Annotated in this window: 45 protein-coding genes (2 of these 45 cut by a window edge); 22 read left to right on the top strand and 23 right to left on the bottom strand. The window is 70.6% G+C overall.

From position 1 onward, the window contains the following. From ACFU8W_RS17775 to ACFU8W_RS17740, 8 genes are all read left to right on the top strand, one after another. Nucleotides 1-1,290, top strand: the 3' portion of a protein-coding gene (locus tag ACFU8W_RS17775; RefSeq protein ID WP_384037706.1) for an endonuclease/exonuclease/phosphatase family protein. It extends 1,116 nt beyond the left edge of the window; only the last 1,290 of its 2,406 coding nucleotides appear in the window; its start codon lies off the left edge, out of view; its stop codon occupies nt 1,288-1,290. Nucleotides 1,291-1,371: 81 nt separating this feature from the next. Beyond that, the gene (locus ACFU8W_RS17770; RefSeq protein WP_384037704.1) at nt 1,372-3,168 is read left to right on the top strand and encodes a glycoside hydrolase family 127 protein; all 1,797 of its coding nucleotides are present in this window, start codon (nt 1,372-1,374) and stop codon (nt 3,166-3,168) included. Nucleotides 3,169-3,511: 343 nt separating this feature from the next. Then, entirely contained in the window at nt 3,512-4,243 is a 732-nt protein-coding gene (locus ACFU8W_RS17765; protein WP_384037701.1) for a nitroreductase family protein, read from the top strand. A 39-nt stretch (nt 4,244-4,282) separates the two neighbouring features. Further along, nucleotides 4,283-4,984, top strand: a complete 702-nt coding sequence (locus ACFU8W_RS17760) for an IclR family transcriptional regulator (RefSeq protein WP_384037698.1) — start codon at nt 4,283-4,285, stop codon at nt 4,982-4,984. A 223-nt stretch (nt 4,985-5,207) separates the two neighbouring features. After that, nucleotides 5,208-5,687, top strand: coding sequence for a hypothetical protein (locus tag ACFU8W_RS17755; RefSeq protein WP_384037696.1), 480 nt, complete (start codon nt 5,208-5,210; stop codon nt 5,685-5,687). A 45-nt stretch (nt 5,688-5,732) separates the two neighbouring features. Beyond that, on the top strand, nt 5,733-5,831 hold the full coding sequence (locus tag ACFU8W_RS17750) for a hypothetical protein (protein WP_384037693.1): 99 nt from the start codon (nt 5,733-5,735) through the stop codon (nt 5,829-5,831). A gap of 213 nt (nt 5,832-6,044) precedes the next feature. Next, nucleotides 6,045-7,607, top strand: a complete 1,563-nt coding sequence (locus tag ACFU8W_RS17745; protein WP_384037690.1) for a peptidoglycan-binding protein — start codon at nt 6,045-6,047, stop codon at nt 7,605-7,607. Nucleotides 7,608-7,868: 261 nt separating this feature from the next. Continuing rightward, complete coding sequence (locus tag ACFU8W_RS17740) at nt 7,869-8,273, top strand: DUF3291 domain-containing protein (protein ID WP_384037687.1); 405 nt, start codon at nt 7,869-7,871, stop codon at nt 8,271-8,273. Nucleotides 8,274-8,281: 8 nt separating this feature from the next. Here ACFU8W_RS17740 and ACFU8W_RS17735 read toward each other — a convergent pair whose 3' ends face one another. Then, complete coding sequence (locus ACFU8W_RS17735) at nt 8,282-8,851, bottom strand: SMI1/KNR4 family protein (RefSeq protein WP_384037685.1); 570 nt, start codon at nt 8,849-8,851, stop codon at nt 8,282-8,284. An 89-nt stretch (nt 8,852-8,940) separates the two neighbouring features. Here ACFU8W_RS17735 and ACFU8W_RS17730 point away from each other — a divergent pair, with 89 nt between their 5' ends. The 3 genes from ACFU8W_RS17730 to ACFU8W_RS17720 all read left to right on the top strand — a co-directional run bounded on the left by ACFU8W_RS17730 (nt 8,941) and on the right by ACFU8W_RS17720 (nt 11,683). After that, nucleotides 8,941-9,981 carry a hypothetical protein gene (locus tag ACFU8W_RS17730; protein WP_384037831.1) on the top strand — a complete coding sequence of 347 codons (1,041 nt, stop codon included), beginning with the start codon at nt 8,941-8,943 and terminating at the stop codon, nt 9,979-9,981. Nucleotides 9,982-10,027: 46 nt separating this feature from the next. Beyond that, a complete protein-coding gene (locus ACFU8W_RS17725) occupies nt 10,028-10,180 on the top strand; it encodes a hypothetical protein (protein ID WP_384037682.1) in 153 nt (50 codons plus the stop codon). Nucleotides 10,181-10,462: 282 nt separating this feature from the next. Further along, nucleotides 10,463-11,683 carry an MFS transporter gene (locus ACFU8W_RS17720; RefSeq protein WP_384037679.1) on the top strand — a complete coding sequence of 407 codons (1,221 nt, stop codon included), beginning with the start codon at nt 10,463-10,465 and terminating at the stop codon, nt 11,681-11,683. A gap of 359 nt (nt 11,684-12,042) precedes the next feature. Here the strand turns inward: ACFU8W_RS17720 and ACFU8W_RS17715 are convergent, their stop codons facing one another. The 6 genes from ACFU8W_RS17715 to ACFU8W_RS17690 form a co-directional block, all read right to left on the bottom strand. After that, nucleotides 12,043-15,708, bottom strand: a complete 3,666-nt coding sequence (locus ACFU8W_RS17715) for a S8 family serine peptidase (protein ID WP_384037677.1) — start codon at nt 15,706-15,708, stop codon at nt 12,043-12,045. A 326-nt stretch (nt 15,709-16,034) separates the two neighbouring features. Next, on the bottom strand, nt 16,035-17,186 hold the full coding sequence (locus tag ACFU8W_RS17710; protein WP_384037672.1) for an XdhC family protein: 1,152 nt from the start codon (nt 17,184-17,186) through the stop codon (nt 16,035-16,037). Nucleotides 17,187-17,223: 37 nt separating this feature from the next. Then, nucleotides 17,224-18,690: an NCS2 family permease gene (locus ACFU8W_RS17705; protein ID WP_345513936.1), complete on the bottom strand. Its 1,467-nt coding sequence runs from the start codon at nt 18,688-18,690 to the stop codon at nt 17,224-17,226. Between the two features lie 296 nt (nt 18,691-18,986). Then, entirely contained in the window at nt 18,987-21,371 is a 2,385-nt protein-coding gene (gene pucD / locus ACFU8W_RS17700) for a xanthine dehydrogenase subunit D (RefSeq protein ID WP_384037669.1), read from the bottom strand. Nucleotides 21,372-21,373: 2 nt separating this feature from the next. Continuing rightward, nucleotides 21,374-21,967: a (2Fe-2S)-binding protein gene (locus ACFU8W_RS17695; RefSeq protein ID WP_384037667.1), complete on the bottom strand. Its 594-nt coding sequence runs from the start codon at nt 21,965-21,967 to the stop codon at nt 21,374-21,376. A 2-nt stretch (nt 21,968-21,969) separates the two neighbouring features. After that, nucleotides 21,970-22,860, bottom strand: a complete 891-nt coding sequence (locus ACFU8W_RS17690) for an FAD binding domain-containing protein (RefSeq protein ID WP_384037664.1) — start codon at nt 22,858-22,860, stop codon at nt 21,970-21,972. Nucleotides 22,861-23,120: 260 nt separating this feature from the next. Between ACFU8W_RS17690 and ACFU8W_RS17685 the strand changes: the two genes are divergently transcribed. Together ACFU8W_RS17685 and ACFU8W_RS17680 are read left to right on the top strand one after the other, a co-directional pair. Beyond that, complete coding sequence (locus ACFU8W_RS17685) at nt 23,121-24,872, top strand: PucR family transcriptional regulator (RefSeq protein ID WP_384037661.1); 1,752 nt, start codon at nt 23,121-23,123, stop codon at nt 24,870-24,872. A 202-nt stretch (nt 24,873-25,074) separates the two neighbouring features. Then, entirely contained in the window at nt 25,075-25,860 is a 786-nt protein-coding gene (locus ACFU8W_RS17680) for a hypothetical protein (protein ID WP_384037658.1), read from the top strand. A 68-nt stretch (nt 25,861-25,928) separates the two neighbouring features. Here ACFU8W_RS17680 and ACFU8W_RS17675 read toward each other — a convergent pair whose 3' ends face one another. Both ACFU8W_RS17675 and ACFU8W_RS17670 read right to left on the bottom strand, forming a co-directional pair. Then, nucleotides 25,929-26,342: a hypothetical protein gene (locus ACFU8W_RS17675; RefSeq protein WP_384037655.1), complete on the bottom strand. Its 414-nt coding sequence runs from the start codon at nt 26,340-26,342 to the stop codon at nt 25,929-25,931. Nucleotides 26,343-26,448: 106 nt separating this feature from the next. After that, nucleotides 26,449-27,264 carry a GntR family transcriptional regulator gene (locus tag ACFU8W_RS17670; protein ID WP_384037652.1) on the bottom strand — a complete coding sequence of 272 codons (816 nt, stop codon included), beginning with the start codon at nt 27,262-27,264 and terminating at the stop codon, nt 26,449-26,451. A gap of 145 nt (nt 27,265-27,409) precedes the next feature. On the opposite strand from ACFU8W_RS17670, the gene ACFU8W_RS17665 reads away from it, so the two are divergent. The 3 genes from ACFU8W_RS17665 (at nt 27,410) to ACFU8W_RS17655 (ending at nt 31,397) form a co-directional block, all read left to right on the top strand. Then, a complete protein-coding gene (locus ACFU8W_RS17665; RefSeq protein ID WP_384037649.1) occupies nt 27,410-28,258 on the top strand; it encodes a (2Fe-2S)-binding protein in 849 nt (282 codons plus the stop codon). Nucleotides 28,259-28,449: 191 nt separating this feature from the next. Then, nucleotides 28,450-29,526 carry a DUF2637 domain-containing protein gene (locus ACFU8W_RS17660; RefSeq protein WP_384037646.1) on the top strand — a complete coding sequence of 359 codons (1,077 nt, stop codon included), beginning with the start codon at nt 28,450-28,452 and terminating at the stop codon, nt 29,524-29,526. A 242-nt stretch (nt 29,527-29,768) separates the two neighbouring features. Then, nucleotides 29,769-31,397 (top strand): IS200/IS605 family accessory protein TnpB-related protein, encoded by a 1,629-nt coding sequence (locus tag ACFU8W_RS17655; protein WP_384037643.1) that lies wholly within the window; start codon nt 29,769-29,771, stop codon nt 31,395-31,397. A 10-nt stretch (nt 31,398-31,407) separates the two neighbouring features. Here ACFU8W_RS17655 and ACFU8W_RS17650 read toward each other — a convergent pair whose 3' ends face one another. After that, entirely contained in the window at nt 31,408-31,809 is a 402-nt protein-coding gene (locus ACFU8W_RS17650; RefSeq protein ID WP_384037640.1) for an ATP-binding protein, read from the bottom strand. Between the two features lie 408 nt (nt 31,810-32,217). On the opposite strand from ACFU8W_RS17650, the gene ACFU8W_RS17645 reads away from it, so the two are divergent. Both ACFU8W_RS17645 and ACFU8W_RS17640 read left to right on the top strand, forming a co-directional pair. Next, nucleotides 32,218-32,604 carry a barstar family protein gene (locus ACFU8W_RS17645; protein WP_384037637.1) on the top strand — a complete coding sequence of 129 codons (387 nt, stop codon included), beginning with the start codon at nt 32,218-32,220 and terminating at the stop codon, nt 32,602-32,604. Nucleotides 32,605-33,047: 443 nt separating this feature from the next. Further along, entirely contained in the window at nt 33,048-36,161 is a 3,114-nt protein-coding gene (locus ACFU8W_RS17640) for an alpha-mannosidase (protein WP_384037634.1), read from the top strand. A 109-nt stretch (nt 36,162-36,270) separates the two neighbouring features. Here ACFU8W_RS17640 and ACFU8W_RS17635 read toward each other — a convergent pair whose 3' ends face one another. From ACFU8W_RS17635 to ACFU8W_RS17620, 4 genes are all read right to left on the bottom strand, one after another. Beyond that, nucleotides 36,271-36,723 carry a protein kilB gene (locus ACFU8W_RS17635; RefSeq protein WP_345513954.1) on the bottom strand — a complete coding sequence of 151 codons (453 nt, stop codon included), beginning with the start codon at nt 36,721-36,723 and terminating at the stop codon, nt 36,271-36,273. A 254-nt stretch (nt 36,724-36,977) separates the two neighbouring features. Further along, nucleotides 36,978-38,720 (bottom strand): pyruvate dehydrogenase, encoded by a 1,743-nt coding sequence (locus ACFU8W_RS17630; protein WP_384037631.1) that lies wholly within the window; start codon nt 38,718-38,720, stop codon nt 36,978-36,980. Nucleotides 38,721-38,771: 51 nt separating this feature from the next. After that, a complete protein-coding gene (locus ACFU8W_RS17625) occupies nt 38,772-40,295 on the bottom strand; it encodes a protein phosphatase 2C domain-containing protein (RefSeq protein ID WP_384037628.1) in 1,524 nt (507 codons plus the stop codon). Between the two features lie 120 nt (nt 40,296-40,415). Beyond that, nucleotides 40,416-44,192, bottom strand: a complete 3,777-nt coding sequence (locus ACFU8W_RS17620) for a S8 family serine peptidase (RefSeq protein WP_384037625.1) — start codon at nt 44,190-44,192, stop codon at nt 40,416-40,418. 211 nt (nt 44,193-44,403) lie between these two features. On the opposite strand from ACFU8W_RS17620, the gene ACFU8W_RS17615 reads away from it, so the two are divergent. The 3 genes from ACFU8W_RS17615 (at nt 44,404) to ACFU8W_RS17605 (ending at nt 48,556) form a co-directional block, all read left to right on the top strand. Then, entirely contained in the window at nt 44,404-45,393 is a 990-nt protein-coding gene (locus ACFU8W_RS17615; protein ID WP_345513960.1) for a helix-turn-helix domain-containing protein, read from the top strand. Nucleotides 45,394-45,512: 119 nt separating this feature from the next. Beyond that, complete coding sequence (locus ACFU8W_RS17610) at nt 45,513-45,995, top strand: DUF456 domain-containing protein (RefSeq protein WP_384037622.1); 483 nt, start codon at nt 45,513-45,515, stop codon at nt 45,993-45,995. Between the two features lie 275 nt (nt 45,996-46,270). After that, complete coding sequence (locus tag ACFU8W_RS17605) at nt 46,271-48,556, top strand: glycoside hydrolase family 95-like protein (RefSeq protein ID WP_384037828.1); 2,286 nt, start codon at nt 46,271-46,273, stop codon at nt 48,554-48,556. Between the two features lie 148 nt (nt 48,557-48,704). On the opposite strand, the gene ACFU8W_RS17600 is transcribed toward ACFU8W_RS17605, so the two are convergent. From ACFU8W_RS17600 to rsgA, 5 genes are all read right to left on the bottom strand, one after another. Then, the gene (locus ACFU8W_RS17600; RefSeq protein WP_384037619.1) at nt 48,705-51,002 is read right to left on the bottom strand and encodes an FtsX-like permease family protein; all 2,298 of its coding nucleotides are present in this window, start codon (nt 51,000-51,002) and stop codon (nt 48,705-48,707) included. Beyond that, nucleotides 50,999-51,697, bottom strand: coding sequence for an ABC transporter ATP-binding protein (locus ACFU8W_RS17595; RefSeq protein WP_384037614.1), 699 nt, complete (start codon nt 51,695-51,697; stop codon nt 50,999-51,001). Before ACFU8W_RS17595 ends, ACFU8W_RS17600 begins: the two co-directional genes overlap by 4 nt. Then, entirely contained in the window at nt 51,694-52,218 is a 525-nt protein-coding gene (locus ACFU8W_RS17590; protein WP_345513964.1) for a PadR family transcriptional regulator, read from the bottom strand. Before ACFU8W_RS17590 ends, ACFU8W_RS17595 begins: the two co-directional genes overlap by 4 nt. 188 nt (nt 52,219-52,406) lie before the next feature. Further along, the gene (locus tag ACFU8W_RS17585) at nt 52,407-53,789 is read right to left on the bottom strand and encodes an AlkA N-terminal domain-containing protein (protein ID WP_345514497.1); all 1,383 of its coding nucleotides are present in this window, start codon (nt 53,787-53,789) and stop codon (nt 52,407-52,409) included. 72 nt (nt 53,790-53,861) lie between these two features. Continuing rightward, nucleotides 53,862-55,034, bottom strand: a complete 1,173-nt coding sequence (rsgA, locus tag ACFU8W_RS17580; RefSeq protein WP_384037611.1) for a ribosome small subunit-dependent GTPase A — start codon at nt 55,032-55,034, stop codon at nt 53,862-53,864. 385 nt (nt 55,035-55,419) lie between these two features. Here rsgA and ACFU8W_RS17575 point away from each other — a divergent pair, with 385 nt between their 5' ends. Further along, the gene (locus ACFU8W_RS17575; RefSeq protein ID WP_384037608.1) at nt 55,420-55,920 is read left to right on the top strand and encodes a DUF5949 family protein; all 501 of its coding nucleotides are present in this window, start codon (nt 55,420-55,422) and stop codon (nt 55,918-55,920) included. Nucleotides 55,921-56,053: 133 nt separating this feature from the next. On the opposite strand, the gene ACFU8W_RS17570 is transcribed toward ACFU8W_RS17575, so the two are convergent. The 4 genes from ACFU8W_RS17570 to ACFU8W_RS17555 all read right to left on the bottom strand — a co-directional run. Then, complete coding sequence (locus ACFU8W_RS17570; protein ID WP_384037605.1) at nt 56,054-56,464, bottom strand: rodlin; 411 nt, start codon at nt 56,462-56,464, stop codon at nt 56,054-56,056. A gap of 119 nt (nt 56,465-56,583) precedes the next feature. Beyond that, nucleotides 56,584-56,784, bottom strand: coding sequence for a hypothetical protein (locus ACFU8W_RS17565; RefSeq protein WP_384037602.1), 201 nt, complete (start codon nt 56,782-56,784; stop codon nt 56,584-56,586). 276 nt (nt 56,785-57,060) lie between these two features. Further along, on the bottom strand, nt 57,061-57,471 hold the full coding sequence (locus tag ACFU8W_RS17560) for a rodlin (protein ID WP_384037599.1): 411 nt from the start codon (nt 57,469-57,471) through the stop codon (nt 57,061-57,063). Between the two features lie 191 nt (nt 57,472-57,662). Beyond that, a protein-coding gene (locus tag ACFU8W_RS17555; protein ID WP_384037595.1) for a hypothetical protein crosses the window boundary here: on the bottom strand, nt 57,663-57,671 show its final stretch. Its footprint extends 282 nt past the window's final position; the window shows 9 of its 291 coding nt (coding positions 283-291); its start codon lies off the right edge, out of view — the gene reads right to left on this strand; its stop codon occupies nt 57,663-57,665.

Genomic DNA, 57,671 nt, shown 5'->3' with positions numbered 1-57,671 from the left:
CTCGACCTGTACGAGTCGCTCGAAGGCTCCCGCGTACAGATCGCCGACACCCGGGTCACGGGTGCGACGACCGCGTACGACGAGGTCTGGGTGACGGTCAAGCCGAACGAGAACCCGACGCGGCGCGGCGGCACGCTCTACTCCTCGTACACCGACCAGAACACCGGTCGCATCAAGGTGATGTCGCTGGACACCACCCGCCCCTTCCCCGTCGCGAACGTGGGCGATGAGCTGTCCGGCACCACCACCGGTGTCATGGACTACGCCTCCTTCGGCGGCTACAACCTCCAGGCGACCGAACTGGGCACGGTCACCGATCACCACCTGCAGCGCGAGGTCACCCGGAAGCAGCGGGACAAGGAGCTCGCGGTCGCCACGTACAACGTGGAGAACCTGGACGCGCTCGACGAGCAGGCCAAGTTCGACACGCTCGCCGCGGGCGTCGCGGTCAACCTCTCCTCCCCCGACATCGTGTCGCTGGAGGAGATCCAGGACGACAACGGTGCCGTGAACGACGGCACCGTCGGCTCCGAGGCGACGCTCAAGCGGTTCACCGACGCGATCGTCGCGGCGGGCGGTCCGCAGTACGCATGGCGCTACATCGCCCCCGTGGACGGCAAGGACGGCGGCGAGCCCGGTGGCAACATTCGTAACGTCTTCCTCTTCAACCCCGAGCGCGTCGACTTCGTGGACCGTGCGGGCGGCGATGCGACCACCCCTGTGACCGCCGTCAGGACGAAGCAGGGCGTCACTCTGTCGGCGTCGCCCGGCCGCATCGCCCCGACCAACGACGCGTGGGCGGACAGCCGCAAGCCCCTGGTCGGCGAGTTCCGCTTCCACGGGAAGACGGTGTTCGTCATCGGCAACCACTTCGCCTCCAAGGGCGGCGACCAGCCCCTGCACGGCCGCTACCAGGAGCCGAAGCGCAGCTCGGAGACGAAGCGTGTCAAGCAGGCGACGGAGGTCAACACCTTCGTCAAGTCGCTGCTGGCGGCCGACAAGTCGGCGCAGGTCATCACCCTCGGGGACCTCAACGACTTCGCGTTCTCGCCGACGATGGACGCGCTGACCGACGGCCAGGTGCTCAAGCCGCTGATCACCACGCTGCCGGCGGGCGAGCAGTACAGCTATGTGTACGAGGGCAACTCGCAGACGCTGGACCACATCCTGACCAGCCCCGGCGTGCTCCGCTTCGACTACGACGTGGTGCACATCAACGCGGAGTTCGCCGACCAGGCGAGCGACCACGACCCGCAGGTCGTGCGCGTGGACGTGAACGCACCGAAGTGATCGCGTAAAGCCGGAGGGGGCTGACCGGTCGACGGGCGGCCCCCCTCTGTTCGACCGGTCGTATCGCTATCGTCCCCGCCCATGAGCGCCGGACCGATACGACCGAGCAGCACCGCGCACACCGTGCTGCATCCCGTCTCCCCTGCCCGGATCAGCGGCGGCTTCTGGGCCGCCCGTCGCCGTACCAACGCGGAGGTGAGCATCCCGCAGGGGCCCCGCAGGCTCGAAGAGGCCGGAAACCTGGGGAACCTGCGCGCGGCCGCGACCGGGGGCGGCGACTTCACCGGGGACTTCCCGTTCCAGGACTCCGACGTCCACAAGTGGCTGGAGGCGGCGTCCTGGCAACTGGCCGACCCCGACGCGGCGGGAGACGGCCGGCTCGCCTCCGACGTGGACCGGCTGACCGCGCTGCTCGGCGCGGCCCAGGACCCGGACGGCTATCTGCAGACGTACTACCAGGTCGCCCGCCCCGGGCTGCGGTGGCAGGAGCTGGACTGGGGCCATGAGCTCTACTGCGCCGGGCACCTCATCCAGGCGGCCGTGGCCCATCACCGTTCCACGGGCGGCCGCGAACTCCTCGCCATTGCTGAGAGGTTCGCCGCCCACATCGACTCCGTCTTCGGTACGGACCGGCGCGTCGACGGTGTCTGCGGGCACCCCGGGATCGAGACCGCGCTCGTCGAACTCCACCGGGAGACCGGCGAACGGCGCTGGCTGGAACTCGCCTCGTACTTCGTGGAGCGGCGCGGGCACGGACTCCTCGGCGACGGCGAGAAGAGCTTCCCCGGGTCCGCCTACTGGCAGGATCACACCCCGGTACGCGAGGCCGAGACCGTCACCGGGCACGCGGTCCGCCAGCTCTACCTCCTGGCGGGTGCCACCGATCTCGCCGCGGAGACCGGCGACCGCGGCCTGCGGGACGCGTCCGTGCGGCTGTGGGACGCCATGGTCGCGACGAAGACGTACCTCACGGGCGGGCTCGGCGCCCGGCACGAGCTGGAGTCGTTCGGCGACCCGTACGAACTGCCGCCGGACCGCGCGTACGCCGAGACGTGCGCCGCCATCGCATCCATCCAGTGGAGCTGGCGGCTGGCGCTGCTCACCGGCGAGGCCCGCTACTCGGATCTGATCGAGCGCACGCTCTTCAACGGATTCCTCGCCGGGGCGGGGCTCGACGGGGACAGCTGGCTGTATGTCAACCCGCTCCAGGTCCGCGAGGGGTACGAGGGCCACCGCGACGACCAGTCCGCTCGCCGCACCTCTTGGTTCCGGTGCGCCTGCTGCCCACCGAACGTGATGCGACTGCTGGCCTCGCTCCCGCACTACGTCGCGAGCACCGACGCCGGCCGGGAGGGCGTACAGCTGCACCAGTACGCGACGGGGACGTACGGGCCCGTGTCGGTGCGGACCGGCTACCCGTGGGACGGGCGCATCGCCGTGACCGCCGTCCGGCCCGGCACCTGGACGCTCTCCCTGCGCATCCCCGCCTGGTGTTCCGGCGCCACTCTGGACGGTGCACCCGTCGCTGCCGAGGCGGGCTGGCTGCGGGTGCGCCGCGACTGGCAGCCGGGCGAGGCCATCGTGCTCGATCTGCCGATGGAACCGCGGCTGACCCGCCCCGACCCGCGCGTCGACGCGGTGCGCGGCTGCGTCGCGATCGAGCGCGGGCCCCTCGTGTACTGCCTGGAGTCCGCCGACCAGACCCGACGCCTGGACGCGGTGGCCCTCGACCGGAACACCCCGCTCAGGGCCGAGCACCGCCCCGAACTGCTGGGCGGCGTCACCGTGGTGACGGCCGGTGAGCTGACCGCCGTGCCGTACGCGGTGTGGGCGAACCGGGGGGCCGGAGCCATGCGCGTATGGATCCCGACGGCGTAACCGGCCTGCTCCCGGCACGCCCCGGGTACCGGTGTGGGCATGTGCCGGAAGCACGGACGGGATCACCGGCCCGCCGACGTGCACGAGCGGCGGGAGCTGTCGGGCCTGCCGCGCCGTTGGATGTCGCTGGGTCCAGGATGGTGGTCGTCGGGCATTTCTCCGCCGAGCAGAAGGATGTCTCCGCGCTCGTGGACGCGGCCGCTGCCGAGCCGACGGCGCGGGGCGCGCAGGTGGCGGCGTCGTTGACGACGGTGAGATCCCTCGGCTCCGCACGGACGGGAGCCGGATGCCCCCGGCCAACGGGCCTCCCCCTGCGGGAGCTTCGCCCGTACACTCCGCGATCATGACCATCGAAACGGTTCAGACCGCCGAGTCCGCGACCGACGGACCCGCCCTCTTCGCAACGATGTCCACCATGCGCGCCATGCGCCGCCTCAAGTCGGATCCCGTGCCGGAGGAGACGCTGGAGCAGCTCGTACAGGCGGCCGTCTGGGCTCCCAGCGGCGGCAACATGCAGTGTTACGAGTACGTGGTGGTGACGGATCGGGAGGTGATGGCCCGTCTGGCGCCGCTGTGGAAGCGGTGTGTGGACGCCTATCTGGCGACCACCGGGAAGTACGCGCCGAAGGGCATGGACGACGCCGCCTACGGGCGGATGGTCGCCGCGATCGAGTACCAGCGTGACCACTTCGCCGATACGCCCGCGCTGATCGTCCCCTGTTACCGGTTCCCGGAGCCGCGGATCGAGGAGGAGGGACTGGTGGCCTACGCGCAGGCGCTCGGTCCGGCGGGGACCGAGCACATGATGAACACACAGACCCGGTTCCAGGCGCTCGCGGAGGGTTCCTGCGTCTACCCGGGTGTGCAGAACATCCTGTTGGCCGCGCGAGGGCTGGGGCTCGCGGCGAACATCACCATCTGGCATCTGATGCTGGAGCAGGAGTGGAAGGAAGCCCTCGGCATCCCGGAGGACATGCAGACCTTCGCCGCGATTCCGGTGGGGTGGCCGCAGGGCAACTTCGGGCCGGTGCGGCGGCGCCCGGTGGCCGACGTCATCCACCGAGACCGCTGGTAGGAACCGGGAACGGCCGACCCCGCGCCCTAGGATTGCCGGGTGAGCGACAAGCCGGTTCCCGACAGGACCTCCTCCCGCACCCCCGCGTCCCAGACCCTGGCCCGGGGTCTGACCACGCTCGGGCTGGTGGCCGGGACGCCGCACGGGCTCGCGGTGCAGGACGTGGCGGACCGCCTGGGCGTGCATCGCACTGTCGCGTACCGCATCCTGACCACCCTGGCGGAGTTCCGGCTGGTGTTCCGGGGCGCGGACGGCCGCTACCGGGCGGGGTCCGGCACCGCCGCGCTGGCGCGTGGCTATGCGGCCGGGATCCGGGAGGCGTCGCTGCCGGTGCTGCGGCGGACCGCCGACGAGCTGAGGGCCACGGTCGCGCTGATCGCCGCGGAGGGTGACGACGCGGTGGCGGTGGCGGTGGTGGAGCCGCAGTCGGTGGACTACCACCTCTCCTACCGGGTCGGCAGCCGCAACCCGATCGGGGTCGGCGCGGCCGGTCTGGCGCTGGCCTCGTTCCGGGCGCCGTCGCCGGACGATTCGGCCGAACTCGCCGAGGTGCGCGAGCGCGGGTACGCCATGACGTTCGGCCGGGTGGAGCCGGGCGCCTTCGGGGTGGCCGTGCCGCTGCGTTCGGCCGATCCGGCGATGCAGCTGTGCGTCAATCTGATCACCACCCGGGAAGAGGTGGCGCGCGCCTCGGTCACCGGCATGCTGGCCGCCGCCGATGAGCTCTCCCGTAGCGTCTGACCCAGGGGCTGTCCCGTCATCCCTGGAGGGCGCACGACGACAGCTACGGCTCGCCGCGTCGTCGGAACGCCCGAAGCCCAGTACGAGGACGCTCCGCCGCCTTGCGATACACCGCGTCCGACGCCGCGCGCAGTTCCGCCAGGGATTGACGGGACAGCCCTGAAGACCCTTCCCGCTGTCGCACGAGGGGCGACACACCGTCCGGCACCAGATCATGCGATTCGTGAACGGCAGCGGCACGCGGCCGGCCGAACTCGATCGCCGTACCGACGAATTCGACCGGCCGCGGCGGAACGGATTCACCCAGCCGCCCGTCGACACCGAACTCCTCAGGGGCTCAAGCCGGTTCGGCTCCGTCGACATCGCGTACGTGCTGCCCGCCCTGGAGATCATCGACCCCCGGATCGGGGACACCGGCGCGGGCGGCGCCGTGGCGTGGCGAACTCCCTTGCGGTGTACGAGGCGGGGGCCCGGCAGATCGACGGCACCCTGCGCGCGCCGGGCGCGGGCAATGCGCCGACGGAGATCGTGGTGCCGGTGCCGGAGCAGATGGGCGTACCCACCGGGGGACACCCAGCAGGTGCCGACCGCCGCCGAGGAGGTCGCCCGGCCGTTCATCCCGCGGCTGCCATACACCGACCGGGCGGCGGTCACGCAGGGGTACGCCGGGGTGTACCCCAGCTTCCTGCTGCATGCGGAATAGGCCGGCGAGCGGTACGGCGTCCCGGCGCACGAGATCCTGCGAAAGGTGAGCGAGGCAGGGTATGTCGGCGGTCAGGAAGACGTGATCATCGATGTCACGCTGCAGCTCGTCGCCGAGCGGGAGCGAGGCGTGACGCATATCTGACGCCAAGTCAATCCGCCCGGTGACCGGTTGCACGGTCGCCGGGCGGCTTGCTGCGTACTGGTCAACCCTGTTGGAGTGAAAGGGAGTTCGACACGCAGGTAAATGATTGTCATGCCCTGGACGCATAGATAGCCTGAGTCCGCTTCGCGGCCCTCGACCCACCCCACTCGGGTCCGGGGGCCGTTCTTTCTCCCCCACACAGCAGGAGCAGGTATGCCCAGACGCGTCGCAGCCCACACGAGGGGCCGCGCATCCGTGCTGGCGGCCCTCACCGCCACCGCGCTCGCCGCGACCGGCACGCCGGTCTTCGCCGCACCCCCTCCGGTCTCCGCCCGCCACTCCATGAACCAGGCGTTCGCGCAGGCGGCACGGGAGTTCGACGTACCGCGCGATCTGCTCGCCGCCGTCGGCTACAGCGAGACGCACCTCGACGGCCACGCCGGGCGCCCCAGTCAGGCGAACGGGTACGGCGTGATGCACCTGGTCAGCAACCCCGGGAACCACACACTGGAAAAGGCGGCCGCACTCACCGGCACGCCGCTGTCGAAGCTCCGTCAGGACACCGCGGCCAACATCCTCGGCGGCGCGGCCGTGCTGCGCGCGTACGCGGACCGCATCGGCCTCGACGGCGACGACCGCGACGACATCGACGCCTGGTACCCGGCCGTGGCGCAGTACAGCGGCACGACGGGCCGCGCCGCCGCCCTCTACGCCGACGCCGTCTACACGTTCCTCAAGAAAGGGATCGCCACCACCGTCCCCGGCGGCGAGCGGATCTCGGTGACCGCCCGCCCGGTCGCCCCGGAGAAGGGCACCTTCTCCGACAGCGAGGTACGCACCCAGAGCCCCGACTACCCGTCGGCGCTGTGGGTCCCGGCCGACCCGAACAACTTCACCCAGGGCCGGTCGACGCCGATCAGCAAGGTGATCATCCATGTCACGCAGGGGTCGTACTCGGGCTCGATCAACTGGTTCCAGGACCCCACGGCCGAGGTGAGCGCCCATTACGTGATCCGATCCTCCGACGGACAGATCACTCAGATGGTCCGCAACAGCGACACCGCGTACCACGCCCGGGGCTTGAACGCCTCGGCGCTCGGCATCGAGCACGAGGGGTTCATCGACGACCCGTCCTGGTTCACGGACACGATGTACCGCTCCTCGGCCGCCCTGACCAGCGCCCTGTGCGACAGGTACGGCATCCCGAAGGACCGGGCGCACATCATCGGCCACAGCGAGGCAGCGGGCAATGACCACACCGACCCGGGCCCGCACTGGGACTGGGCCCGCTACATGCGCTACGTCGGGGGCGACGACAGCGGCGGCAGCAGCAGTGACGGGCTGACCTTCGCCTCGTACGCCACCCAGCAGAGCGGATCGACGGGCGCCCAGGTCACGGCGGTGCAGAAGCTGCTGACCGCGCAGGGCTTCGACGCGGGCGCAGTGGACGGAAGCTTCGGCCCGGCCACACTGGCCGCGGTCAAGAAATTCCAGACGGCCCGTGGACTGCGCGCCGACGGCATCGTCGGCGGGAGCACCTGGACGGCGCTGCTGTCGGCCGGGACCGTGCCGACGCTCAAGCAGGGGGTCTCGGGTGCGGACGTGAAGCGGCTCCAGCGCTCGCTGACCGCGGCGCTCGGCGCGACCGTGGACGCCGACGGGAGCTTCGGTCCGGAAACGGTGACGGCGGTACGCACCTATCAGAGCGGCCACGGGCTGACGGTCGACGGGATCGTCGGCAGCGGCACCTGGGCGGCGCTGCAGGCAGGACGCTGACCGGGCAGAGACGCAGCAGACGCCGGTACGGGCGGTGTGGCGCGATTCCGCGCCGCACCGCCCGTCCGCATGTCACGCCCGGCCGACCGAGCGCCGTGGCCATCTCGGCGCCCCCCGGGGCCGCGGACCCCACCGCGCGCCTCGCCCCTCCCCCCGGTCCGGCGCCGCACGCGACTCCCGTCTCGCCTCGATACGGCATTGGGTAGTAGTACTATCCAAGTTGGATAGTGCCACTACCCAACCGTGAAGGTGAGACGTGCGATGCCCACTCTGCCCTGGGTGACTCCCCACCCCGCCCCGCACCACGGCCAGGTCGTCGTCATGGCCTCCCGCTTCGAGGTGCGCTCCCTCAAGGATGTACCGCGCTTCTTCCTGAAGTCGCTCTCCGCATGGCGTCAGGTGCGGTCCGCGCCCGGAGCCTTCGGCGCGTCCCTCATCGCCCAGCCCACGAAGCGCACCTTCTTCACCCTCTCCGCATGGGAGAGCCGTGACGCCCTCTACGCGTACGCCCGGACCGAACCGCATCGCGGCATCATGACCGGGCTGCGCCCGACCATGCGGAGCTCGACGTTCACGTTCTGGGAGGCTCCGGTCGAGCATCTGCCGGTCAGCTGGGCCGAGGCCAAGCGGCGCATCGCGGAACAGGAACAGCCCGCCGCGACCTGACACCTGCTCTACGCAGCGCCGGACTCGTCCTCCGGAGCGTCGAACCACGGCTTGTTCGCGGCCCAGTGCGCGACCCATCCCGCGAATCCCGGTTCACCGGTGGTGAAGCCGAACTCGGCACCGAACGGCAGGGCCCCCTCACCGGTGATGTGCCAGACATGACCGCGATGGGGTCCGGTGACGACGAGGTGCCAGTCCATGCCGCAGCCATCGGTGCCCAGGACGATCGAGCCATGACCGAAGACCTGGTCGAGGAGCGGTTCGAGCTCCTCCTCCGGGCGGTCGTCGTCCTCCCACACCCATGCCTCCGTCAACGGGAACGGCTCGGCCAGGCACCGCTCGTCCTCTGCCTCCCTTCCGTCGTCCGGTATCTCGGCCAGCGGTACGAGGCCGTAGTCCGGCGGCCCCACGTACGAACCGTCGGAGATCTCCGCGACGAAGGTGCGGTACGGCTCCGGCAGGACGATGCCGTGCTCCGCCTCGAAGGCACGCACCCGGTCCCAGCCGAGGGGGTCCCCGGTCTCGAAGGCTGCGCGAAGTGCGGCCAGTTCCGCGGGGTGGGCATGTTCGGTCTTCATGTACCCATAGATACCAGCAGACACCGACAACGCCCCTGCCGGCCGTGTTGACTGCTCCCGGCAACCGGACGCCGTCGAGGAGGACCGTGGTGAAAGTCGGAGCGGCACGATCCGCCGCGACCCGATGGGTCGCCGAGCACGCCCGCCCCGAACCCGACTTCCGCGGTGCGTACTTCAGCGGATCCACCGTCGGACTGCCGAACGACGCCGAACTGCCACCGTCCTCCGATGTCGACATCGTCGTCGTCCTCGCCGGGGACGAACCGCCGGTCAAACCCGGCAAGCTCCGCTTCCGGGGCGCCCTGCTGGAGGTCACCTATGTGGCCTGGGCGGATCTCTCCTCGGCGGACGCGGTCCTCGCCTCGTACCACCTGGCGGGCAGCTTCCGTCACGACACGGTCATCGCCGACCCCACCGGCCGGCTGCGCGCCCTGCACACAGCCGTCTCACCACGGTTCGCGGAACGGCCGTGGGTCCGCCGCCGGTGCGAGGACGCCCTCCACCGCATCGAGTCCCGGCTCGCCGCGTTCGACACCTCCCTACCGTTCCACGAGCAGGTGACCGGCTGGCTGTTCCCCACCGGGGTGACCACCCACGTCCTGCTGGTCGCCGCACTGCGCAATCCCACCGTCCGACTGCGCTATCTCGCCGCCCGCGAGGTACTGACCGAGTACGGGCACCCGTCCTTCTACTCGGAACTCCTGGAACTCCTGGGCTGCGCCCGGCTCTCCGTCCCCACTGTCCGGCAGCACCTGACCGAACTGACCCGCACCTTCGATGCCGCGGCCGCGGTCGCCAGGACGCCGTTCTTCTTCAGCAGCGACCTCACCGCGCAGGCACGGCCGATCGCCGTCGACGGAAGCCGGCTGCTCGTCGACCGGGGCGACCACCGTGAAGCGGTCTTCTGGATCATCGCGACCTTCGCCCGCTGCCACACCGTCCTGGCCGCGGACGCGCCCGGGCTGCACACCGCGCGCATGCCGGCCTTCCGCGCCGCAGTCGCCGATCTCGGCATCACGTCCACCGGCGACCTCCTGCGCCGCGGCGCGGAGGTCGGCCGGTTCCTGCCCCGGCTGCGACGGACCGCCGAGGAGATCCTGGAGAGTGCGTCAGGCGGACGGTCCGCCTGACGCCCGCCGCGCCGCCTGAGCATGGTGATCCAGGATCCGCGCCAAGATGGCGACGTGGTGCGCGGCGAACATCGCGAGCCTGGAGACCGTGCACTGCGGTCCGGCCGGTCACCTGGCGCCGGAGGACCAGTCGGAGGCGATCGCCATGGCACTCACCTCGTGGGCGGAGCGGCACGGGTTCGGTTCGAGCGCCGGATGAGCCGGTGCAACGGCCGCACGGCGGACGTCGGCCGAGCCATGTGCCGCTCGCCGGCCTCCTGTTGGCGCCGCGACCGGCAATGCTTGCCCGGAAGGAGCGTGCGTGCTGGGCGGCGCGACGGGGCAAAGCCCGCCACGAGGGGCCTTAGGATTGCTCGCATGTTCCTCCTCTGTGCGTAGGACCCCGTACTGACCGCGCCCGTCACTCCGGGTGCGGCACTCCGGTGTCCCGTGACGCACACAGCGCGCCAGGTCCGCGCTGCCTTCCCGAGGAACGATCCTCATGCTTTCGCCTTCGCCCACGCCCTCTCGCGCTCCCTCGTACGCAACGGTCCTGCGTACCCGTCATGCCTCCCGCACCTTCGGCGCCGCGCTGCTGGGTCGGCTGTCGTACGGGATGATCTCCCTCTCCCTGATGCTGGCGGTCAAGGACGCCACCGGCTCGTACTCCGTGGCGGGCGCCGTCATGGCCCTGTTCGGGGCGACCAGCGTCTTCCTCTCCCCCGCCCGTGCCGCGCTGATCGACCGGTACGGGCCACGACGCGCACTGCCGCCGATGGCCATCGCATATGCGCTGCTCCTCTCGGTCCTGGCCCACGTCACCTGGCAGCCCGGTGCGTCGGGGGTCCGGCTGGGAGCCTTGGCCGTGACCGCCGGCGCCTGCACACCACCCCTGGGACCCGTGATGCGGACCCTGTGGAAAGGCCTCGTGCCCGACCGGGAACTGCTCCGGCGCGCCTACAGCCTGGACGGTGTGGCCGAGGAACTCCTCTTCGTCACCGGACCGTTGCTGGTGGGTCTGCTGGTGAAGTTCGCCGAACCCGCGGCCGGTGTGGCGGTCAGTGCCGCGCTGGTGCTGGTCGGGACATCGACCCTGGTGGCGTCTCCGGCACTGCGCGATACGGGCGTCCGCCGGCCGAGGACGAAGCCACTTTCTGCGGCACCGTCCAGGAAACGGCTGTTCGGCGTGGCCGGGTTGCGGCACGCGGCGGCGGTCGCGGCCGGTGTCGGGCTGTGCCTGGGGGCGCTGGACCTGCTGGTGGTGGCCTTCGCCGACCGGCACGGCCAGGATGCGGCCGTGGCCTGGGTGCTGGCGGCGCTCTCCGCAGGGAGCGCGGTCGGCGGCCTGGCCTACGGCGCCGTCTCGTGGCGCGCGTCGAGTCGGCTGCGGCTGGCGGCACTTGCCGTCGCCCTGGGGCTTTCCCTGCTCGCGACCGGACTGTCGCCGAACGTGTACGTGCTGGTCGGCACGGTCGCCGTCGCCGGGCTGTTCGTCGCCCCGGCCCTGACCACGGCGTATCTGATCGCGGACGAGTCCGTCGACGCGGGCAGCCGTACGCAGGCCGGCGCGTGGGTCAACACCGCGGTCAATGCCGGGTCCTCGGGCGGAACAGCCGTGGTCGGTCCGATGCTGGGGCACCTGCCGCTCGCGGCATGCTTCGCCCTCGCCGCGGCACCGGTGCTGCTCTGCGCGGCGTTCACGGTCGGCGGCGCCCGCCGTTGAGGTCCCCCGCCCGCAGGCACGCGCCACGTCAGATCGTGCGCAGGCGGGTCCGAGATCGTTCGGCAGATGACGCCCTGTCGTCTGCGGCATCGTCGATCACGACCTGCCGCGATGTCGTTGCCGGTCTCGCAGGGCTGCCGCTCCGTCCGATGACCTCGACCTGCTGCGGGTCAGGAGCCGTCCACGCCCGACGCCTGCCGTCGTCAGTGCGACGAGCACGGCGGACGCCTGTCGACGAGGTGATCGGAGGCATGAGGAAAGGTGGCTCCACACCCCTGTCGGGGGTGCGGAGCCACCTCGTGGAAGTCCTCCGGAGCACTCTCAGGAGGAACTGCCGGCAGATCGGTTCAGGCGGCAGGTCACTTCAGACCGAACGCCCGGACGATCTCCTGGTCGATGCCGAGCCCGTTCCCGTCCTCGGCGTGCGCCTTGAGGGAGACGAAGCCGCCGGCCTTCTCGGGCGTCTTGAACCGCGCGGTCCAGTTGCCCTCGGAGGTCTTGCGCAGCTCGGTCGCACTCCAGGTGCTGCCGTCGTCGTAACTGACCGACAGGGAGGCGTTCTTGGCCTTCACTGCACCGTCGAGCCACTCCTGCGTGCCGGAGGAGAGACCGACCTCGGTCCACTTGCCGGCCTCGACGTCACCGGCGAGATCGGTGGCGACCTTGTAGTCCATCTGGAGCAGCGGGATGTCGGCCTGCCAGGGACCGTTCTGGTCCATCTGGCCCGAGACGAAGTTCCACTCGGTGTGCGTGCGGGTGGATGTCTTCCACACGTCGCCGTCGCGGGTGGAGTCGAGGACGAAGCGGTACGGCAGCTTCTCCGGCGACACGTCCCAGGCGAATCCGGCCCGGCCTGCGACCTTCTTGATCAGTGTGTCGCCCTGGTAGAAGCGGGTGGTGGTGGTGTCGTACTCGTCCTCGGGCATGGCGCCCGAGTGGCCCGCGCCCGAGTCCGTCCACGGGGTGAAGTTGAACTGTATGTCGTTGTAGACGGAACGGAACGGACCCCAGTAGCCGGTGCCCAGACGCGGGCGGCTGATCGGCGCGAACCACTGGGCGGGGTAGGTGCGGCCCGCCGTGTAGTCCATGTCGCCGCTGCGCATCTCGTGCGCGAAGCCGGTCTCGGTGGAGTTGAGGACCGAGTGGTCCTCGTACCAGAAGGAGGCGCCCGGAAGCGGGGTGACCCACTCGTCGCGGGTGCCGGGGAACTTCTCGTACTCCGTGAAGCCGATGCCGAAACCGTAGTCCGGAATGTCGTAGCGGTAGCCCCCGCCGAGCACGGCCTTGTGGCCGTAGAAGGTGTTCTCCACCTTCGCCAGCTGGGAGGTCGTCGGGGCGAACGCGAGCGAGCGGTCCGGGACGGTGCCGTTGTGGCGGTCGACCAGGTCGTACAGGTACCGGGCGAACCTGCGCTGGGTCATGGTGAGCTTCTCGCCCCGCGTGGCCGCCTTGATCAGGGACTCGCCGGCCAGTTGCTGGACCGAGGCGACCGGGATGGTGGTCGTGGTGCCGTACTCGGTGTACCGCTCCATCGCCACACCGGGACCGTCGTTGGCGACGAAGAGAGCCTTGGCGCCCGCGGCAAGCGCGTTGGTGAGCCTCTCGGCCGCGGAGACCGTGTCGCTGCGGCGGACCACGACAGCCTTGCCCTTGACGTCCAGGCCCCGGTAGTCGGTCTCGGCACCGTTGCCCGCGAAGACACCGGTCAGGTTCTGGCTGCTGTCCTCGGCGACGGGCGAACCGCCCTGCACGACGACCGGCACATCACGGCCGTCGACCGACAGGTCGATCTGCTTCTCGCCCTGGCGCCAGCGGGTCAGGAAGCTGAAGCTGCCCTGGGTGACCTTCTTGGTGGGGCCTGCCCACAGCTGGTCGTACATCAGCGGGATCTGGTACGCGTCGCGCTGGACGACACCGTTCGGTGCGGTGCGTGCCATGTCGTAGCGCAGTTGCCGGGTCTCGGTCTCCTTCGGCGTCTTCACGCTGACCTTGTGGGCCTTGGAGGCGTCGAGGGTGACGGTGGTCGGCTTGTCGAGGATCGTCTCGGGGGCCGCGAGGAAGGCGATGGCCTTCGAGTCGGCGCGATCACCTGCGATGTCGGCGGCGGTCCAGGCGGTGTAGTTGCCCGGGGGCAGCCGCAGCGTGGTCTCGCCGGACACCGCGACGACGTTCAGGTTCTGGTCGCCCAGCAGGCCGAGGACGACGTAGCCGTCCATCGGCTCGCCCGCGCGGTCACGGAGCTTGAGCGTGAGGTCGTAGAGCTCCTGCTCCTTGTTCAGGGCGAAGCCGGTGTGCGCGACCGTCGTACCCGCCGCGTCCTTGGCGATGACCTGACCGGAGAACGTGGTGTCGCTCGGAACCTTCGCCGGGTCCAAGGAGAGCACGGCCTCGGCGGTGGAACCGGCCGGGACGGTGAGCTCGGACGTGGAGAGCGTGTACGCGGCCGAGTCCGTGTCGGTGGCCAGCTTCAGCGTGACGTCCTCGGTACCGGTGTTGCGGTACGTGATCTTCCGCTCGGCAACCGGGTCGGAGGCGCTGTGCGGCCAGTCGTACGAGGCGACCGCGACGGAGCCGGTGGCCTCGATCGTCGTGTCGATCGCCGCCTTCACATCGAGCCGGCCGGTGCCCTGCTCGTACGGGGTGTAGTCGGGCAGCCGCTTGGACGAGCTCATCAGCGCGTCCTTGATGCGCTGACCGGACCAGTCGGGGTGACGCTGCTTCAGAATCGCCGCGGCGCCCGCGACGTGCGGGGTCGCCATCGACGTACCGGACATCTGCCGGTACATGCCGCTGACGCCGGGGACCGCCTGCGAGGCGGCGGCGTTGATGTTCACTCCGGGGGCGGACAGGTCGGGCTTCAGCCCGTACGACCGGGTCAGCGGGCCCATGGAGGAGAAGCCCGCGCGAGCGTCCTGCTTGTCGACGGCGGCGACGGTGAGCGCCTTGTCGGCAGAGCCGGGCGAACCGATGGTGCCCGCGCCGTACGCGTTGCCGGCGGCGATCACGAACAGCGGACCACCGTCCGCCGAGAGGGTGTCGACCGCCTGCGACATCGGATCGGTGCCGTCGTCCGGGATGCTGGAGCCGAGGCTCATGGAGACGACGTCGGCACCTTCGGCCTTCGCCCACTCCATGGCGGCGATGATCCCGGAGTCCTCACCGGAGCCCTCGTTGCCGAGGACCTTGCCGATGATCAGGTCCGCACCCGGGGCCACCCCCTTGTTGACGCCGTCCGACGCGGCGCCGGAGCCCGCGATGGTGGAGGCGACGTGGGTGCCGTGGCCGTGCTTGTCGAGGACTCCCTGGCCGGGCACGAAGCTCTTGGACTCGAGGATGCGGTCCTTGACGTCCGGGTGTGTCGGGTCGATGCCGGTGTCGAGGACGGCGACCTTGGTGCCCTTGCCGTCGTACCCCTCGGCCCAGGCCTGTGGGGCGTTCACCTGCGGAACCGAGTCCTTCAGCGAGGCCTCGACGCGGCCGTCGAGCCACAGCTTGGCGATGCCGTTGTCCAGCGACCGGGCGGTGGGCGTACGCGTGATGTCGTTCCAGAAGGAGCGAGTGGTGTCCTTGTCGGCCTTCAGCGCGACACCGTGGATGCTGTCGAGCCGACGGACCGTCTCGGCGCCACGGGGCGCGGCGGGCAGCGAACGGGCCTTGCTCGCCGGGTAGGTGGCGATCAGCGGGATGCCGCCGGTCTTCTTGTCGTCGTAGCCCATCGTGGCGAGGGTCGAGACATTGAACAGCCGCCGGTCCAGCTTCCCGGAGGCGATGAGGGCGTTCGCCTCGTCGGGCAGAACGTAGATGTCGTCGCCGGCCTGCTGTACATGCACACCGCCGACCGCTCCGTCGGGTCGGTCCACGGTGACGGTGTCCTGTTTGCCGACGCCGTCCGTGTAGTGGACGACATCACCGGTGACCAAGGTGATGTCGTACTGGTGGACGGGGGTCCGGGAGTGTCCGGTGGCCTCGGGTGCGGCCTGGGCTGCCGATGCGGAACCTGCCGCGGGCAGCAGGGTGCCACTCACGAGAGCGACCGAGGTCGCTATGAGCAAGGCCCTGCGTCCCGCGCGCGCGGGTCTCGCCCGGCCGGAAGCGGAGAAGGCTGTGAATGTCATGGGGTTGATCTACCGGCACATTCGCACCCACGTCTGCGTCTATTTCTGGCGGGATGCCGCCGTGGCGGCATCCCGCCCTTCCGGGAATTCCGGTTGGCATCCCCAACTACCCCCTGTTTTCCGTACTTTGAACCGACCGGCAGTCGAGCGTCGGGGTGTGCGAGGGCGTGCCGGGAGCATCGGACCGGGTCACGCAGGAGAGGGCAGCACCGGCGACCACCGCGGCAGGCGGCGGGTCAGGCCACCGAGGAGATGCGGCCCGCCGCCGGCCGGCCGGCCTCGTGGTGGATCGGGGTGTGTGCGCCGGTGAGCGGGACGCCGCTGCCGCCACGCCGGTCGGCGACGATCTCGGCGGCGATGGAGAGCGCGGTCTCCTCGGGGGTACGTGCTCCGAGGTCGAGGCCGATCGGCGAGTGCAGCCGGGCGAGTTCGAGTTCGGTGACGCCGACCGCGCGCAGCCGGTCGTTGCGTTCCAGATGGGTGCGGCGCGAGCCCATCGCACCGATGTACGCGACCGGGAGCTTCAGCGCCATTTCCAGCAGCGGAACATCGAACTTGGCGTCATGGGTGAGCACGCAGAGCACGGTGCGCGCGTCGACGGCCGTCGACGCGAGGTAGCGGTGCGGCCAGTCGACGACGATCTCGTCGGCGTCGGGAAAGCGTGCCGCCGTGGCGAAGACGGGGCGGGCGTCGCACACGGTGACGTGGTAGCCGAGGAATGTGCCGGCCCTGACCAGGGCGGCGGCGAAGTCGATGGCCCCGAAGACGATCATCCTGGGCGGCGGGACGCTCGATTCGACGAGCAGGGCGAGGGGGCGGCCGCAGCGTGAGCCCTCGGCGCCGATGGTCACGGGGCCGGTGCGGCCCGCGTCCAGCATGGCGCGGGCCTCGGCCGCGGCGGTGCGGTCCAGCTCGGGGTGTCCGCCGAGCCCACCTTCGTACGAACCGTCGGGGTGGACGAGTTGGGGGCGGCCGAGGAGTTCGGCGGGGCCGTCGGTGATCCGTACCACCGCCGCCGCCCGTCCTGCCGCCGCGGCGGCGAGCGCGGCGGCGAACACCGGGTGTGCGGGGTCGTCCGCGCGGACCGGTGTCACCAGGATGTCGATGATGCCGCCGCAGGTCAGACCGACCGCGAAGGCGTCCTCGTCGCTGTAGCCGAACTGCTCCCGTACGGTGATGCCGTCATCGAGGGCCTGTTGGCACAGCTCGTACACCGCACCCTCCACACACCCGCCGGAAACCGAACCGATCGCGTTGCCGTCGCGGTCGACGGCGAGGGCGGCTCCCGGCTGCCGGGGTGCGCTCCCGCCGACCGCCACGACCGTGGCGACGGCGAACTCGCGTCCCTGCCCGACCCACCGGTGAAGCTCTTCGGCGATGTCCAGCATGGCGTGTCTCCTTAAGCGCGGTGTGGAGGGGAGGGGGTCAGTTGACGCCCAGCCAGTTCTCGATCGGGTGCAGGGCGAAGTAGATGACGAAGATCACCGTGAGGCCCCACATGAAGCCGCCGATCTCCCGGGCCCTGCCCTGGGCCGCCTTGATGGCCACGTAGGAGACGACACCGGCTGCGACACCGGTGGTGATGGTGTAGGTGAAGGGCATCAGGACCACCGTCAGGAAGACCGGGATCGCGACGGCGCGATCGCTCCAGTCCACATGACGGGCGTTCTGCATCATCATCGCTCCGATGACGACCAGGGCGGCGGAAGCCACCTCGGCGGGCACGATCGCGGTGAGCGGGGTGAAGAAAAGACAGGCCGCGAAGAAGAGTCCGGTGACGACGGAGGCGAGGCCGGTGCGGGCACCTTCGCCGACGCCGGTCGCCGACTCGACGAACACGGTCTGACCGGAGCCTCCGGCGACGCCGCCGATCGCACCGCCTGCGCCGTCGATGAACAGCGCCTTGGACAGGCCGGGCATCCGGCCCTTGTCGTCGGCGAGCCCGGCCTCCGTGCCGACGCCGATGATGGTGGCCATCGCGTCGAAGAAGCCGGCGAGCACGAGAGTGAAGACGATGAAGCCGACAGTCATCGCGCCGACGTCGCCCCAGCCGCCGAAATCGACGTTCCCGAAGAGCGAGAAGTCCGGCGAGGAGACCGCGCTGCCCTTGAGCTCCGGCGCACCGCTGTACCAGGCCTTGGGGTCGATGTCGCCGACGGTGTTGATGACCATGGCGATCAGGGTGCCGACGACGATGCCGATGAGGATCGCACCGGGGATGTTGCGCGCCTGCAGCATGAAGATCAGCAACAGGGTCACGCAGAAGATCAGCACCGGCCAGCCGGCCAGTTCACCGGTCAGGCCGAGAGAGACGGGACCGCCGCCGGGAGCCGGGTTCTCGTGCACGAATCCGGCCTTGACGAGGCCGATCAGGGCGATGAAGAGGCCGATGCCCATCGTGATGCCGTGCTTCAGCGGGAGCGGGATCGCATTCATGATCAGCTCACGCAGACCGGTGACCACCAGGAGGCAGATCACCAGGCCGTACATCACGCACATGCCCATGGCCTGCGGCCAGGTCATTTCGGGGGCGACCTGCGACGAGAGGACGCCGGAGACACTGAGCCCGGCCGCGAGCGCGAGGGGCACCCTGCCGACGAAGCCCATCAGCAGGGTGGTCGCGGCCGCGGCGAGCGCGGTGGCGGTGATCAGTCCCGGCCGGCTGAGCAGATGTCCTTCGACGTCCTTGCCGCCGAGGATGAGCGGGTTGAGCAGGAGGATGTACGCCATGGCCATGAAGGTCGTGACGCCGCCGCGCACTTCGCGCGCAACCGTGGATCCACGCTCGGATATGTGAAAGTACCGGTCGAGCCAGGATCTGCCGGCGGGGATGCGCGAGCCGGGGCCCGCCTCCTCCGCGGTGGTCCTGGGCTCCACTGACTGCTGGGTCATGATGCCTGACTCCCAAGGTTCACAGGGACACCCGCGATGGAGACTCGTGATGCGGGATTTGGGATGACTGCTTGGCTGCACGACCCGGGGGACGGCCCGAGACGAACTGTTCATGCAGAGTGGATGTGCGGGTACTGCGGGTTTCCGGCCGAGCGGTAACGCGGCTGCGGTACCGCTCGGCAGGGCCGCGGACCGCGAGCGGTGCGGTACACGAGGTCTCCGGGTGGTGCGGGCGGCGGACGTGTGACGTTCCTGGGAGGCACGCACCGCCCGGAGAGTCCGGCGGGAGCTGTCGATCAGGTGCCGGTGAGGTGCTCGGGGCGCACCGGCGTCCTGTTCAGCTCCAGACCCGTCGCGTTCCGGATCGCCGCGAGGACGGCCGGGGTCGACGACAGGGTCGGGGCCTCGCCGATGCCACGGAGCCCGTACGGGGCGTGGTCGTCGGCGAGTTCGAGCACATCGACCGGGATGGTCGGCGTGTCGAGGATGGTGGGGATCAGGTAGTCCGTGAAGGACGGGTTGCGTACCTTCGCGGTCTTCGGGTCGACGATGATCTCCTCCATGACGGCGACACCCAGCCCCTGGGTGGTGCCGCCCTGGATCTGTCCTTCGACGGACAGCGGGTTGAGAGCCTTGCCGACGTCCTGGGCGCAGGCCAGTTCGATGACCTTGACCAGACCGAGTTCGGTGTCGACCTCGACGACCGCGCGGTGCGCGGCGAAGGAGTACTGGACGTGACCGTTGCCCTGGCCGGTGCGCAGGTCGAACGCCTCGGTGGGCCGGTGGCGCCACTCCAGCTCGATGTCGACCGCCTCGTCCTCCAGTACGTCGGCCAGATCGGCCAGTACCTCGCCGCCGTCGGTGACGACCTTGCCGTCCTCGAGGAGCAGCTCGGCGGTGGCCCAGGCGGGGTGGTACGTGCCGAACTTGCGGCGGCCGATCTCCAGGACCTTCTCGCGGACGGCCTCGCAGGAGTGCTTCACGGCGCCACCGGTGACATATGTCTGCCGGGAGGCCGAGGTGGATCCGGCCGAGCCGACCTGGGTGTCGGCCGGGTGGATGGTGACCTGAGCGACGCCGAGCTCGGTGCGGGCGATCTGGGCGTGGACGGTGACGCCGCCCTGCCCGACTTCCGCCATCGCGGTGTGCACGGTGACGACCGGTTCGCCACCGACGATCTCCATGCGGACCCGGGCGGTCGAGTAGTCGTCGAAGCCCTCGGAGAAGCCGACGTTCTTGATGCCGACCGCGTAGCCGATGCCGCGTACGACGCCTTCGCCGTGGGTGGTGTTGGACAGACCTCCGGGCAGTGCCCGTACGTCGGCCTGCTCGCCGGCGACCTCCCACTGGCGCTCGGGCGGCAGCGGCCGGGCCTTGACCCGGCGCAGCAGCTCGGCGACGGGGGCCGGTGAGTCGACGACCTGTCCTGTCGGCAGGAGGGTGCCCTGCTCCATGGCGTTGAGCTGCCTGAACTCGACGGGATCCATGCCCAGTTCGGCGGCGAGCTTGTCCATCTGCGCCTCGTACGCGAAGCACGCCTGGACCGCGCCGAAGCCGCGCATGGCGCCGCACGGCGGATTGTTGGTGTAGAGCGCGATCGCTTCGATGTCGACGTCGTCGATGACGTACGGGCCGACGGAGAGCGAGGAGGCGTTGCCGACGACGGCCGGGGAGGCGGAGGCGTAGGCGCCGCCGTCCAGCACGATGCGGCACTTCATGTGGGTGAGTTTGCCGTCGCGGGTCGCACCGTGCTCGTACCAGAGCTTCGCGGGGTGGCGGTGAACGTGTCCGAAGAAGGACTCGAACCGGTTGTAGACGATCTTGACCGGCTTGCCGGTACGGAGCGCCAGCAGGCAGGCGTGGATCTGCATCGACAGGTCCTCGCGGCCGCCGAAGGCGCCGCCGACGCCGGAGAGCGTCATGCGGACCTTGTCCTCGGGCAGGCCGAGGACGGGGGCGATCTGGCGGAGATCGGAGTGCAGCCACTGCGTGGCGACGTACAGATCGACGCCGCCGTCCTCGGCGGGGACCGCCAGGCCGGACTCGGGGCCGAGGAAGGCCTGGTCCTGCATGCCGAAGACGTACTCGCCGCTGACGATCACATCGGCACGGGCCGCGGCGGCGTCCGCGTCACCGCGGACGATGGGCTGGCGGTGGACGATGTTCGGGTGCGGGACGTGCCCGGCGTGGTGGTCGCTCCGGCCCTCGTGGACGAGGATCGCGTCGGGTGCGGTGGCGGAGGCCTCGTCGGTGATGACGGGCAGCTCGCGGTAGTCGATCCTGATCTTCGCGGCGGCACGGCGGGCCGTCTCCGGGTGGTCGGCGGCGACGAGCGCCACCGGTTCGCCGTGGTGACGGACCTTGCCGTGGGCGAGAACGGGGGTGTCCTGGATCTCCAGGCCGTAGTTCTTCACCGAGGTCGGCAGGTCGTCGTAGGTGAGCACGGCATGGACGCCGGAGGTGGCGAGCGCCTCGGAGGTGTCGATCGAGACGATCTCGGCGTGCGCGACCGTGGAGCGCAGCGTGTGGCCCCAGAGCATGTCCTCGTGCCACATGTCCGAGGAGTACGCGAACTCGCCGGTGACCTTCAGGATGCCGTCGGGGCGGAGCGTGGACTCGCCGATGCCGCCCCTGGTGCGGGTGCCCTGGTGGATGTTGGTGGGGGAGCCGGTAACGCCCATCGTCAGACCGTTTCTTCCGCGCGGGCGGCCGCGAGGCGGACCGCGTCGAGGATCTTCTCGTAGCCGGTGCAGCGGCAGAGGTTGCCGGAGAGCGCCTCGCGGATGTCCGCGTCGGACGGCTCCGGGTTGCGCTCCAGCAGCTCATCGGCGGCGACCAGCAGACCGGGGGTGCAGAAGCCGCACTGGACGGCGCCCGCGTCGATGAACGCCTGCTGGATCGGGGAGAGTTCACCGGTGTCCCCGGGCTGCTCACCGGTCGGTCCGGCCTCCCACCGGCGGGCCTGGTCGAGCGTGGTCCCGCAGGCGCCGGAGGCACAGCCACTGCCGGGGTGCGCCTCGGAACGGTGGGCGGCGAAGTCGGCGAGGCCCTCCACGGTGACGACCTCGCGGCCCTCCACCTGACCTGCGGCGACCAGACAGGAACAGACCGGGACGCCGTCCAGGCGGACCGTGCAGGAGCCGCATTCGCCCTGCTCGCAGGCGTTCTTGGAGCCGGGCAGGCCCATCCGCTCGCGCAGCACGTAGAGGAGGGACTCGCCCTCCCAGACGTCGTCGGCCTCCTGCTGACGGCCGTTGACCGTGAAATTGACGCGCATGATCAGGCAGCTCCTTCGGTGCTGCGGCCGTTGCCGCGGTACGACTCCCAGGTCCAGCCGAGCGTGCGGCGGGCCATGACCCCCACCGCATGCCTGCGGTAGCTCGCGGTGCCGCGCACATCGTCGATCGGGTTGCAGGCGCCGGCGGCGAGCGTGGCGAACTGCGCGGCGATGGACGGTGTGATGATCGTGCGGCTGTCCCAGAACCCGCCCTCCTCGAGCGCGGCGTTCAGAAATTCCTCGGCCTCCTTCGCCCGGACGGGTGTCGGGGCGGCGGAGCCGATGCCGGTACGGACCGTGCGGGTCTCCGGGTGCAGGGCCAGGCCGAAGGCGCAGACGGCGATGACCATCGCGTTGCGGGTGCCGACCTTGGAGTACTGCTGCGGCCCGTCGGCCTTCTTGATGTGCACGGCCCGGATCAGCTCGTCCGGTTCGAGGGCGTTGCGCTTGACACCGGTGTAGAAGGCGTCGATCGGGATCATCCGGGTTCCGCGTACGGACTCGGCCTCGACCTCGGCGCCCGCGGCGAGCAGGGCCGGGTGGGCGTCCCCGGCGGGCGACGCGGTACCCAGGTTGCCGCCGACGCCGCCACGGTTGCGGATCTGCGGGGATGCGACGGTGTGCGAGGCGAGCGCCAGACCGGGCAGCTCGGCCCGCAGGTGCTCCATGATGTGGCTGTACGGCACGGAGGCGCCGAGCCGCACGTTCTCCCGGCCCACCTCCCACTCGGACAGCTCACCGATGCGGTTCAGGTCCAGGAGGTACTCGGGCCGCCGGTGGTCGAAGTTGATCTCGACCATCACATCGGTGCCGCCTGCAATGGGCACAGCCGTCGGATGCTCGGCCTTGGCGGCGAGCGCCTCCTCCCAGCTGGCGGGGCGAAGGAAGTCCATGAGTGGCTCTCTTCTTCTCATTCGGGTCGTTCGCTGGGGCTGGGGACGGCCGGCCCTCGATTGGCTTGTTCATGTGCTGTTAACGCGGTGTGTGGCCCAGTACACAACCGGGACTCCACACGGTGCAGTCACCGAAACCATGAAGGAGTTGGCTGGTCGCCGTCCTCGTCTTGTAGATTCGAACGAATGGCGGGGATCAGTAACCTCACCGCAATACCCAGTTTTCACCCGCACCAACGAAAGAGATCGGCGGCAACGAGATGCGGCTGCGCGCACTGCTGGAAACCGATGCGCTGGGCCTGCGGCTGCTCGGTGGCGAGGACGAGCTCGACCGGTCCGTCCGCGGCGTCATGACCACCGACCTGCGGGACCCGAGCCGCTACCTGGCCGGCGGGGAGCTGGTCCTGACGGGCCTGGCGTGGCGCCGGGACGCGGCGGACTCGGAGCCGTTCGTGCGGATCCTGGCGGGCGCCGGGGTCGCCGGACTCGCGGCCGGCGAGGCGGAGCTCGGCAACATCCCCGACGATCTGATCGAGGCGTGCGCACGGCACCGGCTGCCCCTCTTCGCCGTCCATGAGACCGTCGCGTTCGCAACGATCACCGAGCATGTGGTGCGCCAGGTGTCCGGCGAGCGGGCGGGCGACCTGGCGGCGGTCGTGGACCGGCATCGCAGGCTGATGACCTCGGGCCCGGCCGGCGGCGGCCCGGAGGTGGTCCTCGATCTGCTCGGCTCGGACCTGGACCTGCATGCCTGGGTGCTCTCCCCCACCGGCCGGCAGATCGCGGGCGCCGGTGCGCCGCTGCCCGGCCCGGTCGGCTCGGCGCTGGCCGGCCGGCATCTGGCCGCCACCCGCACCGGCCGCCGGGGTCCGCACCGGGCCACGGTCGACGGCACCACCTATTCGCTGTTCCCGATCCGGAACACCGGCAGGGGCGCCGCCCCCGCGTCCCGCGATGTCCGCGAGTCGGTCCTCTCCGACTGGCTGCTCGCGGTGGAGGCCGACGCGAGCGACTGGCCGGCTGCCCGGCTGGATCTGCTCCAGGGCGTCACCCAGCTGATCGCGGTCGAACGGGACCGGCGCGACGCGGCCCGCACGGTACGCCGCAGGCTCGCCCAGGAGGTCCTGGAGCTGGTCCAGACGGGTGCCGCGCCCACCGAGATCGCGGCCAGGCTGCGGGTCGCCGCCCCGGTCCTGCTGCCCGGTCTCGGCACCGCCCCGCACTGGCAGGTCGTCGTCGCCCGGGTCGACTGGGACGTGGAGGGCACGCCGGGCTCCACGGGCGGCGCGGGCACAGCCGGCATCGCGGGCGGCCCCGCCGCCCAGGCGCTGCTGGAGGAGATCCTGGTCGACCCGGCGGTCACCGGCCCCGACTCCGCCGACCGGATCGCGGTCGCGCACACGGGCGACGAGGCGATCGCCCTCGTACCGCTGCCCGCCGCCGCACCGGTGCCGGAGCTCGCGGACGCCGAGACCCCGGACGCCGGGGACGCGGCGGCCGGCGTCAAGGACGACCCGGCGTTGCACGCCGACGCGCTGCTCGCCGCCGTCCGCGAACCGCTCTCCGCAGGGCTCGCCGACGACGGCCGTCTGACACTGGGTGTCAGCGCCGCCGTGCACTCCCCCGAGGGGCTGCGCGGCGCCCTGGAGGAGGCCCGGCACGCCCGCCGGGTGGCGGCGGCCCGTCCGGGCCGGGTCTGCGCGGCCGGCCACCACGAGCTGGCCTCGCACGTCCTGCTGCTGCCGTTCGTCCCGGACGATGTGCGCCGTGCGTTCACCGCACGGCTGCTCGACCCGCTGCGCGACTACGACCGGCGCCACCGGGCCGAACTGATCCCGACCCTGGAAGCGTTCCTGGACTGCGACGGTTCCTGGACCCGCTGCGCGGCCCGGCTGCATCTGCACGTCAACACCTTGCGCTACCGGGTCGGGCGAATCGAGCAGTTGACGGGGCGTGACCTTTCGCGCCTCGAGGACAAGCTCGATTTCTTCCTCGCCCTGCGTATGAGCTGACTCCACGCGTCTACCACAGCCCTCCCCACGACCGGCCGATTGTGAATTCATTCACCTGACCCCTTGGCCCGGCGTGCCATTCCGTGCTGAGATGCCGCCAGACTCAGTGCCTGTCTTCGAACCCGGGTCGGGCCCCGGTTCGAGGACAGGTCCTCAACAGCTCAATGGCGCGCTCGGGGAGGGCAATGTGGCGCATACCGCCATGTCTGGTTCCGGAACGACAGCAGATGACGATCCGCCGCTCCAGACAGCGGTATGGCGGCTGCGGTCACGCGCCTGCTGGGTGGACGCCGCCGCTCTGCTCGAACGCGACGCCACGACCGATCCGGCCGCGGCACTCCAGCGGACGGCTCTGCTGACCGAACGCTGCCTGTACACCGGCGACGGCTGGACCGACGCCGAGGACGCCCTGCGCACCGCCGAGGCCCTCGCCCACGACGACGCCGAGCGCGGCGCCGCCGCCTGCGAACGCGGCCATCTGGCCTACGCGTCGACCCTTCTCGGGGTACGGGACCGGGCCGACGAGGCCCGGGTCGCGCTGAGCCGGTCCGCCGCTCTCCTCTCCCCCGCGGCCCCGGGCCGCCCGCTGCTCGACTTCCGCCGCGGCCTGATCGCGCAGAACATCGCCGACTCGCCGCAGGCCGCACGTGCCGCGTACCGACGAGCGCACGCCGGCGCGACGGCCCAGGGCGACGAGCTGCTGCTCTCCTCGACCTGGCGTCACCTGGCGCTGCTGTCGCTGCGCGAGGGCGAACTGGCCGAGGCCCGGCACGGGTTCGCCGAGTCCCTGCGGATAAGGGAGGAGCTGGGCTATCTGGTCGGCACGGCCCCGGCGCTCATCGCTCTGGCGGACACCGAACCGGAACCGGAGGCGGCGGCGCGGCTGCGCGCCGAGGCGGGGCGTCTCTTCCGCCTCCTGGGCGGCGTACCGACCTGGCTGGCCCCGCACCTGGAGCCACCGGCCCCCGGAACGGCCGAGGCGAACTGACGGCCGGGGGGGGAGGTCGTGAGCACAGGGCCGCCGTGGAGGACCGTCAGGTACGGTCCTCGACCGGATCACCGGGCTGCCATCCCGCATCCCTCCACTCGGGGGTCGGCGTCGGACGGGGCGGCGCGGGCGGCGGGTTCGTGCCACGGTTCGGGTTCTGCGGCACCGCGGCGGCGGGCTTTCCGTCCTGCCCGCTGCTGTCGCGCCGGGGCGGTGCCACCGGCGACTTCGGCGGTGCGGGCCTCTTCGTCGGCGGCACGGAGACCGCGACCGGAGCGGAAGCCGAAGGTGCGGTGTGCGTCGGCGAAGCCCCGACGGGCGCAGAAGGCGTGCGGTCGGGCCTCGCACTCGCCGACGGCGTCGTGACAGTCGGAGTCCCGGAAGGCTTCCTGGTGGACGTCCCGGACTCGGAGTCGTGCGAACAGCCCGCCGCTGCCGGCGCCAGTCCCAGCACCGCCACCACCAGCCCGGACACCGCCCACGGCCCCCGGCTCCGTACCATCCCGCCCCCTCAAGAACGATCATGTGATGAGAGGCACAGGGTAGCCACAGCGATCCCTGGAGGTGGCGGCAGCCCCGACCGTGGTGTCAGCGGTCCGCGCCCGCGAAGTGTTCGCGTACGAGCGACTGCACGACGGCGAGATCCTGGGCGATCAGCGCGTCGAGCAGAGCGGTGTGCTCCGCGGCGTCGGCGAGCAGATCGGCGCGGCGCGTGACCGGGTTGTTCTCCAGGGGCCACTGGGAGCGCCGGTGCAGATCGTCGGCAACCATCACGAGCTGCTGGTTGCCGGAGAGCGTGAGGACCGCACGGTGGAACGCGCGGTCGGACTCGGCGTAGCTCGCCCTGTCCCCGACCGCGGCGGCCGCGACGGTGGCCTCGGCCAGCGGGCGCAGGGCGGCCCAGCGGGCCTGCTCCACGGTGCGGGCCAGCCGCAGCATGACGGGCACCTCGATCAGGGCACGCACCTCGGCCAGTTCGGCGAGCTCCTGCGGGCCGCGCTCGGCAACCCGGAAGCCGCGGTTCGGCACGACCTCGACGGCGCCCTCGATGGCCAGCTGCTGCATCGCCTCACGGACCGGCGTCGCCGACACGCCGAAGCGTGCGCCGAGCACGGGGGCGGAGTAGACCTGCCCGGGCAGCAGCTCGCCGTCGACGAGAGCGGCGCGCAGGGCGTCCAGGATCTGGCCGCGCACGGAGTGCCGCTGCACCACGACGCGGGGCGCGGGCGGCTCGCTGTGGGTGTGCTCGCCACGCACCGGCTCGGCACCGACCGGCTCGGCACATGGCTGATTGCCGAGCACCTGTTCCGGCATCCGAACGGGCGGTACCGACGGCGGCGTGGTCGCGGACGCGGCTGGCGTGTACGGCGCCCGCGCCTGCTCACGCGCTCTGCCCTGCTCCACTCGGACCTCCTCGGCCGGCCGTGGGCCGGCTCGCGTGCACCATGCCCGTTGTGCACCATAAGCGGACGAGGCCGCAGTTCAAACACCGATCAGTTCGGGTAAGGTAAGGCTTACCTGCAAACGATCGCGATTCGGTGGTCCCTGCATGACCCTCCCCGCTCTGCTCCCCGGCACCTCGCCGTCCGCCGTGACGGACGCGTACGCCCGCCTCACCGAGGTCTTCCCCGGGCTGCGTGCCGAGGTCCTCGGGGACGGCGAGGCGACCCCTTCCGGCGCCGGCTGGGTGGGTGCGGACGAGCTCGCGGCCGGCGGCGCGGCCCTGGACACGTTTCTCGCCTGGGACGACGCGCAGGTGCTGCGGGACTACGGACAGCAGGCCCGCCCCGACGTGGTCGCCAGCTTCGGACTGCACCGCTACGCCTGGCCCGCCTGCCTGTTGGTGACCGTGCCGTGGTTCCTGCACCGCAGGGTGCCGCGGATCCCCGTCGAGGACGTCGCGTTCCAGCGGGCCCTGGGTCATCTGACCGTACGCGTGAGGGAGTTCGCGTGCTTGCCGGACGACCCGGCGGCCGCACTTCCGGGTGCCCGGGTGGTGGCGGACGAGGCCGCCCTGCGCACCGAGGTGCTTGCGGCGGTGGCCGAACACCTCGGCCCGGTGCTCGACGGCTTCGGGCCCCGGATGCGCCGCGGCAGGAGGGCGCTGTGGGGCATGGCGACGGACGAGATCGTCGAAGGCCTCTGGTACATCGCCCATCTGCTCGGTGAGGAGCGACGGGCCATGGCCGAGCTGGAGGCGCTCCTGCCCGGCGCCACGAAGCCGTACGTCGGCACGGCGGGCTTCCGTGAGCTGACCGGACCGAACGGTGAGTCGCTGCCGACGCGCGACCGCGCCAGCTGCTGCCTCTTCTACACGCTGCGGCCCGAGGACACCTGCGTCACCTGTCCGCGTACGTGCGACACCGACCGGGTACGGAAACTGACGCCCGCCCCCTGACTCGCACCGTCGCACGGGTGACGCAATTCGAACGCAACTCGCTTGCCGGGTAAGGCAGTTCGACAAGAGTGCGCCTATCCGTATGGCCCGTCGCCCCAATGGCGTTCTCTTGCCCCGAAACCCCCTTGGGTCCCTTGGGAATTCCGCCACCATGGCGCCCGAAACCCCTAACGCGACGCAAGGGACCGCGCATGAGACTGACCGACATATCGCTGAACTGGCTCCTGCCGAGCGCTGTGCTGCTCGTGGGGGTCACGGCGGCGGTGGCGATGGTCGCGCGCGGGAAGCGCGCCGTCGACTCGTCCGCGGCCGACGACAGCTGGGAACGCAGCGAGGAACGCCGCAGGCGCAAGGAGGCGCTCTACGCCACCGCCTCGTACGTACTGCTGTTCTGCTGCGCGGCGGTCGCCGCCGCGCTCTCCTTTCATGGGCTGGTCGGCTTCGGCCGGCAGAACCTCGGTCTCGCCGACGGCTGGGAGTACCTCGTCCCGTTCGGCCTCGACGGGGCCGCGATGTTCTGTTCCGTGCTCGCGGTGCGCGAGGCCAGTCACGGTGACGCGGCGCTCGGCTCCCGTCTGCTGGTGTGGACCTTCGCCGGAGCGGCGGCCTGGTTCAACTGGGTGCACGCGCCGCGCGGCATCGACCACGCGGGCGCCCCTCAGTTCTTCGCGGGGATGTCGCTGTCGGCGGCGGTGCTCTTCGACCGGGCGCTGAAGCAGACCCGCCGTGCGACACTGCGCGAACAGGGCCTGGTGCCCCGCCCGTTGCCGCAGATCCGGATCGTACGGTGGCTGCGCGCCCCCCGGGAGACGTTCGGCGCCTGGTCGCTGATGCTCCTCGAAGGCGTACGCACGCTGGACGAGGCGGTCGACGAGGTGCGCGAGGACCGGCGGGAGAAGGAGCAGAACCGTCTCCGCAGGAAGGACCAGGAGAAGCTGGACCGGGCGCACATCAAGGCGCTGAACCGGCAGAACCGCGCCTGGAGCCGGGTGGCACGGGGCGGCACCCAGGTCGACGTCCAGTCCATCGCCCCGGCCACGGGCTCGCAGTCCGTCGTGGAGCCCGCCATAACGGAGCCGGGACAGCTGCCCCTGCGCCCCCGACCATCTCTGCAAGCCGTGAACGGCACGAGCTCGAAAGCCACCTCGGACCGGAGCACGAGTGACCCGCGGACCGTCGATCTCACCGCCGAGGACGACACCCAGACCCTGCCACGGCTCGACTCGCTGGAGCAGAAACTCAAGGATCTGGAGCAGCAGTTCGGCTGAGTGCCACGGGTGGTTGTACGGGAGGACGTCCGCGCAACCACCCGTTCGGGCAAGGTCGCGAGGGGTTGTGAGCTGCTGTCGGTTTGCTGAGCTGAAGTGAGTGGTGGTGTGCGGGAGTGGGTCCTGTCGGTGGGTTTGTGGGGGTGGGAACGGGGGTTCTGTGGTCGAATGGGTGACCTTGGCGACTGTTGCTCGTTGGGCTGGATGGCGGGTGGCTGGCCTTTGAGGGCGGGGGTGATGTGGTGGGTGGTGTGCGGGAGTTGGCCGGGTCCTTCGTGGTGCCCGGGCCTTGCGGCGTGGCGGTCCGGGACCGGCTCAAGCACCTCACGCCCCAGGACGAGGACGTCCTGCGTGCGGTCGGTGAGCACCAGGGCCGTCTGGCTTCCCGTGATCTCAAGGCCCGCTGTGCGGACGGTCTGGAGCACAGCGCTCAGACGTGGGCGTCACGTAAGCGGGAGCTGACGAAGGAGTCGTCGTCCAGGATCGCCGGGGCCATCACCAAGGCCACCCACGATCAGTGGGCGCTGGCCCGGCCTTGCCAGGCGGCGCACATCCAGACGCTGGCAGCCGGGATCAGGACGCTGCGGCACCGCCTGTCCCTCCCGATCGGGCAGAAGGGCACCAAGCGCGCGGCGGGTGGCTACCGGTCGAAGAGCGAGTGGTTCCGCAAATCCCGCCGCCTCGCGATGCTGGAAGACCGGCACACCACTGCTGTTGCCGAGTGGCAGGCCGGACGGGTGCGGGTGGTACGGGGCGGCAAGCGTCTGCTCAACACCCGCCACCACCTCGCCCAGGCCCGGCTCACCGAAGGCCAGTGGCGGGAACGCTGGGAGGCGGAGCGCTGGTTCATCGCGGCCGATGGCGAGTCGGGGAAGCGGTTCGGGAACGAGACGATCCGCGTCACCCCGGACGGCGAGGTCAGCATCAAGCTGCCCGTCCCGCTCGCGCACCTGGCCAACGCCGGGCACGGCCGGTACACCCTCACCACCCGGATCGCGTTCGCGCACCGGGGTGCGGAGTGGGCCGACCGCATCGCCGCCAACCGGGCCGTCGCCTACCGCATCCACCTCGACACCCAGCGCGGCCGCTGGTACCTCACCGCGTCCTGGCAACGCCCCGTCGTGAAGACCATCCCGCTGGAGACCGCCCGCGCCCGGGGCATGATCGGCGTCGACACCAACGCCGACCACTTCGCCGCCTACCGGCTCGACCGGCACGGCAACCCCATGGGCGACCCGCACCGCTTCCCCTACGACCTGTCCGGCACCGCCGGTCACCGCGACGCCCAGATCCGCCACGCCCTCACTCGGCTGATCAACTGGGCCAAGCGAGTCGGTGTCGCCGCGATCGGCATCGAAGACCTCGACTTCACCACCGAGAAGACCCGCGAGAAACACGGCCGCCGCAAACGGTTCCGGCAGCTCATCTCCGGCATCCCGACCGGCAAGCTCAAGGCCCGGCTCGTCTCCATGGCCGCCGAACAGGGCTTGAGCATGGTCGCGGTCGACCCCGCCTACACCTCCCAATGGGGTGCCCAGCACTGGCAGAAGCCGCTGGCCACCCCGCACCGAAAGATGTCCCGTCACGATGCCGCCGGTATCGCGATCGGACGACGCGCCCTCGGACACCCGATCCGGCGACGGACGGCACCGCCCCCGCACGACCGGAGCGATCGTGCGGGGCATCGGACCGCCCAGGCCGAACCAGGTGACCGGGGGCGTGAGGGGACCCGCCCACCCGCCACGGACCGGCCCCCCGCAGGGCCGTCACCGAACGGGACGCGAAAGCGGGAACCCAGCGCATCCAACACCGCTCGGGATGCGCCCAGTACGCAACAGTGGGTCCAGGACTCACTCACGCACACTGGCTAGGAACGGTCCCTCAGGTGCGCCCTTCACCTTCCAGCTCGAACCAGACCACCTTTCCCAGCGCGTGCGCCGTCACACCCCATGCGTCCGCGAGAGCATGCACCAGGACCAATCCCCTGCCGTGCGTACCGTCGTCGGCGTTCGGTACGTACGACATGGGAAGTCCGGTGACGAAGTCCCGGACCTCGACGCGTAACGTCGCCGGCGTCACGTTCACAGTGACGACCGCTCCGTGATCCGTGTGGACCAGCGCGTTGGTCACCAGTTCGCTGAGCAGGAGTTCCGCCACTTCGGTGGATTCCTCCCGCCATCGATATCGCAGGAACTCCCTTAGCGCACACCGCACTTCGGCCACTGCCGACAGGTCGGTGCGAGCAAGTCTGCGGCGCAGCTGAACATCGTGCCGACGCTCCATCGTCTCCCCCGCGTACACAGTCGATCGCCCCCTTCTCGTCGAACTTCCTACCGGGATGCATGCCCCGCACAGGGGCTGTCACGCTTGTCGACTCATCAATATGTGCATAGAGGGCGAGTGCACCTCGGATCCGCGGACACTCGGCCGTTACATTCGCGGCGGTCCGGTTAACTTCCAAAAAATTCACACGTGTTGGCGTTGACGTGACCATGTCTACGCGCGTCATCATGGTGGACATGCGAATCCCCCCACGGATCACCATGCTCGGTGGCGTCGCCGCCCTCCTGTCCGTCCTCTTCGTCGGCGGCCCGCACACGTAAGTCCGCTCCACCCCTCCGGTCCGATCCGCGCCGTAGCCCCCCACCTGCGGCGCGGATCCCCGGACCACCGAGGAGTTACCCTGCGCCCATGACCGTGACCTATGTGATCGAGGGCTCCGAGGTCACCGGCCTGGAGCGGTTCTGGCAGGTGATCGGCGAGGCGGTGAACGGGCCCGGCGGCTTCGGCCGCAACCTCGACGCCTTCGCGGACTGTCTGAGCGGCGGCATGGGAACGCCGGACGACGGTGACTTCGTCATCGACTGGCGCAATCACGCGCTCTCCGCCCGGGCCCTGGGCCACGAGGAGACCGCACGCCGGCTGCGACAGCAGATCGGCCGCGCGCACCCCACCAACAGGCCTGCCCTTCAACGGGCCCTCGACGAGGCGCTGGCCGGCCGCGGTCCCACCCTCTTCGACCAGCTGGTGCAGATCGTCGAGGAACGGACCACGCCAGGCACGCTGCGGCTCAACTGACCGCCACGGGACTGCCTGGTGACGATCACACAGCCGTGCTCGCCTGCGCCCCCCTTCCCGGCCCGGCTGCCCGCGCCGCCGGGTTCGGACCGGCCCTTGTCCGACCCATCGCCCGTGCGGATGGGCAGGCGCGGGGCGAACCCGTAGCACCCACGGGTCAATACGCCGCTCGCCCCGCCGCTCGACACGTACAGACGCTCGGCACGTACAAGCGTTCCGACAGCCGAGACAGCCCGTATCCGGCCCCCTGAACAGCACCGACCGGCTGTGGCGCTTCCGCACGCCGGGTGTCACCCGGTGGTAGACCTGCCTGTGGTGGGCACCGGAGCTCGGTCCCTCCGGTGCCCACCGCGGTATGCCGTCGCCCGTCGGGGGGTGCCCCTCGCGTCACCGGGGAAGTGGTGCCATGAACGCCCCGCGACCGCCGATCCCGAGGAGCCGTGATGCACGACGACCGCACGCTGGTGGAGGGCCGCCTGGAGCGCGCCCTCCAGCAATTCATCCGCCCCGCCCAGTACGCGGAACGGTCCCCGCTCACCCTCACCGTGTGGCACGCTCCAGGCGAACCGGTGCCGGTGACGGAGGCGCTGAAGGGGACGTACGAGCCGTTCGGGACCGGCACGGAGTGGGGCAGGCCCTGGTCGACCAGCTGGTTCCGGCTGGAGGGAACGGTGCCCGAGGCGTGGGCGGGGCGCCACGTCGAGGTGGTCGTCGACCCCGGTTTCTCCGGTCAGGGGCCGGGCTTCCAGGCGGAGGGGATGCTCTACGACACGGAGGGCGTACCGCTCAAGGGCATCCACCCCCGCAATCGCCATCTGACGGTCGCGACCGCGGCGTCGGGCGGTGAGCCGGTCTCCTTGCTGCTTGAGGCGGCGGCCAACCCGGCCGTACTGGAGCACGGCTTCGCGCCGACCCCGCTCGGGGACGTCCTCACGGCGGGCGACCAGCCCCTGTACCGGTTCGCCTCCGCGGATCTCGCCGTACTGGACGAGGAGGTCTGGCATCTCGTCCTGGACATCGAGGTGCTGTCGGAACTGATGCACGAACTGCCCGCCGACCGGTCACGTCGGCACGAGATCCTGCGGGCGCTGGAGCGGATGCTCGACGCACTGGATCTGCATGATGTGGCGGGCACGGCGTCCGGAGCCCGGGCCGAGCTCGCCGAAGCACTCGCCCGCCCGGCGTCGGCGAGCGCGCACCGGATCTCGGCCGCCGGCCATGCACACATCGACTCGGCGTGGCTGTGGCCGCTGCGCGAGACGGTACGGAAGGCCTCGCGCACGTTCGCCAATGTCACCGCGCTCGCCCAGGACTATCCGGAGCTGGTCTTCGCCTGCTCGCAGGCCCAGCAGTACGCCTGGGTGCGTGACCATCAGCCGCACATCTGGGAGCGGATCAAGCGGGCGGTGGCGGACGGACAGTGGGCGCCGGTCGGTTCGATGTGGGTGGAATCCGATGCCAATATGCCGGGCGGTGAGGCGCTGGCGCGGCAGATCGTGCACGGAAAGCGCTTCTTCGAGCAGGAGCTGGGGGTGGAGACGGAGGAGATCTGGCTGCCGGACTCCTTCGGCTACACGGCGGCATTCCCCCAACTCGCGAAACTGGCAGGGGTGAAGTGGTTCCTGACGCAGAAGCTGTCCTGGAACCAGACCAACAGGATGCCGCACCACACCTTCTGGTGGGAGGGCATCGACGGGACCAGGGTCTTCACCCATTTCCCGCCCGTCGACACGTACAACGCACACTTCCATGCCCGTGAACTCGCCCACGCGGAGAGGAACTTCGCCGACAAGGGGCGGGCTACCCGCTCGCTGGTGCCGTTCGGCTGGGGAGACGGCGGCGGCGGTCCGACCCGCGAGATGCTGGAGAAGGCGCGCCGGCTCCGCGATCTGGAGGGTTCTCCGCGCGTCACGATCGAGAAGCCGTCGGCGTTCTTCGCGGCTGCGGAGGAGGAGTACGCCGAGCAGGCCCCGGTCTGGTCCGGGGAGCTGTATCTGGAGCTGCACCGGGCGACGTACACCACCCAGGCCAAGACCAAGCAGGGCAACCGCCGCAGTGAACACCTTCTGCGGGAGGCCGAGTTGTGGGCGACGACGGCAGCGCTTCGAGCGCCCGGGTACGCCTATCCGTACGAGACGTTGGACCGGGTGTGGAAGACGGTCCTGCTGCATCAGTTCCATGACATCCTGCCCGGCTCATCGATCGCCTGGGTGCACCGCGAGGCCCGCGACACCTACGAACAGGTGCGGACGGAGCTGGCCGACCTGGTCGCCGATGCGGTGACCGCGCTCGGCGTCGCGGAAGGGCTGGTTGCGCTCAACTCCTCCCCGTACGACCGACGTCAGGTGCTGGAGCTGGACGCGGAGGCGAGCGCGGTTCTGCCGTCCGGCGCCCATGTCCAGCAGCTGGCCGACTGGCGCACGGCGGTGCTCGCCGAGGCTCCGGGACTGGGCGCAGGACTGCTCGACGGATCGGCGGTACCCGAACGCGAGGTCACGGCGGGCCGCACGCCGGACGGCGGATTCGTCCTCGACAACGGGCTGCTGCGCTTCACCGTCGACCGCGACGGGCTGATCGCCTCCGTCCGTGACCTCGGTGCACGGCGTGAGGTCCTCGCCCCCGGTCACCGGGCCAACCTCCTTCAGCTGCACCCGGACCACCCCAACCACTGGGACGCCTGGGACATCGACCGGCACTACCGGCGGTCCCGCACCGATCTGATCGATGCCGACTCGGTCGAGCTGATCGAGGAGGGACCGCTGCGAGCAGCCGTGCGCGTGGTGCGCTCGTTCGGAACGTCGCGAATCGTGCAGGAGATCCGGCTGGCGGCGGACAGCAGGCAGATCGACATCGACACCGAGGTGGACTGGCAGGAGTCGGAGAAAGTCCTCAAGGCCGCGTTCCCTCTCGATGTGCATGCCGAACGGTCCACGTCCGAGATCCAGTTCGGGCACGTCCACCGCGCAACGCACGACAACACCGGCTGGGACGCAGCGCGTTTCGAGATCTGCGCGCACCGCTGGCTGAGGGTCGCCGAGCCGGGATACGGGATCGCGGTGCTCAACGATTCCACGTACGGGCACGACGTGACCCGGACCCCGCACGGGTCGGGGCTCGCCACGACCGTACGGCTGACCCTGCTGCGCGCCCCGCACAGCCCGGATCCGGAGACCGACCTCGGCACGCATCGGTTTCGGTACGCGCTGGCGCCCGGGGCGGAGGTCCCGGACGCGGTACGCGAGGGGCTCGCGCTCAATCTGCCGCTGCGCGCGGCGGTGGCCCCGGCCGTGCCGTCGCTGGTCACCACCGGGCATCCGGCGGTGACCGTCGAGTCGGTGAAGCTTGCCGAGGACCGCAGCGGCGATGTGGTCGTCCGGCTGTACGAGTCGGCGGGCGGCCGGGCGGAGACCACACTCCGGGTCGGATTCCCCGTCGTGCGGGCCCGGATCACCGACCTGCTGGAGCGACCCCTGCATGAGGCGACGACCGATGAGCACGGTCTCGTACTGGCGCTGCGTCCGTTCCAGATCCTGACGGTGCGACTGACCCCGGCCTGAGCGACCGCCCCGCCATTGAGCCGCCGGACCCGGCCTGGGCCTTGCCTGGATCAGGCAGTCTGTCCGTTCGTTGGGGAGCCCGGGTTGCGTCACCCGGTCGTCCGGAACGTCAGGCCATGGCTCGGCCGGCAGCGGCGACCAGTTCGTCAGTCGCTGCGATGGCGGCCTCGCGGCGGGAGGCCAGGGCGGTGTGGTCGGTGGCGTCGCGTAGGTTGAACGCGGCCAGGGCAGCCTGACGAGCCGGCCCAGCAAGGGATCGTTCCAGGACAGATACCGCGACCAGTGGGCCGGTTACGGCCGAGCGCGTGGCACGGGAGGCCGTGCGGGCTGCCTCGACGGCTTCCCCGCTCGCGCCGTCCAGGCGCAGGACTTCGCGATGCCACATGGCTCGCCGATGGTCGCCCAGGGCGGCCACCAATTCGCCCAGCGCCCTGCGCAGCGCTTCTGCCCTCTGGTCAGCACGGGCAGCGCTCTGAGCGATCCGCGCACTCTTGATCTGAAGCAGCCCGGTCAGAGCGCCCCCAAGCAGTGTGCCGACCACGGCAATAATGCTGGGCCACATCGCGGAGTCCTCCTTGGACAGCAGCAATAATGAGGCGGATTGGAGTCAGCCGCTCCCGTTCAACGCCGTTCTCCGGTGCGGTGTCCGGAGCAGAACGCCGAGACGGGCAGGCTTCGTGCAAGCACGGCGAGGCATCGCCGCCCGATACGGCAAGACCCCGGACAGCTACCTCGCCGGCCTCCACCTGCGCGCCTCGATGATCTGGATCAAGGATCTCACCCGGACCATCCATTGATCACAACTCGATACGCGCCCTAGGGACGGGGTACGTTCCGCAGGTTGGAGCGGGCCATCTGAAGCATCCGGCCCACGCCGCCGTCCAGCACGATCTTGCTCGCGGAGAGCGCGAAGCCGGTCACCATCTCCGCGCTGATCTTCGGCGGGATGGAGAGCGCGTTGGGGTCGGTGACAACATCGACCAGGGCCGGTCCCTTGTGCTTGAAGGCGTCCTTGAGGGCGCCTTCGAGCTGCTTCGGCCTCTCCACCCGTACGCCGTACGCCCCGGCCGCCCGGGCGATCGCCGCGAAGTCCGGGTTCTTGTTGGTCGTACCGAACGACGGCAGCCCCGCCACCAGCATCTCCAACTCGACCATGGAGAGCGAGGAGTTGTTGAACAGGACCACCTTCACCGGAAGGTTGTACTGGACCAGAGTGAGGAAGTCGCCCATCAGCATGGTGAATCCGCCGTCGCCGGACATCGACACGACCTGCCGGCTCCGGTCGACGAACTGGGCGCCGATCGCCTGCGGCAGCGCGTTGGCCATCGAGCCGTGACTGAACGAACCGATCACCCGGCGCTTGCCGTTGGGGGTGAGATAGCGGGCCGCCCACACGTTGCACATGCCGGTGTCGACGGTGAACACCGCGTCGTCGTCCGCGAGATCGTCGAGCACCGAGGCGACGTACTCGGGGTGGATCGGGATGTGCTTCTCGACCTTGCGGGTGTACGCCTTGACCACGCCCTCCAGCGCGTCGGCGTGCTTCTTGAGCATCCGGTCGAGGAACTTGCGGTCGGTCTTGACCTTCACCTGGGGCGTCAGACAGCGCAGCGTTTCCCGGACATCGCCCCAGATCGCCAGATCCAGCTTGGAGCGGCGGCCCAGGTTCTCGGGGCGCACATCGACCTGGACGATCTTCACATCGGTGGGCAGGAAGGCGTTGTACGGGAAGTCGGTGCCGAGCAGGATCAGCAGATCGCACTCGTTGGTCGCCTCGTACGCGGCACCGTAGCCGAGCAGTCCGCTCATGCCGACGTCGTACGGGTTGTCGTACTGGATCCACTCCTTGCCGCGCAGCGCATGACCGACGGGGGCCTTCACCCGCTCGGCGAACTCCATGACCTCGGCGTGGGCGCCCGCCGTGCCGCTGCCGCAGAACAGCGTCACCCGCTTCGCGTCGTCGACCATCCGGCGTAGCTTCTCGATCTCCTCGTCACCGGGTCGGACCGTCGGCCGCGCGGTGACCAGGGCGTGCTCGATCGATTTTTCCGGTGCCGGCTGGGAGGCGATGTCGCCCGGCATCGAGACGACGCTGACCCCGCCGCGTCCGATCGCGTGCTGGATAGCGCTCTGGAGCAGCCTGGGCATCTGCTGCGGGTTGGAGATCATCTCGTTGTAGTGGCTGCACTCCTGGAAGAGCAGCTCCGGATGGGTCTCCTGGAAGTAGCCGAGACCGATCTCGCTCGAAGGGATGTGCGAGGCAAGGGCGAGGACCGGGGCCATCGAGCGGTGGGCGTCGTAGAGTCCGTTGATGAGGTGCAGATTGCCGGGGCCGCAGGAACCCGCGCAGGCGGCCAGGGACCCGGTGATCTGGGCCTCGGCGCCGGCGGCGAAGGCGGCGGTCTCCTCGTGTCTGACCTGGATCCACTCGATGGCCGCGTTGCGGCGAATGGCGTCGACGACCGGGTTGAGGCTGTCACCGACGACGCCGTACAGGCGCTTGACGCCCGCCCGGACGAGAATGTCGACGAACTGCTCCGACACGTTCTGCTTGGCCATGGGTGCGTATCCTCTCCGCGCTAGGAGTCCATCAACCCATGGCGCGCGCGGTTACGCCTCCCAGACGCCGACACTCGTACGGTCGTCGGCGTACCCCTTCACCCTGAGCTGTGTGTCCGCGAGGAAAGCCGCCAGGCCGGGCGGCTCCTCGGGCGTCCAGCGGTCGGCGAGTTCCTCGGCGAGGGCGGGTTCGCCGCGCAGCGGCTCGGCGAGACCGGTACTGCACAGGAGCAGCGTGTCCCCCGAGCGGGCCACCGAGGCCCGGAACCGGAACGGCTGCGCGGGTGGCGGTGGCGGGCTCTCGACGTATGGGGACGGAGGCGTCGCGATCCCCAGGTCCATGGTCAGCCGGTCGCCGTCGGGCTCGCTCCCGGGGGGCACGGACCCGAAGCCGACGACGGCCTGCCCGGTCGTGATCCCGGTCTCCGGGACGTCCGGTTCGAGGTCCTGCCAGACGCCGTCCCGCAGCCGGAAGAGTCCCCCGCCGCCCACCCCGAAGAAGACCCGGGTCCGGCAGGCGGGATCGGCCGACAGCAGCAGGCACCGCAGCCCCGCGGTGTACTCCTCCGGTTCGAGCCCCAGCTCGACAGCGCGGGCGCGGAGCTTGCCGTAGCTGCGGTCGGTGAGGCGCTGCAGGCCTGACTTGAGGTCGCCGCGGCGACCCGCTCTTATGTCCTCGGAGAGCCGGGCGTGGCTGCGGCCGACGGCTCCGCCGATCCAGCGGCAGGCGTCTGCGGCCGCGAGATGCGCACTCTCGGTGGCACGGGCGCCGCTGGCGACCGCGACGAGCACGAGGGCGTTCTCGGCGGCGCCGAACCGCACGGTGAGCAGGGCGTCGCGTCGGGGCTCTCCCCTGAACCGGGCGGAGTCGCCGCGCACAGAGGCGGCGCGCAGGGTGTACGTCCCGTAGCGGGCGCCGTCGAGCACGGTATCGGCGACGAGGCCGTCCAGTTCCTGGGGGACGGTGGTGGGGAGGGCGGTCGGTTCGGCGTCGTAGGTGGGCGGGCGGTCGCCCACGTACGAGAGGCCCGGGCGCGCCGCGGGGGCGGGAGGGGGTTCGGGAGCGGTCCCGGGGCTCGGTGCGGCCGGGAGCACGGTGGTCGGTCCCGCCTCGGACGCCGTCGGCTTCGAGGCGACCGGCCGTCGCGGGAGCGGCGGAACGGAGGCTGTGGCCGGCGCTTCGACAGGGGCCGGCGGCGGGGCCGGCGGCGGTGTGGTGAATGTCCTCGGCCGCGAGGGGCCGGCCGGCGGTTCCCACGGCGCAGGCGCCTGTACGGATTGCACGGGCGGCGGAGGTGGAGGTTCCGGTGCCGACGGAGGCCGAGGCGGAGGCGGAGGTGCAGGTGGCGGCGGAGGCGGCACGGGCGGACCGTCGGCGGGCGCCACGCGGGGTGGTTCCGGACGGGCGATGCCCGCGTCGGGCCCCGCCGGACCCACCGCCCCCGAAGCCGAGTCGAATCGGTCGTCGAGACTGTCGGCCGCGTTGCTCGCCCCGGCGTCCGGGGCGGATTCGTCGTACAGCTTGCGCCACCAGTCGTCCTCGTGGGCGGCGGGCCTCTCCCCCTGCTGACTCATGCCCTTATTGTCCACCGCACGGGCCGTACGAAAACGGGTCATCAGGAAAAAGAGGTCCGCCGGGCGACCCCACCCCCCACGGGAAGGACGCCCGGCGGACCGGTCATGGTGTGGCCGAGGTCAGCGCACCGCGTACGCGTCGACGACGGTCTGGACGACGGAGTTTCCGTTGGCGTCCGTCAGTTCCGTCTTCAGCGTGACCGGCTTGCCGGCCGCACCCGCGTGGTTCACGGTCGCGGTCCAACGCCCGTCCTGCTGTGCGGTGGTGGCCTGGGTCCAGGTCGTGCCACCGTCGTACGAGTACGAGACCTTGGCCGCGGTCAGCTTGCCGGGCGTGTAGCCGGCGTGGCCCGTGGCACTCAGGCCGATCTTCTGGCCGTCCTGCGCCGCCAGGGTCTTCATGCCGTCCGTGGCCAGGTCGTATCCGGGGAACAGCAGCGGAATACCCTGGGAGTACGCGTTCTCGTCCCGCTTCGAACGGAACTTCCAGGTGGTCTCGGTCTGGGTGGACCGCTTCCACACGGCAGCGGGCGAACCGAACTTGAAGGTCTGCATGGTGAGTTCGTATGCCGCGTCCTCGGCCGGGACGGTGAACACCCCGGACGGCCAAGCGGACTCGCCGAGCACCTTGCCACCGCTGGTGAGCCTCATGTTGCCCAGATCCCCGAAGGAGCCCTGGATACCGGCGTGTTCGCTGTCGGCCCAGAAGCCCGGGGCGACACCGATCAGGTTGTCCTGACGCTCGGCGGCGAGCACTTCGTTGCCCTGGGAGTCGCGCGGAGTGGACGGACCGACGATCCCCCGGTACCAGTTCTCCGTGCGCTTCGAGCCGGCCGTGTAGGTGTGCGCCGGGTCGACCATGGACTCGCCCCAGGGGAAGCTGGAGGAGACGTAGCGCTCCCAGGCGGTGTCGCCCGCCGAGTAGTACTCGGTGCGCTTGCCCGGGACGGCGACGGTGTCGAACGATGCGGAGTAACGCCCGCCGTACGGACGGCCGAAGACCATCGAATCGACGTAGTCGGCCGCGACACCCATCGCCTCGTACGTGGCGGTGGACCTGCCGAGTTCGCTGTCACGGACCTTGTACGTGCGGTCCGAGGTGACCGGGCCGGTCTCGGGGAAGCTCAGGTTGTAGACGAACGGGCTGGCGGCGGTGCCCTTCCAGCTCAGCTTCACGGGACCGGCGGCCAGGGCGGCGTTCAGGTCGGCGGCCTCACTCGCTTCGACGGCGAGGGAGGGCAGCGGCGCCGAGCCAAAGCCCACGGACGGCTGCCAGAGGCCGGCGGACGGCCGGTGCACGATGATCGCCTTGGCCCCGGCGGCCTTGGCGTTCCGCGCCAGGACGCTCACGGATCCGTCGTCGGCGACCTTCACCAGGGCGATCTTGCCCGTGACATCGGCGGCCTTCAGCTCCGCGGGGGTGCCGCTGCCCGCGTCGACGAGCGCGGCCTCGCCGGTACCGTCGAGGTTGACGGAGCCGGTGCTCGCGAGCACCGGGTGCAGTTCGGCGCCGCCGACGACCGAGAGCTTCTCGATCTGCGGTGCGTACGCACGCCAGGCGCTGTCGAACTCGAAGTCACCGTCGCTCGCCCGGCCCTCAATGTCGACCAGGTAGTTCTTGACGATGCGGGTGCCGGTGATGGAGCCCGAGTGCAGCCAGAGGTCGTCCCAGCTGCGGCCGAAGGCGAGGGTCGTGGAACGGTTCTCGGACGCGCGGTCCTCGGTCCTCACCTGGATCCGATGCGCCTTGCGGGCGTCCAGCACCACGGTGGTGTCCTTGGTGACGTTCAGCTGCGGGCGCGCCAGGTAGCCGACGGACTCGACGAGCCTGCCGGTGGCGTCCTTCGGGTCCGGCGACATGATGAAGCTGGAGACGAAGTAGGCGCCGGGGCGCACCTGGTACACCTGGTCGGCCGAGCCGTCGTTGAAGCGGCGCTCACCGGTGGCGGTGTCGGTGCCGATGACGTCCAGCGAGGAGGAGCCCGCGGCGGGCTTTCCGGTCCGGTCGACCAGCTTGACCCGCAGGGTGACGGTCTCCGCGCCGACGTACAGCGAGAACGGGGTGGAGACCTTGACGCCGTCGGCGCCGGTGGCCAGCACACGCCCGGTGACATCACCGTACTGGGCGGCCTTCAGCTGCGCGGTCGGGTCGATCTGCAGCGGGACCTTGACGGTGGCTCCGGCCGGGACGGTGACACTGCTCGCGTCGAGCTTCGCGACGGAGGAGCGGACGGCCGAGCCGTCGTTGCCGGTGACGCCCTGGACCTCCAGCGACAGCTTCACCGGCTCGGAGCCGGAGTTGGTGTAGGGGACGTCGACCGTGGTGCGGTCGGACTTGCCCTGAGGCCAGTTGAACGTGCCTCCCTGGACGGCGGGGGCACCGACGACGGTGGTGTCGATGGCGGCCTTCACATCGAGGCGGCCGCCGCCGGTCTCCCGCACGTCACCCGGGATGTCGCTCTTCGCGGAGGAGACGAGGGCCGCCTTGATCTGCTGTGCGGTCCAGTCCGGGTGACGCTGCTTCACGATGGCTGCTGCGCCCGCGACATGCGGGGTGGCCATCGATGTGCCGGACATCGTCCGGTACGCGTAGACACCTCGGCCACCGGCCGCCGCCGCCGAGATGGCGACGCCGGGAGCGGCGATCTCGGGCTTGAGGGTGTGCGCGTCGATCACGGGTCCGCGGCTGGAGAACTGGGCCGTGGAGTCGTCGCGGTCGACGGCGCCGACGGTCAGCACGCTCGGGGCGCAGCCCGGGGAGGAGACGGTGTTCAGCGTCGGGCCGGAGTTGCCCGCCGCGACGACGAACAAGGTGTTCTTGCTCTGGGCGAGTTCCTCGGCGGCGACGCTCATCGGGTCGGTGCAGTCGGTCGGCGTCGGACTCCCGAGGCTCATGGAGACGACATCGGCCTTCTGGTCGACGGCCCACTGCATACCGGCGATGATCCAGGACTCGGCACCGAAGCCGCTGTCGTTGAGGACCTTGCCGGCGAGCAGGTCGGCGCCGGGTGCGACGCCCTTCTTCTTGCCGTCGCTGGCCGCGCCGGTGCCGCCCACGGTGGAGATGGTGTGGGTGCCGTGGCCCTGCCGGTCGTCGGTGGTGTCGGAGTCGGTGAAGTTCTCCGAGGCGGCGATCCGGCCCTTGAGATCGGGGTGTTCGGCGTCGACACCGGTGTCGAGGACGGCGACCTTGGTGCCCTTGCCGTCGTATCCGGCGGCCCAGGCGAGGTCGGCGCCGATCTGCTTGGTCGACCTGTCGAGGGTGGCCTGAACCTTGCGGTCGAGCCAGAGCTTCTTCAGACCGGAGGCGGAGCGGGAGCGGTTGTTGGTGACGTCCGACCAGAAGTCGGTGGCCTTCGCCTTGTCCGCCTTGAGCGCGACACCGTCGATGGCGTCGAGCGAAAGGCCGCGCTTCGCGCCGCGCGGGGCGGCGGGCGCTGAACGGGCCAGGTTCTGGCCGTAGACCGCGATCAACGGCAGCGACGTGGTGCTCGCGTCGTCGTAGCCCTGGCGGATCAGTCCGGTGACGTTGAAGAGTTCCTCGTCGACCGTGCCCGCGGCGAGCGCCTCGGTCGCGGTGTCCGGGTAGACGTACAGGTCCTTGCCGGACTGCCGAGTCTGTACGAGGGGTACGGTGCCGTCCTCACGGGGCAGTGCGGTGGCCGACGGGGCCCCCGAACGGTCCGTGCTCACCAGGACCTTGTCGCCGGTGACAAGGGTGACGGTGACCGGTTTGCCGCCCTTCGCGGCGGCGTCGGCACCGGCTGCCGCGCTGCCGGTCAGCGGTCTCTTCGATGTGGACTCCGTCGGTGGCGCTGCCACGGACGGCGCGACCACGGTGACGGCCAGGACCGCGGCGGTCGCCGCCCCCAGTGCCGTACGCGATATCGGGCGCATCGCTCTCCCCAGATGAATCCGGAACAGGACAGCACAAGCTGCCTGATTCCGGAGGCTATTGGTGCTGCGGTGGGCGCCACATTGGCATGGCGACGGGCGATGCAGGGATGATGTACACGGCGGGTTTACGCCGTGGCCGCTTTCCGCCACGACCGGCCGGCCGAAGAGGGCGGAACGATGCGGAATTGATGCGTCCGGGGAGGGTCCAAGGGTGCTGGGAGCCATAGGTCTCGACGGGAGACAGGAGTCCGCCTACCGCGCGCTCGTCGCGGTGGGCGCAGCGGAGGTCTCCGACCTCGCACACCGGCTGGGACTTCCCGAGTCGGAGACCGAGCGGGCGCTTCGCCGACTGGAACAACAGGGCCTCGCCGCCCAGTCGTCCGCCCGCACCGGGCGGTGGGTGGCGGCGCCACCGGGGGTCGCCCTGGGCGCGCTGCTGACCCAGCAGCGCCACGAACTGGAACAGGCGGAACTGGCGGCGGCGCTGCTCGCCGAGGAGTACCGGTCGGACGCGGCCGAGCCGGCCGTACACGATCTGGTCGAGGTGGTCACGGGAGCGAGCGCGGTGGCGCACCGCTTCCACCAGTTGCAGCTGGGTGCGACCAGCGAGGTGTGCGCCCTCGTCACCGGGAAGCCGATTGCCGTCAGCGGCATGGACAACGAGTCCGAGGAGCAGGCGGCGACCCGTGGGGTGTCCTTCCGGGTGGTGATCGAGCGGGAGGTGCTCGCACTGCCGTCCGGAATCCTGGAGCTGTCGGCGGCCCTGAGCCGGGACGAACAGTGCCGGGTGGTCGACCGGGTGCCGACCAAGCTGGTCGTCGCCGACGCCTCCCTGGCGATGGTGCCGCTGACCGGCCGGGGCGCCGAGCCCGCGGCGCTGGTCGTCCATGCCTCCGGGCTGCTGGAGTCGTTGATGGGTCTCTTCGAGGCGGTGTGGCGCGACGCCATGCCGTTGCGGCTGGGCGAGAGCGGCTGGGCTCACGAGGACCCCGTCGGCCCCGATCCGACCGATCTGGAGATTCTGTCGCTGCTGCTGGCCGGCCTGACGGACGCGAGCGTGGCGAAACAGCTGGAGCTGGGACTGCGGACCGTGCAGCGGCGGGTGAAGGGCCTGATGGAGCTGACCGGCGTGTCGACGCGGCTGCAGCTGGGCTGGCACGCGTACGAACGGGGCTGGGTGGCCCGCACGCCGCGGGCCTGAGCGAGACGGGTCCGCCACGGCTTCGGGACTGACCCATCACCCTTCTGAGCTGCGCCGACGGCGTCCGCCCCGACCCCTGCTGACGGGCGGGACAGGCCGGACTCGGGCAGGCTGGTGAGATGGGTGTGTGGCAGCTCGTCGCCGTCGGCCTGGTCATGCTGATCGGTCTGGTGGGCGTGCTGGTGCCCGGGGTGCCCGGCCAGGCGATTGTCTGGGCCGCCGTGCTGTGGTGGGCGCTCACCGACGTGACCCCGACCGCCTGGGTCGTACTGATCGGCGCCACCGTACTCCTGCTGCTCAACCAGGCGCTGAAACCGCTGCTGCGCCCGCGCCGTCCGCGCGAGGCCGGGGCGCCGCGCAGGACGCTGATGCTGGGCGGGATCGCCGGGATCGTGGGCTTCTTCCTGGTGCCGGTGGTGGGCGGAATCCTGGGATACGTCGGGGCGATCTACGGCGCGGAGCGCCTGCGGCTCGGCAGCGGTGGCGCGGCGCGGACCTCGCTCCGTTCGGTGATGCGGGCCACCGGCTACTCCGTACTCGTCGAGCTTTTCGCGTGTCTGCTGGTGACGGGGGCGTGGCTGGGAGCGGTGCTCCGGGGCTGACCGCCCGACCTCTTCCCCGCGACCACCAGCGTGGATTCCGTCCAGGTGGACGGAAACACATCGGATCTCTCCCGGACTATTGACGCCTAGGCGCCCCTTGCTTACCTTCCGTCAAGGAATAGCTCGGATGAATTGATGCGCCTGTGTACGAGTCGCCAGGAGACGCCTTGCCCACTGCACCGGATCCTTCCCGCACGCCCGGGACCGCCCCCTCGTCGCCGTCCCACTCCCGAAGAACTGTTCTCGCCACCGGCACCGCGCTCGGCGGCGCGCTGATGATGGGCGGCGCAGCCGTCCCCGCCCAGGCGTCCGCGCCGACCACCACCCCGTCCGCGGCCCCCGGCGTCCCCGTCGTGCACTCCCCTGACGACAGCTGGCGCACCGTCCTCGACGACGCCGACCTCCTCTGGCAGAAACTGCCCAAGACCTGGTACGAGGGTCCGTACCTGGGCAACGGCCGCCTCGGCTCCGGCATCTACGCCGAACCCGGCGCCACCACCACGGCCGTCCGTTTCAACGTCCAGCACTCCGAGGTCCAGGACCACCGCCCCGAGTTCGGCTCCCTCTTCGGCCTCGCCCGCCTGCCGATCGGCCACTTCACCCTGGAACCGGCCGGCACCATCACCGGCATCGAGTGGTGGATGCGGCTGCGCACCGCCGAACTCGAAGGCACGATCACCACCACTGCGGGCACCCTGAAGCTGCGCGCCTTCGTCCACTCCTCCAACGATCTGCTGGCCGTCGAAATCACCCCGAGCGAGGGCGAGCAGGGCTTCCGCTGGGTCTTCCACCCGGCCGATGCCATCAGCCCGCGAGCCGGCTTCCAGAAGCCTCCCGCCGGCTACACCGGCAATCCGCCCGCCACCGTCGAGGAGCACGGGGGATCGTCGGCCGCCGTCCAGCCGCTGCTGGCGGGCGGCGAGCATGTCACCGCCTGGCGGGAGCGCACCAGGGGCGACAGCCGCACGCTGTACGTCACCGTCGCGCACTCCCACCCGAGGACGACGGCCCGTGACCGCGCGCTGCGTACCGTCACCACCGCTTCCGTGCTCCCGTACGGCCTGCTCGCCACGCCCCACCGCGCCTGGTGGGACCGGTTCTACCGGAAGAGCTTCCTGTCGCTCCCGGACGCCCGGATGCAGCGCTTCTACTGGATCCAGCTGTACAAGACGGCATCGGCGGCGCGTAAGGACGCGCCCGTGATGGCCACTTCCGGTCCCTGGCTCGAACCCACTCCCTGGCCCAACACCTGGTGGAACCTCAACGCCCAGCTGGAGTACTGGCTGATCCATGGCTCCAACCACCTGGAGCTCGACGCGATCACCCGGTCCCTGAGCGAATTCCGCGACAACCTCTCCAAGGAAGTGGCCGCCCCCTACCGAGCTGATTCGGCCGGACTGCCACGCACCACGGACCCGCAGCTGATCAACGGCGGTGCCACCGCCCCCGTCCTCGGCTACGGCGTCGGCATTCCCGGCCAGGACCCTCCCACCCCCGAGGTCGGCAACCTCACCTGGGCGCTGCACAACGTGTGGCTGTCCTACCGGCACACCATGGACGAGTCGATCCTGCGCGACACGCTGTTCCCGCTGCTGCGCAAGGCCGTCAACTACTACCTGCACTTCCTGACGCCCGGCGCGGACGGCAAGCTGCATCTCCCGGCGACGTTCTCCCCCGAGTACGGCGTCAACGCCGCCGACTGCAACTACGACCTGATGCTGCTGCGCTGGGGCTGCCGCACTCTGCTGGACTCGGCGAAGCAGCTCGGCGTCGACGACCCGCTGACCGCACGCTGGCAGGAGGTACTGACCAAGCTCGCTCCGTACCCGGTCGACGCCAACGGGTTCATGATCGGCGCCGGGGTCCCGTTCGCGAAGTCGCACCGTCACTACTCACACATGCTCGCGGTGTATCCGCTGTACGAGGTGACGGGTGCGACACCCGACGAACGCGCCCTGATCGAGAAGTCCCTCGCCCACTGGGTGGGGTTCGAAGGCGCTCTGCAGGGCTATACCTTCACCGGCGCCGCCTCGATGTCCGCGCTGCTCGGCAAGGGCGAGGACGCGTTGAAGTACCTCGGCCAGCTGATGAGCCGCTTCATCCAGGCGAACACCATGTACAAGGAGTCGGGCCCGGTCATCGAGACCCCGCTCTCCGCGGCCCAGTCGCTGCACGACATGGTGTGCCAGTCCTGGGGCGGCACGATCAGGGTCTTTCCCGCGCTGCCCGCCGCCTGGCGGGAGTTGACCGTCCATGACTTCCGCACCCAGGGCGCGTTCCTGCTCAGCGCGGTACGGGAGGAGGGCCGCACCCGCTGGCTCCGGCTGACCAGCGAGGCCGGCGCCCCCTGCGTCGTACGCCACGGCATCGAGGGCCCGATCGAGATCCGGGACCAGCACGGACGGCCGCTGCGGTACGAGGAGGTGGCGGACGGCACGGTCCGGATCGAGCTCCGCAAGGGCGACTCGGCGCTCATCACGGCCGAGGGTGACCGCCCGGACCTGACGATCCGCCCGGTCACCCCGAACGCCACCGCGCCACGCTGGGGCCTGCCAGTCTGAGTCCGGCCCCGGCCGCGGGTCGTACGGCGTAGGACCACCGTCCGATGCGCCGGACGATGTGGGGGTGTGGGCGATCCTGCGGCCCCGAACGAGGGGCGGCTCGGACCGACTGCAGTCAGTCAGCTGGTCCGAGCCGTCGTCGTCCCTGCTACTCGTTGCGTGCCGTTTCGGGTCCCGTGATGCGCCTGAGCAGCGGCATCGTGGATGCGATGACCCCCAGCGAGGCAACGAGCCCGGCGAGCACGATCGCGTAGTACTGGATCCCCGGTGCCCGGATCGAGTACCTGAACTGGGCCTGCACGAACAGCTGGGCAGCCAGGAAGCCCATCCCGATCGCCACCACGGCGACCACCAGGAGCGGGACCGCGCTCTCCAGAAGCACCACCCGCCGCAGCACCCCGAGCTGTGTGCCGGTCAGCCGCAGCAGGCTGAAGGGGCGCTTGCGGTCGCGCAGGCCCCCGGCCACGCTCACCGCCAGGCTGCAGCCGGCGATGGGGAAACTGACCAGGATGACCACGTCGGCCAGTTGCTGGTATCCGGCGAGCTGTGCGCCCCTTTCGGCGTGGTCCTCGCGGACGGTCCGTGGGACGTCCTGGTCGGGATACGTGTTCGCGAGGATGGTGCGCGCTTGTTCGATCGCCGACGTCGACCCGTTGGTGGCCACGACGATCTCCTGGACCGGGAGGCGGGCGAGGCGTTGGGCGGAGATGCCGGCGGCGGGCCATGCCGTGGGCCAGTGCTGCCAGTGGTACGTCCCGAAGCTGCCGTAGTTCTGGGTGACCGACGCCGCTTCGGCTCCGGAGGCGCATACGCTGTGGGCCGGCATCTTCGCGAGCTCCGTGCACGAGGCCAGGCCGGCCACCGGCGGTGTCACGGAGCCTCGGGGGCCGTGATGGGCCGGGTCCGTGGTGCCGAGCGGGTTCGTGTGGATCACCAGCACGCCCTTGACGCCAGGTACGGAGTTCAGGTCGCCGAGCGCGGCCTTCGAGAGCGGGGGCACGCTGCCGATCTGACGTCCGGTAGTGCGGTTGAAGCCTTGGACGTAGTTGGCGTCCAGGGCGCCGGCGACCGTCCGGCCGGCCTGCGGGATGCTGCGCTCGGCGTTCAGCGAGCCGATGATCCCGACGGCCGCGCTGGTGACGCACAGGGCGAGGACCAGCCCGCTGACCGCGCGGAAGCCGGCCTTCGGGTCGTCCGCGAGCCGTCGGCCCGCGACGAGCAGCGCGGGCCGGCTGGTGTGCCGGGCCAGGACGCGGGCTCCGGCCATGGTCAGCCAGGGGCCGGCGATGACGAGTCCGGTCAGGACCAGCAGGATTCCCGGGACGAAGACCCAGATCTGACCGTTGGTGCTCCTGGGCACCCGGCCGATGATGTACGAGAGTTCGGCGATACCGGCGGCCAGTGGGATCATCCGGTGGACCCGCGGCGGGCGCGGTGTGACGCGCCGGGTGACCCCGAGCGGGGAGACCTGCACGCGGCGCAGGGCGATCCGGGCCGCGATCGCGGCCCCCACCGGAACGGCGACGGAGACGAGAAGGATGTTGCTGGTCCGGAGCGTGAGATCGTCGGCGAAGTACGGCGTACTCGTGAGGTTGACCGCCGCCAGCTGCGTACGGAACAGGTGGAAGAGGCCGAAGCCGACGGCCGTACCGATGACCGCGGCGACCGTCGATTCGACGGCCGAGATCACCGAGATTTGCCGCGGCGTGGCGCCCACCAGGCGCATCGCGGCGAAGCGCTGCTCGCGACGGGCGGCTGTCAGCCGGGTGGCCGTGCCGATGAGGATGAGCACGGGGAAGATCAGGGCGGTGCCCGCGACGGAGAGGATGAGCTTGATGCCCCGGCTGTCGATGCCCGTCCTGACCGTACAGTTCGTTCCGTTGCAGCTGCTTGGGGTCACGGTGGTGATCGAGGTGACCCGGGTGGCGTCGTGTTGTTTCGCGAGCTGGTCGGGGCTGTGGCCGATGACGACGACCAGGGAGTCCGGGCCCGGGAGCGCCGCCTTGCCGACCGTGCCGACCTGGTGGCCGGGGTAGCGGTCGGCGAGTTCGGCGGCCGGGGTGGAGTGGAGGATCTTGCTGAGGGCCGGTGAGGCGTAGAACTCGCCCGGTCCGGGAAGGCGTGAGAGCCCCGGTGGGACCGGGGAGTTCGGGCCGGTGGCGGCGACGTCGACGCGGCCGATGGTTTTGCCGTCGAAGTGGTCCGCCCTGAGCAGCCACCACAGCGGGTCCGTGTCCGCCTTCGCCGCCGACTGGCTCGACGCGCTCGTGCCGGTGCCGGTGTTGAGCCAGGCGTTCCGGCTGTTCTGGGTGGCGGTGGCATTGATGGCCGCCAGGATGCTCAGCAGCAGGCCGACCCCGAGGGCGACGGCGGCCGCGATGACGGCGAGGCGGGAGGCGGCCTCCCTGCCACCGCTCAGGGTGAGGCGCAGGCCGAGGCGGATCACGAGGCGAGCCGTCCGACGGACAGCGGCGTCACCTTGCCGTCGCGGACGATGACTTCGCGGCTCGCGAAGGCGGCCACCCGCGGCTCGTGGGTGACGAGGACGACGGTGGTGCCCTCCTCGCGCACGGAGGCGACCAGCAGGTCCATCACGTGCTCGCCGGTGAGCGAGTCGAGCGACCCGGTCGGCTCGTCGGCGAACAGCACCTTGGGCCGGGAGACCAGGGCACGGGCCAGGGCGACACGCTGTGCCTGCCCGCCGGAGAGTTCGCCGGATCGGCGCCCCTCGAGACCGTCCAGGCCGAGCCGCCCGAACCACGGCCGGGCCTCGGCCAGCGCGCTCGCCCTGCGGGACTTGGCGAGCAGCAGCGGCAGGGCGACGTTCTCCTCGGCGGTCAGTTCGGGGACGAGCTGACCGAACTGGAAGACGAAGCCGAAGTGATCCCGGCGTAACGCGCTGCGCTCGGGCTCGCGCCGGGTGTCGACGCGGCGGCCGTCGAACCAGATCTCGCCGGAGTCGGGGACGAGGATCCCGGCCAGGCAGTGCAGCAGCGTGGACTTGCCGGAGCCGCTCGGGCCGGTGACGGCGAGGATCTCGCCGGCCCGGGCGGAGAGGTTCGCACCCTGCAGCGCGGGTGTCTGCCCGAACGACAGGACGGCGTTGCGCGCTTCGACGAGAAAGCCTTCGTCCGAACTCATGAGCGCACCTCGGCTGTCAGGGCGGCGAGCCGCGCCACGGTCTGGTCGATCCACCGCAGATCGGCCTCCAGGTGGTACACGCCGTGGTCGGCGAGCAGCGAGTCGATCGTGCTGCCGGTCCGGCGCAGTTCGGTCAGCTCCCGCATCCGCTCCATGTGGGCGGCGCGCTGGATGTCGAGGTACGCGCGGGGGTCGCGCTCCAGCAGCAGCGCCAGTACGACCTTGGTGAACAGCACCGTCTGCAGGTGCGGTTCACCCGCGACCGGCTCGGTCAGCCAGGTCTCGACCTGCGTGACCCCCAGCTCGGTGATCACGTAGCGCTTGCGGTCCGGCCCCGACCCGGGCTCGGTCTCGCCGACCTCGACCTTCCCGTCGCGGGCGAGGCGGCCCAAGGTCGAGTAGACCTGTCCGGCGGGCAGCGGCTTGCCTCGGCCGAAGTAGGCGTCGTAGTCGCGCTTGAGGTCGTAGCCGTGGCTCGACTCCCGTTCGAGGAGTCCGAGGAGCGCCAGAGGGACAGTCATACCTCGGTGTCTACACTCAGTATCTAGTCGACGTCAACAGACACGCCGGCCAAGCCGGTTGGCAGGGATTACGTGAAGACGACGTCGGTCGGCCGGTGGGTGCGGGCCACTGCCGGTAGCGCATGACCGCCAGGACGGGGCAGGCCGGCGCGGTCGTGAGAAGAGGCCTGAGGGCTGTCCTGTTCGGATCAGGCCGATCCGGCATGATCCGAAGACGGTCCCCGGAGCTCCAGGTGGCGCACGGCGTACGACCGCCAGGGTCGCCACCGCTCCCCCTCGGGGCGCCCGTCCGGATCCACATCGGGGTCACCGAGCGCCCGCATCCTGATCAGCGCCGCGGCCGCCGGGCCGATCCCCGGCAGCCGCAGCAGCGCACACTCGGCCTCCTCGCGGTCCGCCCCGGCGTCGAGCCGTACGTCCCCGTCCGCCAGCGCGGCCGCCAGCGCCCGCAGCGCCGGACCCTCCGCCTCTCCCGCCAGCGCTCCCGGCTCAGGGAACACATGCGTGAGCCCTCCGCAGGGCACGTCCAGAACCTTCCCGTACATCTCCACGAGCCGCTCCGCCGCGTCCCGGCCCACCAGCGTCCGTACGGCGAACTCCTCCGGGTCCGCCGCCCCCGGCGACCGCACCCCCGGGCGGGCGGCGACGCTCGGTGCGAGCAGCGGGTCGGCGCCGAGCCGCTCGTCGACGGCGTACGGATCGGCGTCCAGGTCGAAGAGGCGCCGCAGCCGCTGCACCGCCGTCGTCAGGTCACGCAGATCGGTCAGGTGGATCCGGGCGTCCAGCCACGCCCCCGCGGACCGCTCGTCGACGGCGACGATGCCCGTCCCGTACGGCAGCCGCAGGGTGCGCCGGTAGGTACGGGCGCCGGGCTCGCCGCTCATCTCCTCGATCCGGGCGACCGTTTCACCGGCCAGCAGATCGAAGACCTCACGGGCGGCGTACGGCCCGCGGTGGGCGAGCCGGAGCGGAACCCCGGTCGTGCGCGCCTCCCGTACCGCCGCGCCCAGCCCGGTCCCGGCCTCGGCCCGCAGTGCGCTCGGCGTACGGGCGTAGATCTGCCGGATCGTGTCGTTGAACTGGCGCACGCTGGCGAAGCCCGAGGCGAACACGATCTCGGTGACGGGCAGCCCGGTCGTCTGGAGCAGCACCCGTGCGGTGTGTGCGCGCTGGGCCCGGGCCAGGGCGACGGGTCCGGCGCCCAGCTCGGCGTTGAGCTGCCGCTGCACCTGGCGCGAGCTGTAGCCGAGCCGGTGGGCGAGACCGGGAACGCCCTCACGGTCGACCACGCCGTCGCCGATCATCCGCATGGCGCGGCCGACGACGTCGGCGCGTACGTCCCATTCCGCGGACCCCGGGACGGCGTCCGGGCGGCATCGCCTGCAGGCCCGGAAGCCGTGGCCCTGGGCGGCGGCCGCGGTCGGGTAGAAGCGGACGTTCTTCCGCTTGGGGGTGACGGCGGGGCAGCTCGGCCGGCAGTAGATGCCGGTGGTCTCGACGGCGAAGAAGAACTCCCCGTCGAAACGCGCGTCGCGGCTGCTCACCGCCTCGTACCTGGTCTGTTCGTCCATCACACCGTCCAGTGTGCGCCACCCCCCAATGGCGCACTCGCGGTTTTCGGACGTGGACCCACCTCCCGTGCGCTACCGCAGCCGGCCCCGCTTGGCGTCCATGGCCGCCCGGCCCTCGGCCCCCTTGCGCTTCCAGTCGCGGCGGATCTCGGACCGCACCCGGGCATCGGTCTTGGCGACGATGCGCTGGTTCTCGCGGAGCAGCTTGCGGTAGCTGTCCAGGCGCCGCTCGGGCAGCGCGCCGTCCTCGATGGCGGCGAGTACTGCGCAGCCGGGCTCGGACTCATGGTTGCAGTCGTGGAAGCGGCACTCCCGGGCCAGTTCCTCCACGTCCGAGAACACCTGCCCGACACCGGCCTCCGCGTCCCAGAGGCCGACCCCGCGCAGCCCAGGGGTGTCGATCAGGACGCCCCCGGAAGGCAGGACCAGCAGGTTGCGGGTGGTGGTGGTGTGCCGGCCCTTGCCGTCGATGTCACGGGCTGCCTGCACAGCCATCACGTCGTCGCCGAGCAGGGTGTTGGCAAGCGTGGACTTACCCGCGCCGGACACCCCGAGCAGCACACTCGTACCGCCGGAGACGATGGCGCCGAGCACGTCGAGCCCCTCCCCGGTGGCGGAGCTGACGGGCAGCACCTGCACACCGGGGGCGACGGTCTCGATGTCCTGGACGAGGTACGCCAGCGTGGCGGCGTCCGGTACCAGGTCCGCCTTGGTCAGCACCACCAGCGGCTGAGCGGCGCCGTCCTGAGCGGACGCCCCGTCCCGCAGCAGTGCGTCACCGCTGGAGCTGGACATGGCGAGCGCCAGAAAGCGTTCCACCCGCCCCAGATCGAGCTCCACGGCGAGCGAGACGCAGATGACGATGTGGTCGACGTTGGTGGCGAGGACCTGTCCCTCGGACCGCTTCGACGACGTCGAGCGCACGAAGGCGGTACGCCGCGGCAGCAGCGTCCGTACGAACTGCGGATCACCTTCGGGGTCGACGGCGACCCAGTCACCCGTGCAGACGATCCGCATCGGGTCGCGCGGCACCACGAACGCGGTGTCGGCGCGCACCGTGCCGTCGGGGGTGACGACATCGCACTGACCGCGGTCCACCCGCACCACCCGTCCGGGCAGCAGCCCTTGTTCGGCGTGGGGAGCGAACTCGGCGGCCCAGTCGTCGTCCCAGCCGTACGGTGCCAGCGGATGCGATGCGGAGGAGCCTACGAGGGAGGAAAGCGGGGAAAACGAGGAGAAAGACAAGGGAAACCCTTCAAAGGGTGGCCCCGGCGACGCGCACACGGGCGCGCAGAAGTTACGGAGAAGGTCAGCCGGCGACCACGGGAGTGAGAACGATGCTCTTCGGGATGTGGGCAGCGCCCACCGCGGCGACAGTCATCAATGTCCTCACCTCCTGGTCCAAGCACGGGCCGACACCGGCGGTTCATGCCCGCCGTCCGGAACGCTGCACACGATAGCCCGGGACCGCCCGACGGCGTCAACACATTTTGATCCAGCCGTCCGGGGGGCGCACGGAGGGCGCGCGGCCGGCCCGGTCCGGCACTCACGTCGGAGATATCCTTAGATCTCCCTTGATCAGGTGATACGCATGCACAACGACCGGTCAGCGGCCGTTAGGGTGCCGAGCATGACCTCACCCCGGACCGCCATCGGCACGTTCACACCAGCCCGGTTGGGCACTCTCTCCCTGATCGGGTGGAGTGGCGAACACCCCGAGGGCGGACACGATGTCGCCTTCCTGCTCGTCTACTCGCTGGGCGACGGGTCGGACGGCCCGGCCGCCGGTGAGGCCGCCCTGCGTGTGGCCCTGCAGCGCAGCGGACTGCCGGTCGGCGGAGGTCTCGTACGCGCCGCCGAGACACCGAACCTCCCGGTCAAGCTCCTTGTCCAGGCCGGCCAGGCGGTACTGACGCTTCCTCACTTCACCGCGCAGTACCCCGTACCACCGCAGTGGCTGGCCGCGGCCCACGAGCAGGGCGAGGCGTACGCGATGTTCGCCACCCGCCCGTGGCCGGAAGCGGTGCCCGGCCACCCCGTGAGCGAGGAGCTGCTGCGTTCCTTCGCCGCCGACGAGGACGTCATCATGACCTCAGCCCACTGCGTCCTGCCGGTGCGTTCCCTGGGCTGACCCGTACACCCGGGTATGTCCGATGCCCACCACCCCCCGTGGAGTGGTGGGCATCGGCGCGCGGGGTCCCGTACGGACACGGGAGTGCGGGCGGTCCGGGGCTCGGCCCCGGCCGCCCGCACATCACGAGGCGTCAGCTGTTGAGGGAGCCGTTGCCCGACAGCACCGGGATGTCGTCCGCGATGTGCGACAGCGCCTCGTCACCCTTGGCCTGCGTGGAGTTCTCGGCGCACTGCTGATTCTGCGGCGAGTGCAGGACGTTGACGTCCTGGACCGCGACGGGCACCAGTACGCCGACGAGCGAACCGGCGTTGGCCTTGGCCGGCAGGCCGACGCACGCCTTGTTCAGCGAGCCCTGGACGAGCTGTGCCTGCGGACTGTGGTCGCCCTGGGTGACGCTGTTGCCGAACGCCTGCTGACCATTGTTGCCGTTGACCGACGTGGTGCCCTGGTCGTTGCCGATCGCCATCGCCGCGGGGGCCGCGGCGGCCGACAGACCGACCAGGGACACGGCCACTGCTGCGCCGGCCATCATCTTCTTCATCAAGCTTCACCTTTCAGAGCGTCCCGTTGTGGAACGTACTGATCAACCGGCTACAGAAGCGTCGGTTCCGCATTACCACTCAAATGGGTTCTATCCGGAATGAGTTCGACGCTTCGAGGTCATTCACCGAGGTCCTCGCAGGAGGTGCGAGCAGCGGGCACGAGTCCGTCCGCGCCGGGCGGACCGGGCTCGGGACGCGATGCCCGGTCCCGGTCCCGCCGGGCCGCCTGCCATTCGGCGAGCAGGCGGTCGTAGATCGGGGTGTCGTCCTCCGTGTGCCGGTACCGGCCCCACGGGCGTTGGCTGTCGTACTGGTCCATGGGACGCCTGTACCCGGTTCGATGGGTGACGGCCGCCGGAACTGCGGCAACCGGCCCAGTACACCCCTCCAACGAGGGGTTCGGGCGGCCGCCCGGCGACAGGACGAAGGGCCAGTGCGTCCGGGCCGCCGGGAATCGGCTGCCGCGTGGACGGACTGGCCCCACGGGTGTTGCGGGTTCTCTGTCACGCGCTGCGGAAAGGCGGACTCGGCGCCCCCTGTGAAGCGTCCGGGGAATCGTCGAGGGCCCGGCGAGGAGCGTCCGGAACGGTACGGCTCAGCCGTTGGTCGTGCCGTTGCCGGACAGGACCGGGATGTCGTCCAGGATGTGCGACAGAGCCTCGTCGCCCTTGGCCTGCGTGGAGTTCTCCGTGCACTGCTGGTTCTGCGGCGAGGACAGGACGTTGACGTCCTGGACCGCGACCGGGACGCCGCCGACGAGCGAACCGACGTTGGCCTTGGCCGGCAGGGCGACGCAGGGCTTGTTGAGCGAGCCCTGGAGGAGCGCGAACTGCGGGCTCCAGTCACCGGCGGTGGCGGAATTGCCGAACGACTGCGCGGTGCCGTTGCCGTTGTAGGACGTGGTGCCGATGTCGTTGCCGATGGCCATCGCCTGCGGGGCGATGGCGGCGGAGACGCCGACGACCGAAGCAGCAACGGCTGCCGAAGCCATAATCTTCTTGATCACGAAATAGCCCTTCTGGAATCTCTGTCGCCTGCCTGTCCGGAGCGCTCTGATCAGCTCGCAGCGGCGGGATCAGTTGTGGCAATTCACCCGAACGGTGCTACTGCCATGCACATTCACGGAAATGCACGGCATCGACACCGGAGAAATGCGAATGCTGCCCATGGGCGGGGGAACTGCCGCCTTGCGACGGATCAGCCACC

The sequence above is a fragment of the Streptomyces sp. NPDC057565 genome, assembly GCF_042801455.1.
GTDB lineage: Bacteria > Actinomycetota > Actinomycetes > Streptomycetales > Streptomycetaceae > Streptomyces > Streptomyces yanii.
Note: the sequence above shows the minus strand (reverse complement) of the source record. Positions and strands in the feature narration are given on the sequence as shown.

Bases quoted from the DNA above. Each gene is read 5' to 3' on its own strand.
- ACFU8W_RS17770 (WP_384037704.1), top strand. From the start codon at position 1,372: ATGAGCGCCGGACCGATACGACCGAGCAGCACCGCGCACACCGTGCTG.
- ACFU8W_RS17765 (WP_384037701.1), top strand. From the start codon at position 3,512: ATGACCATCGAAACGGTTCAGACCGCCGAGTCCGCGACCGACGGACCC.
- ACFU8W_RS17745 (WP_384037690.1), top strand. From the start codon at position 6,045: ATGCCCAGACGCGTCGCAGCCCACACGAGGGGCCGCGCATCCGTGCTG.
- ACFU8W_RS17740 (WP_384037687.1), top strand. From the start codon at position 7,869: ATGCCCACTCTGCCCTGGGTGACTCCCCACCCCGCCCCGCACCACGGC.
- ACFU8W_RS17735 (WP_384037685.1), bottom strand. From the start codon at position 8,851: ATGAAGACCGAACATGCCCACCCCGCGGAACTGGCCGCACTTCGCGCA.
- ACFU8W_RS17725 (WP_384037682.1), top strand. From the start codon at position 10,028: ATGGCGACGTGGTGCGCGGCGAACATCGCGAGCCTGGAGACCGTGCAC.
- ACFU8W_RS17720 (WP_384037679.1), top strand. From the start codon at position 10,463: ATGCTTTCGCCTTCGCCCACGCCCTCTCGCGCTCCCTCGTACGCAACG.
- ACFU8W_RS17710 (WP_384037672.1), bottom strand. From the start codon at position 17,186: ATGCTGGACATCGCCGAAGAGCTTCACCGGTGGGTCGGGCAGGGACGC.
- ACFU8W_RS17705 (WP_345513936.1), bottom strand. From the start codon at position 18,690: ATGACCCAGCAGTCAGTGGAGCCCAGGACCACCGCGGAGGAGGCGGGC.
- pucD (WP_384037669.1), bottom strand. From the start codon at position 21,371: ATGGGCGTTACCGGCTCCCCCACCAACATCCACCAGGGCACCCGCACC.
- ACFU8W_RS17695 (WP_384037667.1), bottom strand. From the start codon at position 21,967: ATGCGCGTCAATTTCACGGTCAACGGCCGTCAGCAGGAGGCCGACGAC.
- ACFU8W_RS17690 (WP_384037664.1), bottom strand. From the start codon at position 22,860: ATGGACTTCCTTCGCCCCGCCAGCTGGGAGGAGGCGCTCGCCGCCAAG.
- ACFU8W_RS17685 (WP_384037661.1), top strand. From the start codon at position 23,121: ATGCGGCTGCGCGCACTGCTGGAAACCGATGCGCTGGGCCTGCGGCTG.
- ACFU8W_RS17680 (WP_384037658.1), top strand. From the start codon at position 25,075: ATGTCTGGTTCCGGAACGACAGCAGATGACGATCCGCCGCTCCAGACA.
- ACFU8W_RS17665 (WP_384037649.1), top strand. From the start codon at position 27,410: ATGACCCTCCCCGCTCTGCTCCCCGGCACCTCGCCGTCCGCCGTGACG.
- ACFU8W_RS17660 (WP_384037646.1), top strand. From the start codon at position 28,450: ATGAGACTGACCGACATATCGCTGAACTGGCTCCTGCCGAGCGCTGTG.
- ACFU8W_RS17650 (WP_384037640.1), bottom strand. From the start codon at position 31,809: ATGGAGCGTCGGCACGATGTTCAGCTGCGCCGCAGACTTGCTCGCACC.
- ACFU8W_RS17645 (WP_384037637.1), top strand. From the start codon at position 32,218: ATGACCGTGACCTATGTGATCGAGGGCTCCGAGGTCACCGGCCTGGAG.
- ACFU8W_RS17640 (WP_384037634.1), top strand. From the start codon at position 33,048: ATGCACGACGACCGCACGCTGGTGGAGGGCCGCCTGGAGCGCGCCCTC.
- ACFU8W_RS17635 (WP_345513954.1), bottom strand. From the start codon at position 36,723: ATGTGGCCCAGCATTATTGCCGTGGTCGGCACACTGCTTGGGGGCGCT.
- ACFU8W_RS17630 (WP_384037631.1), bottom strand. From the start codon at position 38,720: ATGGCCAAGCAGAACGTGTCGGAGCAGTTCGTCGACATTCTCGTCCGG.
- ACFU8W_RS17625 (WP_384037628.1), bottom strand. From the start codon at position 40,295: ATGAGTCAGCAGGGGGAGAGGCCCGCCGCCCACGAGGACGACTGGTGG.
- ACFU8W_RS17620 (WP_384037625.1), bottom strand. From the start codon at position 44,192: ATGCGCCCGATATCGCGTACGGCACTGGGGGCGGCGACCGCCGCGGTC.
- ACFU8W_RS17610 (WP_384037622.1), top strand. From the start codon at position 45,513: ATGGGTGTGTGGCAGCTCGTCGCCGTCGGCCTGGTCATGCTGATCGGT.
- ACFU8W_RS17605 (WP_384037828.1), top strand. From the start codon at position 46,271: ATGATGGGCGGCGCAGCCGTCCCCGCCCAGGCGTCCGCGCCGACCACC.
- ACFU8W_RS17595 (WP_384037614.1), bottom strand. From the start codon at position 51,697: ATGAGTTCGGACGAAGGCTTTCTCGTCGAAGCGCGCAACGCCGTCCTG.
- ACFU8W_RS17590 (WP_345513964.1), bottom strand. From the start codon at position 52,218: ATGACTGTCCCTCTGGCGCTCCTCGGACTCCTCGAACGGGAGTCGAGC.
- ACFU8W_RS17585 (WP_345514497.1), bottom strand. From the start codon at position 53,789: ATGGACGAACAGACCAGGTACGAGGCGGTGAGCAGCCGCGACGCGCGT.
- ACFU8W_RS17575 (WP_384037608.1), top strand. From the start codon at position 55,420: ATGACCTCACCCCGGACCGCCATCGGCACGTTCACACCAGCCCGGTTG.
- ACFU8W_RS17570 (WP_384037605.1), bottom strand. From the start codon at position 56,464: ATGAAGAAGATGATGGCCGGCGCAGCAGTGGCCGTGTCCCTGGTCGGT.
- ACFU8W_RS17565 (WP_384037602.1), bottom strand. From the start codon at position 56,784: ATGGACCAGTACGACAGCCAACGCCCGTGGGGCCGGTACCGGCACACG.